Raw genomic sequence first — 44,055 nt, 5'->3', positions numbered from 1 at the left:
GGGTTCGAATCCCACACCCTCCGCCTGATAATCGTGGTGTTTACGCAGCTCAGCCCCCGATTCCCGTCGGGGGCTGATCGCTGATGGGGGGGCTGGTGGGGTGACTACCCAGCCCCGTTGCCCTTGATGGATCGAAGCGGGGCGATTGGCTGGGTCTGCTGCTCGGCGTTCGCCTGCCACAGGTCCCGCACCGTCTCCTGAATCTTGGAGAGCTTCACCCCGTTGACCTCGACCTGCTGGTCGACGGCGACGACAGCGGCGATCACCTCGCGGGCGCTCACCTGTTCGCTGCGCAGGTTCTCGTTCTCCGCGGTGAGGGCGCGGATCTGCTCGCGCAGGCCGCCGATGACCAGCCAGCCCAGCCAGGTGAGGCCGGCGATGGGGAACGTCACCCCCACGATGAAGCCGAGAGCGTCGAACGGCGGGGCGAGTGTGAAGCTGGTGAAGCTGTGCAGCCCCCGGGCAACGATCGCGACGGCACCGAGGGTGAGGACACCGCCGGCAAGCGTGCAGGGGACGGTTGGCGGGCGCTTCGAGTAGTACATGGTGCGATCAACTCCCGTTCGGTGGTGATGGAGAGGTGAACGGAGGTTGGGTGTCGCGGTCCCCCACCTCCCGTGCCGTTGCCCGCGTTCGCGCTGCGGGCCGGGAAGGGCTCAGGCGGGTCCGGGCTCAGGGTGCTCAGTGCGGGACGCGGGTAGGTCACCGCGGGCGCGCAGCTGCTGAAGCCGCTGGAGGGCGGGCCAGGTGACGTCGCCGGTGGTGGCCGCGTACAGCTCACTGTGGTGCCCGGTGTGCCCGGTGCCAGCGACGGTGTTGATGGCCTGGTCGGTGTGCACTGGCGGTGTGGGGCAGGGCCGTAGCGGTGCGGGTTGCCGGTCGGCGGTGGGTTTCCCGGTGCGCCGGTCGGTGATGGTGCGCACGACGCCGCGCCCGTGGTCGGGGGTGGCGTGGTCGTCAGGGTCGTCGGCGCATTCCGGTGCGGGTGCCGGCTGGTCGGTGGTGGCCGGTGTGGGGGTGAGCCCGGGGAGCAGGGTGCTGGTGCCGGCGGCGTGGCCGATGGTGGTGGGCGGGGTGTCGGCCGGCTGCACCGTGGTGGCCGCCTTGGCCGGGTCGGCTGCGGGCTGCGTGGTGGGCGGTTCGGTGGTGGTCTCGGTCGGCGCGTCTAGCTCGATGGTCTCGGCCGGCTGGGTCGGGGCCGGGGCCGTGGTCGGGGCGGTCGGTGCCGGGACCACCACGACGACCGGCGGGACATCAATCACCACCGGCGGCACGTCGGCCACGACGGGCGGCACATCCACGACGGGCACGTCGACGACGGCCGGCGGCACGTCCACGGGCACGGAGACGGGCGGCACGTCGATGACGACCGGGGTGGTGGGCCGCTCCGGCTCCGGGTCGGTCGGCTCGGCGGTGGCGGGTTCCTCGCCGCGGGGCTCCGACTCCGACTCCTGCTCGGTCGGTTCCGGCTTCTTCGTGGGCTCCGGGTCCGGCTCCGCAGTGGATTCGGGCAGCACCTGGTCGACCACCTCGACGGCGGTGTCCAGCAAACCCCCCGGCTGCTGGGTGTCGTCGGCGTGCGCGGCGGTGCTCATGGCGAGGCCGATGACACTGCCGGCAATGGTGAGCCCTGCCCCGATGGCGAGACGCCTGATCCTGCTGTTCACTGCGCCCACCACCCCCCGGTGTGTTCGCTGTCCGGTTCCCCCCACGGGACCGGCGGTGCATTGGTTCTACCAGCAACTATTGCCGTCGGGAACTCATCTTCGGTTTGGTTTTCCTGCGAGCGAGTGACTTATCTTCATGCATTCGGCGGTGGCTTGCACCGTGCAACTTGCGGATGGTGACCGAAAGGTGAGCCCATCTACTGATCAACTGTCCGTTCTGCGCCGACTACCGACGGGTATCTGTGCGGCATCTGAAAACACGAATGCCAGATCACCTACAGGGCGTGATCACGACGGGGCATGTGTCTACCGACTGGCGTTGCGGACCTTAGCGAACCGGTTCCACACCTTCCGGCCGAACCGCAGCCGCGACCCTGAGCCCTTGCACCGACGGCACAGGCGCCACACCTTCGAGTCCTTCCGGGCGAACTTCCCCCGCCCCTCACACTTGCCGCACTTCGCGAACGGCCACCACGCGCACGACGCGGCGTAGCCCAGAGCGGCGACTGTCAGAGCGGCCAGGAGCCAGCCCCACGGCAGGGGGTGCTCGGGGGTAGCGGTAGCGGCGGTCAGGGCGTCCACGATGCCTCCAGGGGCGGTTTCAGGGGTGTCTGGGGTGGTGCCGCGACCCGCGACCCTCGACCGTTCGCGCTGGTCAGAGGGTCGCGGGTCGAGTCGCGGCGTCGCGACCGGTCGCGCGACCCGCCGCGACTCATCGGGTGATCGCGCGGCGCTCGATCGCCTCGTCAACCTCGCGCCGACGGCAGCCCTTGAGGGCGATCCCGTCGACCTTCACGTCCACCGACGGCACTCCCTCGGCGCGGACCAACGCGCTGATCGACTCGGCGGACTCACCGGCGTACTGCTCCGGCATGTGCTCGGCGAGCAGCTCGGCCAGTCGCGGCCACTGCACACCGGGGCGGCCGACGTACGACCACACCCGGATGACGTCCGCCAGCACGTCTCGGGCCTCGCGGGTCGTGTCCTCACCAGCGGCCATCCCGGTCAAGGTGCCGGCCTGCTCGCGGATACGCCGCGCGACCAGCAGGATCTTCTCCGCGTCCTCCGCGTCGGCGAGGAACGTTCGCACGGTGGGCGTCTCGTCGGAGGCACCGCGCAGGATGCCGACGCCCTTGTAGGTGGGCAGCAGCAACGACGAGTCGTAGCCCTCCGAGTAGGCGCCGGAGCCGAGGACCAGGTCGCTGACCTGCCACGATCCGGTGCGCAGAGCGAAGCGGACCTGATGGTTGTCGCGGAAGCTGGTGAACTTCTGCGCGATCTTCTGCGTGCCGACGCCGCTGGGCTTCTGGGTGGCGTCGAGCACGATCACCCCGGCTGCCGGGGCGACCTTGACGAGGAACACCAGCAGCGAGGCGATCTCGGCGTCCAGATCCGGATCGCCGGTGTCGAAGTACTCCTGACACTCGTCAATGATCACGACGCGTACGGGCATCTTGTACTTCGGGTCGCGGGCGATTGCCCTGGTCAGCTTGCCTTCGGGGCACACGTCGACTGGCAGCTCGGACAGCCGCTGGTAGCGCCACTGGACGTCGGCTTTCAGCTCCCGCAGCGACTCGACGAAGATGTCCACCGGGTCCCCGTCGCGGGACATGGCGAGACCGAACGCGCATCGGTGAGCGACCAGGCGGAACTTCCGCCAGTCCGGCGAGCCCTTCCCGTCGAAGACGTCCAGCCTCACGTACGGGTCGAGGGCGGCGTAGAGGCCGAGCGCGCGGGCGGTGAAGCTCTTGCCCTGGCGGGGCTGGGCACCGACCAGGATCGACGTCCACATCATCGGCAGGGAGACGAGCTGCCCGCGCTCGTCGAGGCCGAGCGGCGCCGGCTTCCAGATGTCCGTCTGCCGGCAGCGCAGCAACGGGGTGCGACCTGCGGGAACGGCCAGCGGGTCACGGTCGGCGACCCACAGGTAGTGCGACCGGTTCGACTCGGGGTCGCGGGTGAGGAACACCTGGGACACGGACACGTCGAGTCCGGACGCGAGCGCCTCGCGGGCCTTGATGACGTCGCCGAAGCCCTTGCCGTACGGCAGGACGACCTTGACCCGGCCGCCCTCGCCGTCGCGTTCCATCCGAGAGAGGAACCCGATCGACTGGTCCGGCTTCGTGGGGTTGCCGAGGCCGGCGGCGTAGTACGCCCGCAGCACCACGTCGGAGTTGATGACCCTGTACCGCCCGCGTACCACGGCGGGCGTGACGATCGGCATGGTCGCCGGCCGCCCGTAGTGAGCGAGCAGTGGTACGAGCGCGACGCCGACGACGACGAGGATGTACCGCGGGGCGACCGCGAACAACACACCGCCGGTGATGGCGAGGGCGACCAGTTCGATGAGCAGCATGACGCCGCGCGCGGTACGGCGGGTGGCGAGCTGCTGCTCGATGACGCGACCCTCCTTCAGCTCGTCCTTGCTGGACGCGGACGTGGCGGCGGACTGGAGCAGTGCGTTCAGCTCGGGGTGCCACGCCCAGCGGATGTGCCGCCACAGGAGCCGGAACGCGCCGACCACGGACCACAGCAGCGCAAGACTGGCGTACCGCGGGCTGCGTACCGCGTGGTACGCGACGATGTGGCCGGCGACGGCGGCCTTGTGCTTGACGGCGGCCTTGACGTTGTCCTTGCCGCGCCACTGGGCGGGGATGACGGGCTGGCGGGTGTTGTCCTTGGTGACGAGGTCCACGTAGACGGGGCTGCGGCTCGGGTCCGGTTCGTCGTCGAGGGCGATCTCGTAGTGGGTGTCGAGCAGTTCGTCGTCGGCCACGGGTCAGCCCTCCTTACCTGCGCGCTTGTGCTGGCCGATGGCGAGCATCGCCGCCGAGCAGACGATCATCAGGCCGTCGATCGCCAGAGGCCCGACCGCCGCCGACCAGGCGTCTTCGCCGTAGGAGCCGATCAGCCCGTGCAGGTGCTTGTAGGAGATGAACGCGGCCACGGCGGCGACGAGGGACACGCCACCGAACCGCATGACCTTCCACCGCCAGCCGGCGGGCCACATCACCCGGGAGATGACCTCGACGGAGACGACGAGGGCGATGGGCCAGAACGCCGCCGAGATGATGGTCCCGATGGGCGGGGTCCACGTGGACCAGTCCACGGTCCGGCCCGTCAGCGCGGCACGCTCGGTGACGGTACGTACCACCTCGGCGGACGGTGTGAACGAGTGGGCGATGTTCGCGGCGGTGGACGCGACGACGCCGAGTCCGAACCCGAACCGCGCCCACCCGAGCCCAGCGGTTGACGGTGGTACGGGCGACTGTCCCACGGCCTCCGGTACGACCGGCTGTACCACGTCCGCTGCACTCGGCGCGGGAGGCCGGTTCGCGGGCGGGGCGGTACGCCGCGCTGGCTTCGGCGCGGCGGTACGTACCGCAGGCTTCGGCGCCGGCGGCATGGTGGGTGTACCGCTGATGGTGGCGCGGTACGCCTTGACCGCTTCGGCGGCCATACCGCGCGACCCCCACGACTCGGGGGCGGCGGACAGCGGCTTGAGGGCGAGGACGGCTTTGTCGATGGAGCCCGGGTCGGCTCCCTTGTAGTGGGCGGCCAGTTCGGCGACCATCGCCCGGACGGCGGGCCGTAGACCGTCGTCGGTGGGGCTGGACGGCGCCGGGTCCGTCTCGTCGAGGATGTCGGGTACGTCGATCACGCGTTGGCCTCCTGCTTCAGCTTCAGGTCGGCGAGGGTGGGGGCGGTGGTGGTGGCGGTGACCGCGGCGACCGGCTCACGGGCGTCGAGCAGCACCGGGCGCAGCGCGTACCGGCGGCGGACCTCCCGGTAGCCGCGCCGGGCCAACCGCCAGGCACGAGGGCTGACCCACACGGTGACGGCGAGCAGCGCGACGAAGAGCAGCCGTGCCGCGCGGGCGAGCAGCTTCACCAGTTCCCAGAGCGAGCGGCCGATGAGGGCGAGCAGGAACGTGCCGGTGCCGCCGTTGCACCCGCAGGTGCCGGAGATGCTGCACATCAGCGAGTGACCGCCTTCCGCTGCGGGCTGGTGACGGCGCGGCGTGGTACGGGGACCGGCGAGGAGGTCGTCTCGCCGCCGAACGCGTCGCGCAGGATCACGATCCCGGCGACCACCGTGGCGAGCATCGGCACCCCGCCGACGGCGATCAGCGTCGCGGGCGGCTGGCCGTCCACGGCGGCGTACAGGGCGATCTCCCACGCGGCGGTGAACGGCATCGGGGCGAAGATGGCGGTGCAGAGGCGGGCGCTGAGCGTGTTCATCGGGCACCTCCGGCCTGGGCGGTGGTGACGCACATGCCGGCCGCGCCGATGTCACACGGCTCGTGGGTGTGGTTGTAGCCGAGCGCGAACGCGGCGGCGACGGCGCACAGCAGAACGGTGCGCTTCACGAAACGGTCGATGGCGGGCATCACTTCACCGCCACGGTGTCGTAGTAGGTGGCCCGGTCCGCGCCGACGTGCAGGTAGATGTCACCGTGGTCGCCACCCTGCGCGGTGACGATCCCGTGGGCGGTGGTGGTCGCCTCGTCATCGGTGGTGGCCGTGAAGGTCTCGCTGTGGGTCTTCGTCTCGCTGATGAAGACGTCGACCCGGTACAGCTCGGTGGGCTGCGCGGACGCGGCCTCGTCGGGGATCATGCTCATGGGTCAGGACTCACTTCCTGGTCAAGGCCCTCGGTGTGCGGTCGAGTCGCGTACCGGGGGCCGCCTTAACTTCCTGGGTTGCGCTGCTGGGGTCAGCGGTCGTTCCGGAGGGTCACCGTCCGCCCGCACTCGCCGCACATCGCCTCGGTCTTCGTGGCGTCGCTGACCATGCGCAGCCAATCGGTGCTGTTGCCGCACGGGCAGCGCAGTTCCTGGCAGCCCCGGTAGACGCCGCCGTTGCCGAACACCGTGCCGAACTTGAACCTGCTCATCACTGCTCCTGTCGCGTTGTGTGGGTGGAAGCCGATTCGGCCCGCCACCGCCGGAGGTTGAGGGTTGCCATCGCCCCGTAGGACACGCTGGCGACGATGAAGCCGTACTGCTCAGTGACCAACGCGTACGCCAGCCAGAGGGCTTGGACGGTGAGGCTGACAGCCCAGCCCTGCCAGAGCCGGCGGCCGGTGAGCCACCATCCGGTGAGGCCGATCAGGGTCAACGCCCACGACCACCACTGCTCGGCCATCTCGTTCCTCCTGAGGCTCGCTTGCATGTTTGTGTGTCTGATGAGACGCTAACCCTCGAACCCGTCCTGTGTCAACTGAGACAAGGAGCTGATAGCGTGATCACCGTGCCTCGCCCGAAAACCGTCTACACCGACGAGCAGCAAGCCCTGCTCGCCGCCGCCATCGAGAAGGCGCAGAACGCCGAGCGCGCCGAGGACGAGGCGTGGGAAGCCATCAAGGCGGCCCGGGACGCGAAGGTGCTCGACACCGACCTGACCGGCGACGCCACCCCGAAGCGGTTCAACCGGGCCACCCTGAACAGGAAGTACGGGTCTCGGCCAGCCTGATCCGGGTACAGCGAAAGCGGCCCTGCCACCTCCGATCTGGAGGCAGCGGGGCCGCTTCGCGTTTCAGTTGACACACTCTTACCCACCCTGTAGTGTCTCATGTGAGACGCAAACAGGACGGCAGGGGGGCGGACATGGCGAACATCGGATGCGAGATCTGCGGAGCCGACAACGCCTGCACCGTCCCCGCCCCCAGCGGCGGCACCATGGACGCCTGCCAGCCCTGCGAGGCCGACGAGATCCGGCAGGCCGAGATCGACACCAACTGGGAGCGGATGCTCAACACCCCGCTGATCCCGCTGCCCGCCTGACCCCAGACAGCACGAAGCGCGCCCCCGCCACGAAGGCAGGGGCGCGCAGTGCGTTACAGCAGGGTCAGGCTGGCCGGTTGATGCCCACGCACACGATGAACGCCACGATCACCGCACCCAGGATCGCCGTCTGCGCCAGCGTCATCGACCGGCGCACCACCACCCCGGCCGGTGTCGGCGAGATGGACGCGGCCGTCCACACCCCGCGCTCAACGATCACCCGGTGGCGGCTGCTGCGCGGCGTCACCCGGAACCCGGCGGCCGTGGCGGAAGCGACAGCGGCGTCCATGGGGACCTGCCACGAGCCGGTGTAGACCCGGCCGCCGGTGAACGGGCCGGTGTCCGGGCGGGTCGGGTCGGGGGTTGCGGTCATGGCACGCTCCATCGACGCGGGGTGGTGGCTGGCACTGTAGCGGCCTGGTGCACGCGAAAGCGCCCCCTGACCCGAAGGCCAGGGGGCGCGGTGCGTTGCGACGAGGGTGGGGCTACTCCTTGGGCTCCACCTGCGGGCGAACGCCGGCCAGCGCGAACAGGGCCAGCACCGCACCCGACACGGCACCAGTCACACCGTCGGGAACGTTCATGCCGTACTCGGCGACCAGGGCAGCGCCGGCGGCGACGACACCGGTGAACAGGGCCGGTGCCCACGGGCGGGTGGTGAGCGCGATGAGCAGCGCTGACACGAACGCGGTGATCGCGGCGGCGGCTCCGGCGTCGATGCCGGGGACGTTGAGTGAGGCGAGCACGGTGAGCAGTGCACCGACAGCGCCGATGATCAGCGCCGGCTCGCGGCCGAATACCTTCACGGTCTCTCCTAGGGTGTGGTCGTGGTGCGTGGTGGATGGAAGCGCCAGCCGGACGGCAACCCGGCGTGGCAGGAGTGGAAGCCGGACCAGTGCCCGAAGGGGCACAAGCGGCTAGGTGCGGCGACGTGGGCGTGCCTGGAGTGCAACTGGCCGACCCGGGCGTGGCCGTGCATGACCGAGGGCTGCCGAGAGGTGATCTGGGACCCCGAACACGTCCACGGCGAGTAGCTACAGGTGGCGGCCGTTGATGGTGCCGCCCGGGTCGCGGACCATCGCCCGCAACTGCTCCAACTCGATCGTCGGAGAGAGGATCGCCGACCGCCACGACCGCAACGTGGCCACCGCCGCGTCAATCTCCCCCGTCAACTCCCGCATCTGCGCGCGGGCAGCCGCCAGCTCGTTACGCGCGGCGAGAGCTTCCCGTTCAGCCTCGCTGGTGCGTTCCTGCAACTCGTTGACCTGCTTCAACGCGCTGTCAGTCAGCAACGCGACCGCGTCCGCGCGGGTCTTCGGCCGGTTGAACAACCCCCCGACCAGGGTGGTGATGATGCCGGCGATCCCGCCGCCGCTCACACACGTCAGGACCAGGGCCCATCCGCTCATTGCCGTTCCCCCGCCTGCTTCACAGCCCTGATACCCCGGGCCACCTGCCATCCCCGCCACGCCGATGCACCCGCCCAGGACAGGCAGAACGCCACCGCGAACGTCGCCTCAGGGCGACCGGAGGCGAGCAGCGCCAGCCCGTACAGCAGCGGCGCCGCCGTCTGCCCTTGCATCGCCGCCAGTTCCAGCACCAACGCCCGGTAGGTGTCGGGGAGCAGGATGCTGACGAGGCCGATGACACCGGAGGCGAAAAGCAGCAGGTACCAGGTCCACAGCACCCACGTGTCGACGAGCTGCTCGACGGTGGTGGGTGGTTTCGCGCCGAGGACGAACGCGCCGCCGACCAGCGCGGACAGGATCAGGAACATCACCTCGTGTGGGCGGTGCCGGCCGGTGACGACGATGGTCGGCACGCGGTTACTCGGTGACGAGGCGGCGGGCCAGCTCGTCGGCTACCTGCTTGGCCATGGTGGGTGGAATCGCGGCGGCGATCTTCTCGGGGGTCAGCGCGGCCAACACCCCGGCGACGATCGCCGGCTCGTCGGTGAAGTCCCGTCCGGCCAGCTTCGCGATCTCCACCTCGACGCGGGCGACTCCGGCCCGGGTGGCTGCGGTGTCGCCAGCGGTGTTCCTGACGTACGTGGCGAGCGCGACCGTCGGGTTGGTCTTCGCGTCGCCGTACGGGTTGGGCCACACGTCGGCGGTGACCATCTCACCGACCACGGCCTTGGCGATCTCCTGCGCACTGGGCATGTCGTCCTCCGTGCTGGTTGCTGGGGCCTTGGCCACGGCTGGCCAGGTCGCGGTGTTCTCGTCGTCGGCAGCCAACCCCGACACGTGCACGTGGTCGGTGTGCTGGTCGCTGCCGGTGTACTTCGTCTTCTTCCACCCGTTGGAGCGAGACCAGATGTAGCCGTGCCAGATGATGTAGTACAGCCGGGCGCGGGCCTTCGGGTCGGCCACCAGGCGGGCCACCAGGGCGTCCGCGGCGGCCTTGGTGAACGGGCCCCGGACCATGATGTCGATGGCGCGGTGCTCGGCCCGGCCGTCCGGGTCCGACTGGGCGGCCTTGCTGCCCGGGGTGTCGTCCTCGTTATGGTCCGACGCGCGGGTCTTGTGCGCGGCGTCGCCGATGCCGTAGACGACCACCCCGGGCCACTGGCGTTTGACGTCGTCGGTCAAGGCCTGCATGTTCGCTGCTCGGGTCACGTCAGCTCCTTCAGGATTCGATCAGCCAGGCGCTGAAATACCCGCCCTGGAAGGCGAGCGTCCCGCCGCTGGTCTGGTGGGCGTGCACCCGCAGCTGGTCACCGGCCGCCGCTAGGTGCGTGCCCGACAGGGTGATCGCCGTGTTGTCGCCGGACACCGCCGTGCGGGCGTCGATCGTCGGGAACGTGGTCGTTGAGTTGACGTCGACCAGCAGCCGGCGCAGCCCCGTTGCGTTGCTGGCGAATGACCCCGACGCCACGAACCCCCACAGCCCGGCAACCGGCAGGGTGATCACCGTTGACGGGCCGGAGAACATGTCGGAGTTGTCGAACTCCTCCACGTCCCACGACACGACCGTCACCGCGCCTGTCGTCAGCGACAGCGACGTGGTGCGCCGAACCCGCACCGAGCGTTTGTTCAACCGCGCCGGGGTCAGGATCTGACCGGACTGGATCGCCATGAACGTCCTCTCCTACAGCGCCGCGACAGCAGGTGGCCGCACGTCAATGTCGGTGCCCGCCGGCCACGCCCGCTGCACACCGGTGACACCCCGGGCGGACACGGTCACCGCCTGCGGGTTGAGCACCTGAAACGCCGTGATCGGAAACTCCACCGGGTGCGTGTTCGTCGACCCCGGCTCGGTCAGCGTGGTGACCCCGATCTGCGTCCACGACTCCGGCAACGGACTCGGATCCATCCACGCCGTCATCCACCCACCCGGCTCCGCCTGGGAGGCAGGCCACACCTTGCCCCGCACCCACGCCCCCTCCACGGAAATCTTCACGAACCAGAACTGGCCAGGGCTGTACGGGCCGTCCAAGGCCACGTTGCTCTTCGAGTCCGGAACCCCGCCCTCACGCTTGCGGACGGTGCACGTCACCCGACCATCCACCAGGAACGCAATCCGCACGTGGTACTGGTCGTTCGTCGGCGACGACGGGTTCGGACGGGCCACCGCGTACGCGGTCAGCGGCATCCCCAACGACATCACCGGCGCCGCCACCGCGAACTGGAACGTGGAGTTACCGGTGCCGATGTCGATCAGCGAATGCCGGCCGGTGTCGATCGCGGTGTGCAGATGCCACCCCGACCCTGACGCCACCCGAAACGCGCTGGAGCTACCCAGGTGCGACCACACCTGCCCGGTCGGTGCGGTCCCGAACGACCCGGTGACCGTGCGGTTGAACCCGTCGTAGGCGCCCGGGCCGATGCCCGCCCCGGCACCCTCCACGTTGTCGTAGGTGATCTCCACCGGTGACGGGTTCGTGTTGCCGCCCACCAGCAGCGCCCGCGCACCGGCCCGGGTACCCCGGATCGTCTGCGGGGCCACCGCCGACACCTGAAACGGCGGCGGGGTGCCACCCGGGTAGACGCGGGCCTGGAAGTCCTCGCCCACCGTACGTACCGCCAGCCGGTACGTGGTGCCCGCCGTGTACGCCATGATGTTCACCGGGGCGACCAGGGTGGTGTTGACGCCCTGGAAGCGGGCGTACAAGCCCAACCAGATCCGCCCGTCGGTGCGCATCTGCGCCTCGACGTACAGGTGGTTGTCGGTGTCGGTGTAGCGGGCCATCCACCCGTGCAGGATCGACGCCCCGGTTGCCACAACGGTGGACCGGATCGAGATCAGCATGTCCTGGTCGGCGGACCCCAGGTCGACAACAGCCCCGTGCCGGCCGGTGCCGGTCAGCCCGATCACCGCACGGTTGCCGTCGGTAGAGAACGCGCTGCCCGACGACATGACCACCGACCAGGTGCCACCCCAACCACCCGACGTTGTCCGGGTGAACGTGTCATTGATCGGCCCCGACTTCGGTGAGGTCACCACCTCCCCGCCGACCCGCAGGTCAAGCGGAAAATCAGCCGGGTCCTGCGTCCACAACCCGTTGGCGAGCGTCGACCACAGCGGCACCGACATCGCCGACGACGACAAGGCGCTCGCCAGCAGGGACCCGTCGGCTGCCGCCCGTTGCGGCCCGTCAGCGGTCGCCACATCCCACCCGGCGGCCGGGGAGCAGTTCAGCACCGCCGACCACTCCACCCGGTCGATCGTCTCCGTGTACCCCTCGATGACCTGGTCGATCTGCTGCACCGCCAACTCCGACGGCGGACCCGACACGGTCATCCGCGTCCCGATGTCCGCCGACAACCACGCCGCCACCGCAGCCCCGTCGACCTGCGCGTTACCCAGATTCAGCGTCAGCCGGGGGTAGCGCAGCTCATCCACGGTGCCCAGGTGCACCCGCCACCCGGCGTGGTCCGCCAACGGCGCGTCGGCCAACGTGTTGACGGTGACCTGCACGTCGTAGCGGCCCTGCGCGTCAATGTGCGCCTGGTCGACGACCCGCGCCGACCGGCCCGACGGCCGGGAAGCCGTCACATCGTTGCGCACCGCCCGGTCGTCGTCGGCCGGCTCGAACACGCCCGCCAACTGCCCGTACGTCAACGCCAGCGACACCGGCCGGTTGTACCGCTCAGACCGCAGCAGGTACGCCAACCGCCCGTCAGCGCGCTCGTACAAGATCCCCCCGTCGGTGGTCTCCGCTTCCCGCATCAGCTGCAACAACGGGGCCGGGGACTGCGGGCCCATCCCCTCACTGCCGGTGCCAGCGCCGGCGAACGCGATGCCCGCCTCGGCGCACAGCCGGGTGATACGGGCCGCCGCCGACTCACCGCGGTGCCCGAACGCCGCGGCGACCGCGTTGGTCAGCGTCGGCGGTGTCGTCCACACGGCGACGTGGCCCTGCACCATGTCCGCGCCGGCCTGTGCGGACGCCACCAGCGACAGTGTCTGCACCGGCGGGAGGGTCATGTTCCCGGAGGTGGTGCCCGAGTTGAACACCCCGCCGTCCACGTACACCGTCCACGCGACTTTCGACCCGGACTGGGTCACATCCCAGCGGACGTGATGCGCCTGCCCGTCGAACAGGCGGTCGGAGGTGCCGGACACCTCCGGCTCACCGTTCATCGACACGTCCACGCCGCGGACGCTCGGCAACAGCAGCAGCTGCGGCCAACCCAACGACCCGCCCAGGTAGGACGGGTTGACGTCGACCGTCGAGTCGGCGGCGTCCGTGCCGGAGCGGTACATGAAGTCAACCGCCCAGCGGGTCACCGTCGCGGGCATCGTCACCGTCGCCCAGATCGCCGTCAGTCCAGCGCTGCCCGTCCGGCTCACCGCACCCGGCAACCACGGGGCCAGGTCACCGCGCCCCCACTGCGCGACCGTGATGACGCTGCCGGACGGGTGTGTGCCCACGAACGGGCGCATCGACTGGGTGCCCACCAGCGGGGCGCCCTCGGACGTCAACTGCCCGTCCTCCAGCGGCCAGTACGCCACCGGGTTGGTCGTCGGGATGTACCGGGCTGGCGCGGACTGCACCGGCGCGGACCCCTGCCCCAGCCGTCGGGTGACGCCTGAGGCCACCAGGTCCACGTACGTGTCCGTCGAGCCGGGCACGAACGTGGGTGGCAGCTCGTCGATGAACCCGGTGAACCGGACGTGCCACACGCCGCTGACCTGCACCTCGACCCGCAGCGGGGTGTTACGGCGCAGCAGCGGATACCACTCGCCGAGCGGGTTGCGGGCCACGAACCGGCCGCCGGCGTTGTTGACCCGCAGGCGGCACGACATGGGCGGGGCCTGCGACGCCTCGTCCGGCTTACCGCGCGTGATGGCGATCTTCTTGCGCGCGTAGTCGGTGATGTCCGTCCACGTCCACGACGACGGGGCCGCCGTCAGGTCAGCGCCCAGCGCGATCCGCACCCGGATTGGCAGAGGGAACATCAGCGACGCACCCCCAGTACCTGTTGCACGTCACCGCCCTGAACCCGCACCTCGTAGCGCACCCCCCGCATGACCTCACGGATCAGCCCGGTGGAGGCGCTGTCGTCGACGCGGGCGACCACCTCGACCCGCAGCGGCCCGCTGGCGCCAGCTGCGCCGGCCGGGCGGGGCATCGCCCGAGGCGCACCGGTTGACTGCACCGTCGCCCCGTACCAGCCGGCGGCGCGCTCCAAGATGTCCATGGACCGGCGCGGGTCGCCGTACTTCGGGATGAACGCTTCCCCGCCGGTAGCGGGTTCCGCCCACGCGTACCGGGCCGGACCCTGCGGGGACGCGATCTGCGCTTCCCGCAGCGTCCCCCACTGGGCGTGCTCGGTGATGCCACCCCACCGCCGACCACCGATGCCGTCACCGATGCCCACGTTGCGGCCCTCAGTGCGCGTCGTCGTGATCTTGTTGTGGACGGAGATGACGACCGACTTCGACTTGATCGCCGCGATGCGGCCAGCAACCGTCGTCAGGTCGATCGGCTTCTGCTTCGTCGTGACCGTCACCGTCGGGTTCACCGACGGGATCCCGAACAGCTTGTCGGCCAACAGTTGCGCCTCGGCCTTCGAGACGCCCATCGCCCGCGCCGCCTCCAGGAACTTCGTCCGACCCCGCTCGGTGGCCTGCGCCGCCAGCTCAGTGGACCCGGTCGTCTCGTGGATCCGCTCAGCGGCCGTGTTCGCGGCGTCCGCGATGCCCAGCAGCGCCTCACGGTTCGCCCGACCCTTCTCGGTGTTGACCGAGATTCCGTCGTTGTTGGCCTTCCCCGCGGCGGTGGCCTTGTCGATGGCCTCCTCCAGCCGCAGGTTCGCCTGCTCCGCCGACAAGTTCGCGCTGATGCCCTGGTTCTGGAGTTCGAAAGCCTCCTCCAGCCGGGTGGTGAATTCCTCGATCGACTGGGTGGTGTTGCGGTAGCCCTCGCTGGTCACACCCAGGGCGGCGTTGACCTCGTCGGTCTTCATTCGAAAGGTGCCGCTGGAGTCGGCGGCGGCGATCTGCGCGTCCGTCATCCCGGCCAGCTTCAGCGTCGCGAAGTCGGCCACGGTGGCGGTGCCTTCGGTGGCAGCCCGGTACGCCTCAGCCTCTTTCGTCCCGGCGGCAAAACCGTCGGCGGTCAGGTCCAACTGCCAGCCGAAGTGCTCCAGCACCCCACCGCTGCTCATCCAGTCTTCGGTCCAGTGGCGGCCCCGGTCGATCGCCGTGTCGACCTGGTCCACCCAGCCCTTCACCGTCGCCCCGGCGTGCACGATCCCCGCCGTCACCCGGATGAAGTTGGTCGTCGCAGTGGTCAGATCCTCGATCGCCGACGCGCCCTCATCGGCGTCCTGCGCGAACGTCGACAGCGCGTCACCGGCGGCGTCACCAACCCCGTCGAGCAGGGTGCCGAACGAGCTGACCACCGGATCGGCGGCGTCCACCGCGTCCGCGATGCCGGCCACCAGGTGCTTCGACCCGGACACCAGCCCGGCGACCAGCGGGTCCACCAGCCGCGACGACTCGAAGATCCGCGACAGGTCCGGGCCCAGATCGCTCCAGCCGGCGCGGATGTCGTCGATGCTGTCCAACACCACCGGCGTGAACGCCGACGCCCGCTTCTCCAGGTCACCCAGGATGAACGCGCCCAGCTCCGCGCCGGCGGCCTGCACCCGGGCGTCCCGGGCCGCGAGCGCCACACCGCCGACGATGCCGCCAACACCGGCGCCACCTACCACCGCACCCGACACCGCCGCCGTCAGGACCGGGGCGAGAGCCGCACCCAGGGTGGCGCCCATTGCCGCCCCCGCAGGCCCGATCGGGGCTGAAGCCAGAATCGGCCCGACGCGAGCCACGAACCGGGCACCAAACCCCGCGGCCGATTCCTCGCCCTCGACCTCCATCAGCTTGCGGAGGTTAAAGTCGCGGCGCAGGGCAGCCTGGTCAACCTTCAGCTTCTTGGTGAGCTGCGCCCGCTCAGCCTCGTCCGAGGTGGCAGCGATCTGGCGGGCCAACTCCCGGATGCCGGTCTTCGTGTCGTCGATCTGCTTGTCCAGCCGGCGAGCATCACGGCCCAACTCCGACAGCTCACCGCCGAGGTCATCAGCGGACTTGCTGGTCTTCCTGCTGGTGTCGCCCAGATCGTCGACGGCGTCCTCGACCGCCTTCGTCTCCCGCGCCGACTCCCGGGCGCCGCGCACATAGCGGGAGTTCTCCAGCTCCAGGTTGACTTTGACGGTGCGGGCCACTGGTCACCGCCTCTCCACACGCCACAGCAACGCCTCGGACTGGGGGTTGTCGTTCTGCGCCTGCGCGATCGCCAAAGCGGTCCGCGCCCGGCACCGCACCGGCGGGGGCACCACGAACCGCCGCCCATCGGACTCGTGCGCGGTGGTGTGCTCGGCGAGGTGCCCACACCCGCACGGGCACAGGCTGTTCCGGTAGCCGGTCAGCGCGGCCATCCACGCCCGGTCCATGTCGGACCACTCCGGCTCCCGCACCGTCACCGACCGCACCAACCGGCCACCCTCGTCGTACTCGTAGGTGGTGGCTTCGGTGGGCTCCCACCCGTCCAACCGGCGCGGTGGTATCCCGAGCCGCTCGGCGGCCTGAATCCGCGCCAGCGTGGCGGGTTCCTCGGCGAGGCGGCGGATCAGAAAGGGAGGTCGATGTCCTTGCGGTTGAGCGCGTAGGCGGTGTTGCACACCCTCGACACCTGCGCGTCGGTGAGCGCACCGTCCTCGCCGAACAGGCCCTCCCAGTCTTCATCGTCCAGGTCGGGAGAGATGAGGCACGTGCGGGCGAGGGCCTGGAAGAACGTGCTGCTGTTGAACCCGAGCCGGTCGCGGGGGTTGACACCTTCGTCGGTGACACGCGGGGGGTGTTCGTCCATCAGCGCCTGGTAGTGGTGCGACGGCAGTGCCCGCAGCGTCAGCGTCAACGTCGAGCCGGTCATCTCCTGCCGCAGCTCCGTCAGCTGCTCGTCGAGGGCCTGCACTGCACCACCCGACCCGGCGAGGGAATCCCCGGCCGCCTCCAGCGCTTTCGCGTGCTCGGCCTGAACCCGCTCGTACTCGGCGACCAGGTCGGCGCGCAGGCACAGCGACACCGTGTCCTCTGGCAACCGTGCGCCCTTGATCAGTTGCTTGACGTCCATGCTTTCTGCTCCAGCCCCTTCAGCCCCGAAGGTGGCACTGGGAGGCGGACCGGGGCTGATGGCCCGCCTCCCAGGTCTGTCGGTCAGGCGACGGTCGCGCGCAACTCCGGCGCGGCGTTGACCTTCGTCGGCACCTCGTACCGGGCCACGGTGTTCGCCTCCGGGGCCAGCTCACGGGTCTGCCCGCAGATCACCGGGAACACCTGCACCTTCTGCGACGCCGCCCAGCCGGTGGTCTCCGTGACGTGACGGCGGATCACGATGTAGCCGGACGCACCCCGCACCAGCGTGTTGTACGCGGTGTCGGTGCCGTCCTGCTTCTTCAGCCGCAGCATCGTGCCGCTGAAGCTGTCCCGGCCGATGGTGAGCGTGTCGAACGTGCTGGCCAGCGACGTGGTGTCCACGTCAGCGGTTTCCGCCTCGAAGCCAACCAGCCCATCGGCGGTGATGACGTTCTGCAGCAGCATGCCGGCGTTCAGCTCGGTGGTCGTCGGCGCGGCCTTGTTGGAGATGGCGGGGACCCAGGCGACCCGGGTGTTGCCGTCAACGGGGATGTCAGCCACAGGTCACTCCTTGGGTGCGTCGGCGCCGCGCTGGCGGCCGGCGGTGGTGGGCTTGGTCCGCACCGGCAGGTCACCGGTGGTGGTCTCTGCGGCCCGCTCAGCGGGCGGCGGGGGTGCTTCGCGGCGCGGCTCAGCGGTCGGGTCCGGCTCCTCGGGCTTCTCCACCGGCTCCCAGCCGCGCGCCTGCCAGAACTCGACGGCGTCCGGGGCGAACTGGGCCGGCTCGGTGCCGCCGGGGTGCTTCATCCACACGAAGTCCACGGCCATCACCCGAGCGGCAGCAGCTGGTAGGTGACCGACGTGGTGCCCGAGAAGGTCACCGTGACCACGTTGGTCGTGAAGTCGACAGCCGCCGGGCTGATGTAGAAACTCTTGGTGGTGGCGTTGGCCACCGACTGCGCGGTCGTCGTCCCCGCGTTCCCGGCCGGCGTGCGCGAAGCGTCAGAGACGGTGACAGTGATCGGCGAACCGCCACCATTCGCCACCAGCAGATACGCACCCCGCGAACCCAGGTCGTTCGCCGAGATCGTGTCCGACGCCGACACCGCACTCGGCGGAGTCAGCGTCCCGGCCGCCGTTGGGCGGACAGCAGTCATCAGCGCCATCGGGCGCCCCCTTCAGTGGTTGGTTCCCGCCCGATCGGCGGATGGGTGATCCTTCGCGAGCAGCCCAGACACGGACCCGTGGGCGACCTGCCAGGTGGCGGAGGGTGCGCACACTGGGGCGATGAGCCGTCATCGCCTGTGGCTGACCCCCGCGACCGTCGTCATCGCGCTCGCCCTCGCCGCCGTCTTCGCAGGCATGTCACTGCGCGGAGCCGGCATCATCCGGGGCTGGTTCGCCGCACCGCCGGTCGCGGCCGGACCGCAGCCGATGTACACCGTGCCCGGCACCATCCGCCTGGCCGCCGGGCAATACGTCACCGACGCGGGCGGCTGCCACGGCACCACCATCAAGCCCGACGCGCAGATCGTCATCACCGACCCCAGCGGCGCAACCCTCGCGTACGTCCCGGTGGGCGACGGGGTACTCACCGGCGGGGTGTGTGAGCTGCCGTTCGAGCTGGCCATGCCGGTCGGCAAAGGCTCCTATGGCATCGACTTCCCAGTGTTCGGGCTGATGCCCTACACCGAGCAGGAGATCGCCGACCTGATCGACCTGACCATCGGCTAGGACGGCACCGACTCCAGCCGGTACAAGTCCACCTGGTCGAACACCGCCGCGCCGGTCGACTCGTCGCGCTCCACCGGGTTCGAACCCTCCGACCGGATCGGAAAACACCGCCGGCCAGCGACGGTCAGCACCGCGTCTAGCAGCACACCCCGGCCCCGCTGAGAGACCGCCCGGGCGGCCGACGCACTACCACCCACCGCGTGGCAGATGGCGTGCAGCACGAACCGCTCCGACGCACCCTGCACCGACCGGGATTCCGTCAACTCCGGCGACTCGGCGTACAGGTAGACCAATAGGTACGGGGCGGTCGTCCCAGCCGGCACGAAGCCGTCCAGCACCACCAACGCCGGTGTGCCTGGTGCCGTCCGCGCCCGGGCCAGGAACGCGTCAGCGTGCGCCTGGATCACCGGTCAGTCCTCCAGTAGGTCGACGGCGAGCTTCTCCAACGCGGCCACGAACCGGGGGGACTCAGCCGCCAAGGCCGGTGCACCGCCCGGGCGGGGCGCGTTGTTCACCGACCCGAACTCGTACAGGTTGCCCAGCGCGCCCTGGCGCTTCGCCTTGTCGGGGCCGATCTCCGCGCTGACCAGCGTCCCGGCCGTACGGATGTCGTAGCCGATCGCGTACGGCAGGGCCGGCGCGTGCGGGCTACCCGACCAGCGGCGACGCCAATCGTTCTTGATGTTCAGCGCCCCCTTGCTGACCACCTTGCGGCCCTCAGGGACCGCGTCGTCGGCGGCCGACTCCAGCGTCACAGCCAGCTCATTCAGGCCCGACGAGGTCACCGTCACCTTCACGACGTGACCTCCTCAACCCCGAACCGGCGGGCCGTCGCGTGCGTCTTGTGCGCCAACTCCCGCACCCGGAACCGGCGCCCCGGCAGATCCGGGTCATGCACCGACGCCGTCACCTCGACCACGTCATCCACCCGGATCCCGACCACGCTCATCGGCACCTGCACCTCCAGGCGCAGCAGCAACACCGTCGCCTCACCAACGTCACGCTGGCCCGCGGACGCCGTCTGCTGCTGAACCCGGCACTTCCCCGCGTACACCTCGGTGGTGTTCGGCGTCGCGTAGCCCGTCTCCGGGTCGTACGTGGTGCCGGCGTCGCGGCGAACCACGCACTGGTCGACCATCAGCCGCTCGATCGCCCGCCGGCCCGACGCGAGCAGGATCTCCACCGACACGTCAGCCCCCCAACGTGATCAGCCCTGCCGACCGGCCGTAGTAGCGGAGCAACCCGTCCCGCAGGTACGGGGCCGCCTCCATCCGCGCCGCCATCGCCTCGTACACCACCGCGTAGTCATCGACTTGCTCGCGCGTCACACCCGTCGGGTTCCCGTACACCGCCCCCGCTAACGCAACGACCGCCTGCCGGGCCCGCTGCAGCTCCTGCGCGTCGGCCTCATAGCCGTGCGTGTACTCCACCGTGATCTCCGACGGTGCGCGCACGCCCGCCGTCTCCCACGACGCCGCAGTCTGCCACCCCGCCGACCGCCACAGCCGATACCCGCGCACGCTGTAGTCGGCGCCCGCCACCAGTGCGGTGCCATCCAGCGTCACCGACTCCACGGACACCACCGGGAGCTGCGGCAGCCACAACCAGCAGCCCAGACTCGGCTCCAACGTCACCGTCGATTCCGCCCTGACGATCCGCTGCCCAGCCACCTCCTGCACCACCGCGGTAGCGCACTCGATCAGCAGCGTCGCCGCCGGCACGTGCAGATCGGCCTCGTCGATGTGCAGCAGGGCGGCGAGGTCCGCCGGCGTTGCCAACTGGTCCGCCACCGGACCTCACCACCCCTCTGCTCAGGACTTGTCGGAACCGGCCCGCGACGCGCGGGTGCTCTTCGTCGGGCGGGTGTTGCCGTCCGAGGCGACTTGCCGGAAACCGGGCTCGCCGGCGACCGGGTCCGAGCCGGGAACCCGGCCACCACCCGGCTGGTCGGCGAACTGCTGCTCGAAGTCGTTGGTGCGCGACACCCCAACCGTGTCGAGGGTCGTCACCTGGTCCGAGCTGCGCCGGTCCCCGCCGCCGAAACCCGACGCCTTGCCCTGCATCCGGTCCGCCAGTTCCTTCGACGCGGACACCTTCGTGCCGGACGGCAGCGTGAACGCCACCGCCTCCTCGCTGCTCTTCTTGTCCGCCATCACAGCCCCTCTCAGGCCACGTTCTCGGTGAGCTTGACGAAGCTCGCGGTGTCGTTGACCAGCCAGCCGTACTCGGCCTCCGCCCGGATCGCCACCAGGTTGTTCTCCCAGAGGCTGGTCAGGGCGCCGTTGATGGTGACGGTCGCCTCGGTCGACACGTCGTAGGAGATGCCCCCGACGACGCCCCACGCGGCCTGCGTCCAGTCGCCGGCGTAGCCGTAGATGTCGGCCGTGGTGTTGAAGTACAGGCCCTCGCCCATGAACGATGGCCGGTTCAGCAGCCGGCCCGGGCGGGCCACCGCCTGGCTGGTCTCGTCGGTGGGCAGGTCCACGTACAGCGGACGGCCCGTCGAGTCGACCGCACCGAGGATCGTCGGTTCCACCCGGTCGTCCAGCGCCCACCCGGTGAGCTTCTTCCCGTCGTTGACCAGCAGGGTCAGCGCCGCCACCAGGTCGCCGTGCACGCCACCGGAGGCCTGCGCGGTCGAGCCCAGCTCAACGGCCTTGGTGGTCTGGTCGAGGAAGGTGGAGAACGGGCCGGCGCCCGCGGTGCCGTCCGGGCCCGCGTCGTGCGCAGTGGCGTTGTCGAACGCGATCGCGAACGCCTCCGCGATCTGCTCACGCAGCAGGTTCATGTAGTTGCCCGGGTTCGCCCGGACCACCTCGGCGGAGACCACCGCGATCGCGGCGAGCTTCTTTGGGGTGATGGTCTTCAGCGCCATCGAGCCGGAGCTCGCGGGCTTCTGCCCGGCCTCCGACACCCACCCGGCCGACATGCGGCCGGTGACGACGGGGATCTCCTGGCCGTTGGCGCCGAGGGGCACCTGCCGGGCGAGACGCTGGATAACGGACATGCGGGCGGCGCGCTCGAAGATGGCGGCCGACCGCTCCGGGGTCAGGAACCCCGAGAAGTTGCTGGTCTGGGTTGCGGCGGTGATCGCCACGGTTTCCTCCTACGGGAGCGGCATCACGAGATGCCGAGCTTGGATTTGAGGTCGTCGAGCAGCGGGTCACCGTTGAGCGCCGTGGTGCTGCTGGAGCCCTGCGACAGGTCCGGCCGCGGCCCAGGCTTGCGGGTTGGCTCCTCGGGCGGCGCGGGCGCGAGCCGGGCGACGGCCTTGTCGATCGCCGTGGTGTCGACGTCGCCGTCCTCGGTGAGGAACTTCGCCAGGTTCAGGTCGTCGAGGACTTCGGCGCCGATGCGACCACCGGACCGTGCGGCGAACTCCGCGCGCACCAGCCGCTGACCAACCTCGGCCAGGGCGGCACTGCGGCCACGCTGCTCCGCCTCGGCGGCGATCTTCTCGGCCTCCGACATCTGCGACGCACGGAGCTGCTCCAGCTCCCTCGCGGCGGCAGAGTTGGCCTTGGCCCGCTCTTCCTGCTTGCGCGACTGCGTCTTCCACTTCTCGGCCTCGGCCTGCCAGTCGACGGACTCCGTTGCGGTGGCCGTCTCAGCAGAGGTGGATTCGGTCGCGGTGCTGCTCTCCGACATGTGGTGCACTCCCGTTTCGGGTACGCCGTCCCGTTGCGGGACGGATGGTTTAAGCGATGAAGCCGTACCGCCTGAGCAGGCGGATCGCCTCGTCTCGGTCGCCACCGGCGATCTGGTAGATGGACTCCGGCATCAGCCGCACGCCGCGGGCCGATCGGTAGCGCCGGCCCTCACGCTTCACGCCCGTCTCGCGGGCACCCAGCCGGCGGCCGGCGACACCTCGGGTGGTGACGCCCTCGGTGGTGATGAACAAGTCGTGACCGAACACGTCGGTCGGCTCCAGCCGGCCCCGCGATCGGCCGCCGCGCAGTATCCGCACCTCGTCAGCGGTCAACCTGGCGCCGGCCGGTGCCAGGCCACGGGCACCGCGGCGAGCGTTCACCACCTGGCTCATGTCGGCGCCGTCGCGGATCGCCCGCGCCCCGGCCTGGGTGAACACCCGGTCCTGCTCGGCCTCCGACAGACTGTCGAAGTACAGGCGAGGGTCCGTTGCCAACTCCTCCGAGGTGTCCTCCGCCGCGGGGATGTGCCGACAGTCGCACCGGGGGTGCCGCTCGAACCCGGCATTCCACCGGTACCACTTCCCGGCCAGCACCACGCACCGCGAACACGACGGCGGCGACAGCAACCGCACATACCCGCCGACCTGCCGACGCGCGACCACGGCCACCCCATCGGCAACGCGCCCCGCGTCCGCCACCTGGGTCCGCACGATCAGGTCCAGCGCGAGTCGCCCAGCTGCCATCGACCGCGCCTCGGTCGCGCCCTGCTTCACCCCGGCCAGCGCGGTGATGGCCGGCTGGTAGAGCAGCGCCGCCAGGTCCCGTCCGTCCGACGCCACCCCCGCAAACGCATCCACCCGGATCCGACCCTCAGCCTCCGGGTCGATGTCCTGCGCCTCGAGCACGTCGTCCAGGTAGGCGCTCGACGACGCCGCCGCTACCGCCTGAGCGGTCGACACCACCTGCAACGCCGCGGGCACACTCGCCGCCCACGACGCACCGATCGCCTGCCGGTCCACCCGAGCCCACAGCCGGGCCACCTCACGGGCCGTCATGCGGGCCAAGGACACCTGCCGGCGGTAGTGGGCCAGCGCCAACTCGACGACGCCCACTGGTTACGCCTGCTGGCCGACCAGACGCGAAACCGCGCCCACCGGGTCCAGTTCCTCCTGCCGGCGGAACTGCTCCCGCAGCCGCTCCTGCCTGGCCGGGCTGTACTTCAGGTCATCCCACGCGCCCTCACGCGGCAGGATCCCCGCCTGCGCCAGCTTCACCACCGCGTCGGCCTGCTGCGCCCGCGTCGGCGTCGCCGGATCACGCCACAGAGTTTGAAGCCGGCGCGCCTCGACGGACTCCTCACCGGTAGCGACGTACAGCACCAGGCGCATCGCCTGCTCCCACGCACCCGACCACGCCGTCTGCTTCCGCTCGCACCGCTTCACCAGCCGCGCCTCCCGCGAACGAATCGCATCCGCACTCGCGGCGTCATCGGCGGCCAACCCGAAGTAGTTCGGCGGCAGCGCCGACACCCCGCTGGCCAACCGCGCGTAATGGTCGACCGTCTCCGTCAGGTTCCTCAGCTCCGCCGCCGGCAACTGACCGACCTTCGCCTCCTCGTTGGCCAGAGTCCACACGGAGTTGAAGTACGCCTCCCACTTCGTCAACGGCTGCCCATGCTGGTCGACGAAGTCCCCCGCCGCAGCCCCGAGCACGAAACGCTGCGGCACCACATGCGTCTCCTGCGCCACCTGCAAGTTCGTCAGCGAACGCGCCGCTGCGTCCGTCAACGGGATGACGTCCTTCATCTCCGACACCCCACCGCGGTTCGACGCCCGCGCCCGGTTGACCACCGGAACCACCGGCACCACACCCATGCGGTGGTCGTCCCGGTCCACGTCCACCCAGCGGCCCGCCGAGCCGTCCCACGACAGCCAAACGGTGGCGTCCGGGTGGTACAGGGTGCCCCGCTGGGGGCGGCCGTTCTGCACGTCGTACAGACGCAATGCCGCAGCGACCTGCCGCCGGCGGGCGTCCATCTCGTGCACTAGCTCGAACGGCGACTCCACCGTCACCAGCGGCGTCGCCTCATCGTCCTCGTTCGCGCCGACGCACACGTACGAACGGCCGTAGATCAGCGCGTCGAGGTGGGCGAGCTGGGACTCCTCGTCGAGGTTGTTGTCCTGCCAGATCCGCCATAGATCCTCGTCGGCCTCATCCACGCCCGGGAACCGGAAGCCCTCGATGTCGAGGCGTTCCTCCACCCCGTCGGCGGCCATCCGCGGCCAGTTCACGACCGTCAAGAACTGCTGCAACGACGGAGGCACGGCCAGGCCGAGCTGCCGCAGCCGCTGCTCACCCTCGTAGTAGGCGTGCGCCGACTTCAACGCGGTCTGCGCGTCCATCAGCTTCTGGTCGAGGCGAGCGACCGCGGCGATCTCGTCAGTGGACAGAGCCACGGCCACCTCCTCTCATCGGAACACGACCACCCTGCGGTCGACAGGCTTGCCCCAGCCGGCCACCCGGGCGTCCGCCGCAGCCTCGTGGGCGAGGATCGACGCCATCGCCGCATCGATCTTCTGATGCTCGTTCGGCTTCCCCAGTACGTACTTCTGGCCGGGCTTGGCCACCTTGCGGGCGTTCGCCACATGCACCGACGTGATCTGGCACCCGTCGTGGGTGATCGCCCCCGTGACCAGGTCGGTCTCCGTGCGGCGGATCGCCTCGTACATCTGCGTCACCCGGTTCGTGCGCCACTGAATGACCCGCTTCTCCCCATACATCAGGGCGAAGTTGTCGATCTCGGATTCCCAGTCCTCCGGGTCCCAGTACGACCGCTCCACGTCCAGCGTGCTGAACAGCTCATCGACGGCCGCGCGGACCTCGCCTCGGGGGATCTCTCCGCCCCACTGCGCCGGATCCCAGATCGTCGGCCGCCGGTCCGGCCCATACCTGGGAGTGAACTGGAACCCGTCGAGCGTCTCCGCCCGGATCACCGTCCAGTCGTTGTTCAGCGACCCATCGAACCCGAGGCAGACCTGCCGTTTCACGCCGGCACCGCCAGCGAATCCCAGAGGCCCTCACGCAGCCACGAGCCCTGCCCGTAGACCAGCTTGTTGCCGAAGAACCGTTCCGCCTGCGCCGGATCCCGCTCCAGCATGTCCGCCGCCTCGGCCTCGATGCTGTCCAGGTCGACGTGGCCGCCGTTCTCCTTCAATGCCTCCCCGTACACGTACCGGTGGATGCGCCGCCGCTCCTGCTTGTTGCGGTACGACAGGTTCGCTGGTGGCTGCCGGAACTGCCGGTACACGTCCTGGGCCTGCGACTCGAACTGCAACTGGGCGACCGACTGCTCCGCCGGGTCCCACGCGTTCGTCGTCAGCGACGCCCGACCGCCCATACCGGCTAGGCCGCGGTACTGGGTGTCAGCGACGTGCAGCATCCGGTTGGCCTTCGTCCACAGCCCGACCTCGTCCTGCGGCACGAACGTCACCCGCTGGCCCAGCCGTGACTGCGCCGAGCTGGTCACGGTGTCGATCCGGCCACCGCCCGGCAGGCGGATGAACTCCTCACCCGTCTTCGGGATCAGGTCCGCCAGCGGCCCCAGGTCGATCATCGGCCGCAGCGCACCGTAGATGTTGTCCGTCTGCTCCTCAGACAGCGCGGTGATCTGGATCAGCGGCGTCGGCCACGGCATGCCCATCGGCTCACCCGGCTCGTACGCGTACTCCCAGCCACACCCGCAGCCGTGCTCCGCGCACACGTACCCGTCGTCCCGGCCAGCCCACCCACCGAACAAGGCCGGCCCCGCACCCTCAAGGCAGATGTGCGCCGCCGACAGCGGGCCCTTGCCCTTCTTCTGCGGATCCACCAGCACGCCGCGCCGATACACGAACGCCGGTCCGAGGATCGGGTCGAAGGGCTGCCAGCGGGCGTCACCGCGAACCAAGTAGAACGCGGCGAGGTAGTCGAACTGGAAGTCGTACAGGTTGAAAGGGCGACCGCGGCGGAAGCCGTCGGGAATGACGCAGTGCCGGGGGATCCAGTCGAGCGCTACCGCCAGAGGCTGCGGACTACGCGCCGCCACCGGTGACCGCCTTCAGGCGCTCCCGAGCCGACGGCGCCGACGGAACGGCCTCAGCCTGCTTGTCGGCCCGCTTCGCCGCCACCTGATCGGTGGCGATCTTCCAGCCGTTCTCCTTCAACCCAGCCGGAGTCAAACCGATCTGATCCGCGAGACGCACCACCACGTTGCCCAGAGCCGCGCCAGCCTCCGGATCCTCCATCCGCACCGACCAGCGCACCCACAACGCCACCGTGCGATGCCGCCACGCCTGCATCGACCAGGCCGCGGCCTGCGGGGTCCGCCACGCCTGCTGCCACACCTCGCCCTCACGGGCGGAGGCGTCCGGCAGCGGAAAGGCAGGGACGTCACCCTGGTAGCCCTCCGACGGCAACGCCGTCAGCGAGAAGCCCACCTTCGCCGACTTCAGCGAATTCTCATCCGGCTGCGGACCGGACCGGTTGCGTGCACCTCCACGGGGCATGCCGATCATCTCCTTGCCACGTTTCGCGGCTACACCCGCCGTCACGTTGCGTCACGGCCGGGACGTCTGAACCCTCCGGACCAGCGAGCCACCTCCCCGGCGGTCCTGTGAGCTGCGGCTTTGGGGGTCACCCCCCACCCTTTGGTGACTCAGCGTCACGTCGCCACCCTCGGTTGCACGGGGCGTGCTCAGGTCCGCGCCAGGTGGTGCGGTCGTCGGTGTGCCCGAGGTCCCAGGCCTGGCCAGGCATGATGCGGCGGGTGCCCATGACGCAGGTGGGTGCAGCGCAGTCCACCTCGCCGCGTTCTACGTTGGGTCGCCAGCGTGCGCGCTCTCGCTCGTGCGCCTTGTCGTACCCGCGTTGCTGTCTGCTGCCTCGCGCCTGGTCTGCCTCACGTCTGTGCTGGTCGCAGCGACCGCTGTTGGTGAGGACGGGGCATCCAGGTTGGGAGCAGACTCGCATCGCTCGGGGCATCGCTGGCCTCCGCGAGTTGGGGCGGTGCGGGCAGGCTGTCCGCCACAGTCAGCCTGCCCGCTTCTCCCGCCCCCGGGTACGACGAAGCCCCGCTGTCCGGGGAGGTGGACGCGGGGCTTCGAAGACAGTTCTGTCGCTGGCATTCATCGTAGGTCACGCCAACGAAACGTCAAGCTGGCGCGCTGGTCAGCCGCCCGTGGAGTCCGCAGCGGGCATCCAGTCCCTTCGTGAACCGGGCTCCCGCGCCCTCTCCGAGCATGGACACGTCAAGGACGGGGCAGATGCACGCGGCCTTGCGGATCAGCTCAGCGCAGTGGTCGGCGACGCGGGCAGCCAGCTCCATCTGCTCGGGGCTCAGCACGGTGGCCATGCCGTCGCGGTACGCCTCGATGCTGGCAACGGAAGCGAAGATCAGCCGACGCCGCTCATCCAACTCGTGCGCTTCGGTGTCGTGGATAGCGTCACGGACGGCTCTGTCTTCAGCCTTCGAGAAGGCGTACTGGCAGCAGGCTGGAGGCTCGGTGAGTGCGCTTGGCTGGCCATGCCAGTGCGTCAGGTCGTTCATGCTGCCACCTTCCGGTTGGTGTGGGCCTGCACGTATTCGCCGAGCTTGTACAGCGATCCGTCGTCGGATCCCCAGGTGGCTTGGCAGGCGCGGCAGTGGGCGGCTTGGGTGTGGAGGTTGATCCGCAGTTTGCCGACGGTCTGGCAGGCAGGGCAGGGGACGTGGGGTTGGTACAGGGGTGTGGTCCAGCCGGTGGCGACGGATGCCCACCGGTGCCAGGTGCGCAGTTCGACGGTGAGGAGGGTGAGGTCGTCGCCGTCGAGTGTGGGTGCGGCGCCGACCAGCGCCCGGATGTTGCCTTCGACGGTGTCCCGCGGGGTGAGGCCGAGGGACCAGCACCAGTGGTGGACGTGGGTGCAGATGGCGGCGTGGGTGCTGAGAGCTTCCAGGGCGAGCGGTGGGCGGCTTTGGGGTACCGACCTAGGGCCGGGCTCTGTTCGGCCGGCAGCGGGCTCTACAGCGGCTTGGTGGAGTTGGGCGAGTAGTCCGGGCTGGATGGTGCGGTGCTCGCGGTACTTCTTGTTGCGGTTGTCATCCCAGTAGGGGACGCGTTCGGTGTGTTGGCCGGTGTCGCAGAGTGCGGCGGCGAGGCCGGTGATGGTGGTGATGGTGGCGTCGCGGTCCACGGTGGTCCCCCCTTGTAGGCTGGCCGGTGCAGTTGCGGCGCCCGTTGGGGTGCTGGTGGTGGCCTCCTGGGTTTGCGGATCCCTGGGAGGCCACCGGCGTCTACGGGGTCTGCGTCTGGACCCTCCGGTCGTGGGCGAGGATCGACTCCGGGGTCCAGCCGTTGATCCGCAGCTTCGGGGCCGCCTCGCGGGCCAGTCGGATGGCGGTCGCCTCGTCGAAGCGGTGCGCGGCCTTCCACTCGTCGGTGCGGTCCGACGGGATGGGCTCGAAGTCCCACGTCCCGTCAGCACCCAGGCAGAGCTTGCCGCGAAGCACAGCCCACTTGCCGGAACCCCGGTCGGCCACGGTGATGCTGAACATGCCAGCGTCGAAGTGGTCTTCGGGTAGGGCGCAGACCGTGTACTCGGTGGTGCGGACGGTGGCTTCCATGGCGGTTGGTCCTTCCGTTGGGCCGCTCAGCGCGGCGCGGTGGTGTCGTCGGTCAGGTGACGGGCTACAAGCCGGCCGCGCGGGCGATGGCCACGGCGAACGTGGATGCCTTCATGCCGACACCGAAGTGGACGCCGGCCTCCTGGCTGATCAGTGCGCTCACGGCCTCAGGCGCGACGTTCGGCACCGGCACGCCGGGGCGGATCTCATCCCAGGCGGCGAGCAGCTTGTCCTCGGCCAGGCGCGACCAGTGAGCCCGGCGTTGCACCCAGGCGAGCATCTCGGCCGGGTCGTCCCAGTCGGGGGCGTCGCGGTGGCAGGTCCGGCAGAGCAGCACGATGTTCGAGGGGTCGTTGCTGCCGCCGAGCGAGTGGGGCTTGAGGTGTGCGCGGTCGAGCTTGGCGCGCAACGCCCATGACGCCTTGAGGGTGACCGTGTCGGATGCCTCGCAGCCGTCGGGGTACCAGCGGCAGGCGAAGCAGGCCGGCTCGCCGATGTCCAGCACGAACGGCCGGGCGTCGGGTGCCTGGTGCTCCGCCCACCAGAGGGCGATCTCGTAGTGGCTGGGCATGGCCGCTCGTGTTGCCATCAGGCTTCCTTCCGCTTGGCACGGGATCGACGACGGGGGGCGTCAGGCAGGTCGACGCGCTTGGCCTGGCTGGCAGGACGGACGTAGCCGGCAGCGGACTGGACGGAGGAGACACGCCAGTGCGAGCCGCCCCTCACGGTCGGCACCCCGTCGGCGTTGAGCCGATCGGCGATCTGTTGCCAGGTCTTGCCGTCGAGGCGGAGGTCGCTGATAAGTCGCGCGACCTCAGGCATCGTGTCGCGGACGCCGGGGCGGCCCATCCGCTTGCCTTGCGAGCGGCGGACCGCTGCGGCTTGCCGAGTCCGCTCGGCGATGCGCTCTCGTTCCCACTCGCCGACGGACGCCATGATCCGTGCGACCAACCGGCCGGTCTCGGTGGAGGTGTCGAGGCCGAGGTCGAGTGCGATAAGGCCGAGGTCGTTGCGCTTGCCCCAGTCGAGCAGGTCGGACAGGCCGACGAGTGAGCGGGTGAGCCGGTCGAGCTTGGCGACGATGAGTGAGTCGGCCTCGCGAACCATGGAGAGTGCTTCGCGGATGCCGGGCCGATTGAGGTCTTTGCCGGATGCGCCTTCATCGCGGGTGATGGCGATGAGGTCCCAGTTGTTGCGCTCCACAGCGGCCCGTATGGCGTCCTCCTGGGCCGTGAGGCCGTAGCCGGACGCTGCCTGCTCCTGGGTGGATACCCGCACGTAGCCGATGACGCGTAGACGGTCTGACATGGACATACTTTACCGCAACTGGTCAGTTGCGGTATTGAGCCGCAGCGGAGGTGGCCCGAAGCGGGTGCCAGAACTCGGGCCACAACCCCTGCCTCTCGACTCATGGATTGGTCACGCTCGGTTGGTGTGCCTGAGGGTTGGAAGTGGCACAGCCCCTGAGGTGGGTGTCGCGGGTGGTGGGTGCCCGGTCGACCGGGGGCAGGTCAGTCACGGCTGGCTCCGCAGCTTCTGGTGGATCGACTGCTGGAAGGCGGCCTGCCGGGTGCGGCCTTGGATCAGCGCCTGCTCGTCTAGCTCCAGCACATCGCGCATTACCTCGGTGTCCCCGCCAACGGTCACCTCGACGGCCAGACGGCCGCGCAGCAGACCACGCAGCAGATCCCGCAGGCCCACCCGGACGGTGTGCCGGACGAACGGGTCGGCGATCCGCAACCGGAACGCCACGGCCTGGCCGTCAATCGTTGAGGTGACCCAGTAGCGCGGGCCCGTCTGCCGCGAGTCGTATGTGGCGCGCACCGACGGGCGAAGGTCCGTCATGTCGATCTCTCCTTCTGGTCCTTGGGAATGTCAGTTATCGCGATGCAGGTACCGATGTCTGGGAGTTATCCGGGTTGCTCAGTTGTCGACGGCGGGCTCGGGAAGCTCGATCCGGGCGGTCACGATCAGCCGCGCGCCCTCGGGCAGGTCGCTGGCGATGGCCTTGAAGCCGGGCCCACTGATCAGCCCGCTGCCGGACGCCGCGCCCTCGGCCCGCCAGGAGAGGCCCGGCGGCCCGGCTCCGTAGTCGACCTTCACGGCGGTGAGGGTGGTGGTGCGCTCCGGGTTCGCGGGCGACAGCACCGCGTCTTCGTCGCTGTGCCGGAAACAGCGCCAGGGGCATCGCTGGTGGTATCGCTCAGCGTCGGCGCGCTCCCGCTGCGAGTCGTACTCGTAGTGGGCGACTTCCCGGCAGCTGGGCTTGGCGCATCGAACCGTGGCGGTCACTCGTCGGCGGGCCATGTCGTCTCTCCTTGATCAATCGATGCCATCTGAACGCTGCTTCTGGGGCTACGGCCGGTCATGCGGCGGCGAGGTCGAGGGCGAGCTGCCCAGTCGGGACCGCGGCGAGCAGGAAGCCGCCGATCCACCGGGAGTACGCGGGCGGGATGGCCTCGGACAGGCCGGCGATGGTCATCCAGTCGATGCCCATGGCCCGCTCGCCGTCGGCCTTCGGGAGGTTGGTCCCCCAGTGCGGGGTGCGGCGCCGCAGCCGGGCCTTCCCGCCGTAGACGCCGATGACCGGGCGGTCGCCGTGGCGGCAGGGCGGCTGCGGCAGGGCGACGTTGGACTCGAACAGGCGGTGGCGGCGCAGCTCGTACTCGTCGGTGCCGAGATCGAACATCGACCCGCACAGGGTGACCGGGTTGACCAGCGGCGCGCCTTCGACGTTCTCGATGACCCACGGCTTGCCGAGCTGCACGAGCAGCGCCCGGGTCTGCGGGATGAAGTCGGCGTAGGTGTGCGGGTTGGACCGGCCGAGCGCGCTGTGGGCCTGGCAGGGCGGGCTGGCGTGGATGGCGTCGAACTCGTGGCCGTGGGCGGCGAGGTATTCGACGGCGTCGCCCTGCACGAACTCGTACGGGTAGCGCGGCTGGGGCTTGATGTCGACTCCGACGACGTCGAAGCCGGCGTCTGCGTAGCCGCGGGCCGCGCCGCCTTCTTTACAGAACAGGTCGAGCAGGCGGGGCTTGATCACGACGCCTCCTGTGCGGGCAGGTTGATGGTGTGGACGCCGGCGGGGTGGACGGCCTGATACGGCACCACCGTCGGCGCGGGCTCGGTGCCGTAGCCGGCGGCGCGCAGCAGGGTGACGGCGTCGGCGAGCAACATCCGAACGGGGAAGGTCACCGCGACGCCGGGCAGGCTCCCGGTCAGCAGCGCGGTGACGTGCCAGGCGGGCATGTACGCCCACCACCGGGCGGCGTTGCCCGGACCGACCCCGGCGCGCTGCACGACGAGCAGCCCGAAGTCCGCGTCTGCGTTGACCGTCTCGGTGGCGAGTTCGGCCATCCAGCGGGTGATGGTCAGGTCGGAGGCGGTGCGGGCCGCGTCGCCGCCCTTCACCTCCCAGCACACACCGGGGGTGCCGGTGATGTCCCCGGCGTCGAGGGCACCCCGGAGGCTGCGCCGCTCGGCGTGCGGGAAGCCCGCAGTGTGGAGGTACTTCACCGTGGCGGACTCGGCGGCGGTGCCGATGTCGCGGGGGCGGCGCTTCACGACTGCACCTCCGGCCACTTGACGGTGACGTCGGCGGTGTTGATCAGCTCTTGGATGGCCTTGGCGTCCTCGACGGTCCAGGGCTCACCAGACAGCTCCAGGTGCGCGAGGATCGACAGCCGCTCGCCGTGACGGGCGGCGTCGCGCATCAGGTCTGTGGCGTGGTCGCGGTGCTGCTGGGGGGTCACGGCTTCACCTCGGCGGGGGTCTTGGTCCAGCGGCAGGCCGGCTCGGTGGGGGTGGTGTCGGTCTTGCCGCGCCAGTAGGTGGGTGAGCCGGGGCAGAGCTGGCAGGAGTTGACGTGTCCGGCGGGTCCGGGGTGGCCGGGCATGTCGCACTGCGGCTCGACGGGCGGGTTCGGCTGGGTCATGGCGTGGGCTCCTGTCGGCGGGTGAGTAGTGGGTTGGTGGTGTGGGCGCGGCCGAGTCGGTGGATCGCGGCACGGCGCACCTCATCGGATGCGGGCAGCGGCGCCGGAGGACGAAGACGCTCGCACTCGGCCCGGGTCGCCGGTGACAGGTCGGTGAGGATCCGCTGCCAGGTCGTCTCGTCGACGGATGCGGCGACCTCGGCCCAGGTGGTCAGCACCGGGTCTGGTGCGGCGGCGATGGACTGCTGGTCGTGGGCTTTGTTCTCGGCGGCGATGCGGAGGTTGTCTTCGGTAGTGGGGACGAAGTCGCCGCGGTCGGCTGCGAGGCGTCGGGCGATGCGGGCGCTGAGTTCGCTCATCGGGGACCTCCGTGGCGTGTGTGGTTCTCGGGTTGCATGCATCGGGTGCAGTAGCCGCGTCCGCTGTCCTCGTACGGGTGGGTGGTGGTTGCGGCGGCTTTGGGTGCCGGGCGGTGTTTGGCGATGTCGCCGGTGGCGATGAGGCTGTCGACGTAGCGGCTGGGTGCCCGGACGGACGGGTCGGCGACGAAGCGGTCCCAGATGGTTCGGGCGTCGGTGTCGCTGATGCCGAGTGCGTCGGCGATGCGCGTGACGGGGGGCGGGGAGGAAGAGGAAGTCCTCTTCTTCTTCAGTTCGGGGGTCGTGTGCGACCCCCCGTGACCCTCACGAGAGGTCGTGTGCGCCCCCCCGTGTCCGTTTGGACCGTTCTGCGAGGGGACGTGTGCGACCCCCCGTTCCGATTCACGGGGGGTCGCCTGCGACCCGTCGTCACCCGTACGGGGGGTCGCCTGCGCCCCCTCGTTCTCGTCTCCACGGGGGGTCGTGTGCGACCCCCCGTCGTCCGGACGGGGCCCACGGCTGCGCTCCATCGCGAGGTCGTAAACCGTCGGTCGCCGGTCGCTGCGGATGTACTTGGCGAGGCTCTGGTCGCCCTCACGGATCAGCCCGAGCTTCTCCAGGGCGTCGACGTCCCGGCGAGCGTTGCGGTTGTTCTTCCGCGTCCGCCAGGCGATCTCCGGCTGCCCGAGGAATGCCCCCGTCCCGTCCGGCGCCGCCGTCTCGGCCAGCGCCAGAAGCGGGCTCACCAGATGCGACGGGAGGTCCGGTGCGTCCTCCAGCACCCAGCGGATGGCTTCCCAGCTCACGTGCGACTCCTGTCAGTGGTGGGACGGCTCAGAGGACGCACATGTCGACGAACCGCGACACGTGCAGCTGCGCGGCGGCGGTGATGGTGTCCTGCGGCCCGGACCGGTTCTTCGCCACGATCAGGTCCACCTCGCCGGCCCGCGCCGACTCCTTGTCGTAGTAGTCGTCGCGGTGCACGAAGATCACGAGGTCGGCGTCCTGTTCCAGCGCGCCTGACTCGCGAAGGTCGGCCAGCATCGGCCTCTTGTCCTGCCGCTTCTCGTTGTCGCGGTTGAGCTGGGCGACGGCGATGACCGGGACCTGGAGTTCCTTGGCGAGCAGCTTCATGCCGCGGCTGATCTCGGCGACTTCCTGCTGCCGGCTTTCCGACTTGCGGGCCGGGGTCATCAGCTGCAGGTAGTCGACGACGATCAGCGACAGGCCCTTGCGCTGGGCGAGCCGGCGGGCGCGGGCGCGGATCTCGGTCATGTTCACCGACGGCGTCGGGTCGATGTGCAGCGGCGCGGCGGCGAGTTCCGTCTCGGCTTCGGCGAGGCGCCGCCAGTCGAGGTCGCTGAGGTGCTTGGCGTCGCGCAGGGCGTGCAGCGGGATCAGCGTCTCAGCGGACAGGATCCGCTGGATGAGTTCGTCTTCCCCCATCTCCAGGGCGAAGAACGCGACGGGCTTCCCGGCGCGGATGGCGATGTTGCGGGCGACGTCGACGCCGAAGACGCTCTTGCCCATGCCGGGCCGCCCGGCGACGACGACGAGTTGCCCGGGGCGCAGGCCGCCGGTGAGCCGGTCGAGGTCGACGAGCCCGGTGGGGAGGCCGATCACGGAGTCGGGGTTCGCCGCAGCGGCGGAGATGGCCTCCAGGGTGGGGCCGATGAGCGCGGACAGCGGGGTCAGTTCCCCGGAGTCGTGGCGGGTGGTGGCGTCGTAGAAGCTCTGCCCCGCCTGGTCGACGGCCTCGGTGTACTCGACGCCGGGGTTGAGGGCGAGGCTGACCATCTTGGTGCCGACCTCGGCGAGGCGGCGGCGCCCGGCGTCGTTGCGGATGCGCTTGGCGTGCCAGCCGGCGTTCGCGACGGTGGGGACGGCCTCGATGCACTCGAACAGGTACGGTGCGCCGCCGACGCGCTGGAGGTCGCCGGTGGTGAGCAGCTTCGCGGCGACCGCCGCGGCGTCGGTGGGTTCGCCCTTGACGTACAGGTCGGTGATGGCGCGGTGGATGGTGCCGTGGGCGGGCCGGTAGTACTCGTCGGCGGTGACGAGTTCGATGACGTCGGCGATGGCGTCGCGGGCGAGCATCATGGCGCCGAGGACGATCCGCTCGGCGGCGGTGTCCTGGGGTGGGGTGCGGCGCAGGTCGTGGTCTTCGGTGGTGATCGTCATCAGGTCCCCCCTGGGTTGTGGTGGTCGTGTGGTTGGCGCCCCGTCGCGCGCTCGATGCGCGGTGCCGGCCTCATCCGGGCGGGGCTGGTGGTGCTGGGTCACCAGGGGGCGTCTTCGGGGGCAGCGCTGCGGTCGGTCTGCCCGCCGCTGCCCCTGCCGGCCTTGTCGACCTTCGCGGTGGCGTAGCGCAGGCTCGGGCCGATCTCGTCGACCTCCAGCTCGATGACCGTGCGGCGCTGCCCGTCCTTCTCGTACGACCGCTGCCGCAGCCGGCCGACGACGACGACCCGGGCGCCGCGGGTGAGGGACTCGGCGACGTGCTCGGCGGCGTCGCGCCAGATCGAGCAGTTCAGGAACAGCGGCTCGCCGTCCTTCCACTCGCCGGACTGCTTGTCGAAGGTGCGGGGGGTGGAGGCGACGCTGAACTTGGCGACGGCGTGACCGCCGGTGGTGAAGCGCAGTTCCGGATCTCCCGTGAGGTTGCCGATGACGGTGATGACGGTTTCGTTGCTCATGCGGGCTGCTCCTGGCGGGTGAGGGCGTCGATGGCGGTGGACGCCTCGGCGGCGGTGAGTTCACTGGTGGTGGTGATGTCGCGCTTGATGGCGGCGCTGATGAAGGCCAGCCCGCTGGCCCGGTCGTGGCCGGCGTCGCGGAGGGAGGCGTGGAGCTTGCTTTGCTGGGCGCTGTTGATGCCGCCGGTCTTCTCCCCGGGCAGGGGCGGCTGGGTAGCAGCCGGACGCTGGGCGCGTTGCGCGGTCGCCTGACCGGTCGGTGCCGGCTGGGGGCGTTGCTGCCGCTGGGCGGTGCGATGCCCGGCGGCACCGTGCCCGTCGTCGTCCTCGTCCTCGGCGGCGATGCCGGTGATGGCCAGCAGCACGTACCGGCGGGCGTAGGTGATCGCCGAGCCCATCTGCATCGGGTTGTCGGCCAGCTTCAGCGGGTACCGGCCGGTCTTCGCCGTCTTCGACTCGACGTGCATCAGCTCGTAGGCGAGAACGAACTTGCCTTCGTCGTCGAGGGTCGGGGTGCACGTGTAGATGACGCCGAGTTTGTTGAGGCGGGACAGCACCTGCTCGTTGACCTGTACGAGGTCGGCGTACTTGGTCTTCTGGTTGCCGACCTGGCCGCGCTTGTCCTTGACGAGGACGGGCGGGTCGGCCTGGAGTTCGAGCAGGACTTCGGAGATGGTGGCGGCCATCAGAACGCCACCGCCTCAGCCTCGTCGACCTTGGCGAGCGCGTACCGGGAGGCGGTCGGCGGCTCGATCGGCTCGCCGATCAGGTCCCGGTCGGTCTGGACGAACTTTCCGACCTGCTGGGCGTACAGGAACGCCCGGTGCTGCTCCGGGCCGGCCACCACCGGCACCAGCGAGTAGCCGTCAGGGCGGACGTGGATGGCGCCGGTGAACGTGACCTCCGGCATGGGGAACGCCGACTCCGGGTCGTCCGGGTCGGGCTGCATGAACTGGGCGAACCGGTACCCGGACAGCTGCAACGCGGTCTCGCCGAAGATCCCCGACCGGTTGGTCTTCGCGTCGAGCAGCGTGTTGCACACGAAGCCGTCGGTGTCGCGGGGCAGGTGGTCGTACTCGGGCATGTCCGGCAGCAGGATGTCGCCGAAGATGTCGAGGGTGCCGACGTAGCGGTGGTCCACCGAGTAGACGACCGCCTCGATGTAGCGGGCGCGCAGCTGGAACTCGTCCATGAACCGCACGTACGAGTCGACGTACGGGCGGAGCAGGTCCGGGACGACGACCTGCTCGCCGCGGATGAGCCGTTCGCCCATCTTGTGGACCTGGGTGCCGCGGTTGGACGCCTCGTCCTTGACGGCGTACCGGCCGCCCTTGAGCTTGGCGAGGCGGGCCGAGGGGGCGAGGGCGGACAGTTCGTCCCAGTGGTCGATGGCGTAGTCGGCGGTGGCGTTGGCCGCCCAGTTGATGAGGGCCTTCTTGGGTAGGCCCTGGTCGAGGACGGTGGTGACGCCGGGGACCCGTTCGCCGGTTTCGGTGTCGACGTACCAGTGGTTACGCCCATTGCTCTTCTTGACGATCTTCATGCGTTCACCTCGGCGTGGTTGCGGGCGGCCTCGTCGTTGAGGTCCTGGCGGTTGCAGTCGGGACACTGGCTGCCGCCGCTGATGTAGAGCGGGTCGAAGGGCGGCCACTGGTCCTCGGGCAGGTCACAGGTGACACAGGCGTTCATGCCGCCACCCGCGCCAGGTGCGCGGCGGGGGTGTCCTGCACCGGCTGGTGGTGCTCGCGGCACGACCGGTTCCAGTAGGACCGGACCGCTTCGCGGGTGGACCCGATGACGTAGGCGACCTGGGCGTGGCTGTAGGGACGTCCGGGGGCGGTGAGCATCGAGATGACGACTTCGCGGTAGTCGGCGGGCCGGTTGCGGCTGTCGTCGGTGACCCCGGGCAGGCGGGTGAGGGTGGTCTGCCGGCGCCTCGCGGCCCGCTGCAGGTAGCGGGTCCAGTACGCGCGGATGGCTTCCGGTCGGGCGTTGATCTCACCGGCGATGTCGGTCCACCCGCGGCCTTGGCCGACGAGTTCGGCGATGCGGTTGTGCTGTTCGGCGACGCGGGAGTGGAACCGGTCGACGTAGGACTGGATGGCGACGGCTTTGACGCCGATGACGGTGGCGATCTGCGGGTAGGTCATGCCTTGGCCGCGCATGGCCATGATGCGGTCGTGGTGGTGGAAGACCTTGACGGCGAGGTCGATGACTTTGCCGTGGTGGTCGTAGGCGTCGCCGTTGCGGATCATGCCGACTTCGCCGGGTTCGGGCTTGCACTTGCCGGTGTTGTAGAGGGGGCATTGGGTGCGGCAGAGGGTCATGGCGCGGTGGTTGTTGCCGTCGCCGGTGTCCCACCACTGGGGTGGGTTGGTGACGCAGGGGCGGGGGTCGTGCTGTGGGGCGACGAGGGCGCCGTCGACTGGGCCGGGCAGGGCCCGCAGTTGGATGGTGGCGGTCACTGCTCTGTTCCTTCCGTGGTTTCGTCGTCGATGCCGGTGTGGTCGGCGGTGGCGCACGTCCAGCACCGCTGGTCCTCGCCGGCGGGGATGTGGCGCGGGTATGCGGCACCGCACGTGGGGCAGGTGCCGCCTGTGGTGTGGTCGTCGATGTGCGCGCCGCCGGCCACCCAGGTGCTGATGTCGTCGTCGGTGGCGACTCCTGCCGGTCGGGTCCACGCCCCGGTGGGGGTGATGTCGCGGATGCGCAGGAGTCCGGTGGTGTCGTTGGCGTCGGCGTGCACGGGGTCGGGTGTGCGGGTGACGAGTTGGGTTGCGGCGGGGCTGAGGAGGTAGCCGGGTCCTTCGTTGCGGGGGGTGCGGCGTTTGCCCTCGTAGCTGGTCTTGTGGCGGCGGGTGGCGAGTGCGCCGGCGATGGCGATGCCGAGGTGGGTCATCGGGTGGCCCCCGCCTCGTTGCTGGTGGGGGCGTGGAGCACCTCGCGGAGCCGCTGGGCGTAGTCGCCGCCCGTTTCGGTGGCGAACTTCTCGACCCGCTCGATGATCTCGGTGAGGGTGGCGACGACGCGGGCGTTGGTCTTGGCGATGTCGGCTTTGGTGTCGCGGTCCTGCCGCACCCGGGCGTTCTCGGCGACCAGCCGGCCCACCTCGTTGGCGTGGGTGGCGGCCTGCGTGCGGGCCTCGGTGAGGGCGGCGGACATCTGGTCGATCAGTGCGGCGATGCCGTCCACGGGCGACTGGAAGCCGGCGGCGTTGAGGGCGGCCCACGCGGCGCTGATCTGCCCCTGCGCGTCGGTGAGCTGCGGGCGGAGGTCGTCGATGGTCTTCTCAAGGAAGGTGTTGACGCGGTCGTTGTCGGCGAGGGCTTCGCGGAGGTGCTCGGCGTCGGCGGCCTGGGCGTCCCGCTCGGCGGTCAGCTCGTCGACCTTGGCCTTGGCGGCGGCCAGTTCGGCGGCGGGCGCCCAGCTGCTACGGGTGACGTTGGGTTCGGTGGTCACGGCTTGTCTCCGTTCGTGCGGGTGTCCCGGGCGACGATCAGTTCGGCGAACCGCTTGGTTTCGCGGCGGCGGATCTCCTGGCGTCGGGCGGGGGTGTGGAAGGGGGCGATGGCGGCGGCGGCGATGGCGTCGAGGACCATCCACAGGCGGCTCACCGGACGCTCCTGACGTGGAAGTGGAAGCGCGGCAGGTGCACCCGGGGCAGGCGCGGGAGGCGCACGATGGCGCGGATCTGCGCCCGGTAGCCGGCGAGCACCTCGGCCAGGTACGCCTCGTTGCTGATGGCTGCGGCGGCGGCGCGCATCTGGTGGCGTAGGCCCCGCCAGCGCAGCCACCACCCGCCGGCACGGAAGGCCAGGCTGATGAGGGCGAGTTCGATCAGGAGGCGGGCCATCACGCCGCCTCTGCCAGGTCCGCGATGCGCTCCGCCTCGACCAGCCGTGCGACACCCAGGTCGGCGTACCGCCGGTCCGACTCGACGCCGACGAACCGACGACCGGCCAGCAGGGCGGCCACACCGGTGGAGCACACCCCCGCCGTCGGGTCGAGGACCGCCTCGCCGAGGCACGACGATGACTCGACCAGCGCGCGCATCAGGGGGACTGGCTTCTCGTCGGGGTGGCGCACCTGCCCGGAGTTGGGCCGGGCGGCCTGGATGACGGAGCCCTGCCGCAGCCGTGCAGCCAGGCGGCCGGATCCCTTGTCGCGGTTGCGGGCGGACCACTCGTAGACGCCGAAGGTGATCCGCTCGTGCTCCGGCCCCCACGGCACCGACAGGTTTCCGGGCCCGTGGTGCTGCTTGTCCCAGATCAGTTCGGCGGTGGCCCCCAGGTCGCACGGCTTGGCGACCTGGTCGGGGGCGTATCCGAACACGTAGGTGTGGCGGTGGTTGCGCAGCAGTCGGCGGACCGCGTCGCCGAGGACGGCGGGCCAGTCGATGCTGCCGTCGTCGCCGGCCATGTGGTCGAACCGTTCGGCGCGGCGGCCGGATTGCCAGTTCACCCCGTAGGGCGGGTCGGCGATGATCAGGTCGACGGACCGGGCGGGTAGGGCGGGAATGACGTCACGGCAGTCGCCGAGGTAGAGGGTGGCGCGGGGGGTCTGGTAGTAGGGCTCCATCACGACACCGCCCGTCGGATCGTCCGGCCGGTGACCTGCTCCACCTCGGCGGTCCCGCGCCGGCACTCGGCGATGAACTCGGTGGTGTCGAGCCCGCCCAGGAACGCCCGGTAGGTGGCCTCGTCGGTGATCTGGGGGCCGGGGCGGCTGCCGTCGCCGGTGCCGGGGCCGGTGGGCGGTGGGAGCGTCGGCCCGGGCTGGAACGGTGCGAAGTCGGCGGTGAGGGCGGGCAGGTCGCCGAGGTCCGCGATCCGGGGGCTCATCGGGTGCCGTCCTCGGCGGCAGCGCGAAGCCGAGCGAGCAGGGCGCAGGCCGCGCAGGTCTTCATGTCGACCGGCTCCAACGTTGGCCCGTCGCAGGCCCAGAACTGGCAGCCGACTCGCTCAAGCACGTCGATCGTGTCGTCGAGCAGCTCGCTGTCGATCGTCAAGTCACTCATCGCTTCGCCTCCCAGCGGTGCGGCGGGGCCATCGCGGCGATCAGCTCCGCGTGGGCGGTCTCCAGGTCGTGCGCGATGGCCTGCCGGAACTCGACCTCCTTGCAGACCAGCTCCCGGTGGGTGGCGGCGATGAACCCGGTCCGCCCGTCCCAGTACGCGGCGGTCGCGGTGACCTGCTCGTCGGTGGCGTCAGCCAGGGCGATCCGGAAGTTGTCGAAGCCGCTGGCGCGGATCACGAGGGCGTCGGCGGCGGTCATCGGGTCGCCGCCTTGCAGGTGCCCCAGCACAGCCACTGGTTCGCGATGCCCGTGAGCGGGTTGCCGGGGAGCAGCGTCAAGCCCGACGTCGCACCGCAGGCCGCGCACTTGCGGTCCGGGTTCGTCTCGACGTTCGCGATGAACGCGCCGTCGCTGCGACCCAGGCGGTACGCCGACGAGAACGCCGGCGGCAGGATCCCGATGGCGACGAGGATGTCGATCGCCTCGCGGACGGTGGCCGTCGGGTACTCGGTCGGCTGGCCGGTGAAGAACAGGGCGTCGGCGTCCTTGCGCCACACCTGGAACCCGGCCTCGTTCGGCCGGACGGTGACGGTGGCCTTGTCCTCGAACTGGGCGTTCTGGTAGCCGCGCCACCCGCCGGCACGCCAGCCCTGGATGCGCGCCCAGCGGTGAACCTCGGCGAGCAGCCGGCGGTCCTCGGTGGAGGTGGTGACCGTGTTGGTCATGGGATACTCCCTGTCGGTTCGGACGCCCCTGCGGACTTGGCGGTTGGTGGGGGCGTCTTGCTGTCCGGGCCCGGGTGGGCACCGGGGCGGAACTAGGCGGCGTCGACGGGGGCGCGGCGCTGGCGCGGGGCGGCGCGACGAACGCGGCTCGCGGCGCGGCTGGGAGTGCCGACGACCGGGCGGGTGTCCGCCTTCTTGATGGCCTCGATGTGCTCCGGGTCGAACACGACGCCGCGGAGCTTGCCGGTGCGGCGGTGCGGGACGGTGCCGGCGGTGACCCGGTCTCGCAGGGTCCAGAACGACATTCCGAGCACCTCAGCCGCCTGCCTCATGGTCAGCGGTTGCTCGCTCATGCCTGCCTCCCTTCTCAGTGATCGTCAGTTGTGCTCAGTTCTGGGCACGCACAGAACATAGCCTGAATGTGCGCGCACGCACAAGGGAGACGAGCGGCTGGTCTGGCATCATCTGAAAGCACGATGTGCGCGCCCCGCACACCGGCAACCCAGGGGGAGAGCTGATGTTGCCGCCACAAATCAGCGAAACAGCGCAACCTGTCGATGAGGTGCGTGCGATCACGCACGTGACAGGTCGCGCAACGGTGCCTACATTCGTGCGCGTGCGCACAGTCGAATGGCCGGAGCGTGACGCGTTCATCGCGCACCTCGACCGGCTGAAGGAAGCCCGGGGGTTCCGCTACGACGTCGCGCTGGCCGAGGCCGCCGACGTCAGCCACTCGGCCATCAGCAACTGGCGCTCCGGCAAGCAGAAGCCCAGCCTCACCGCGATCACCAAGCTGGCCACTGCGCTCGACGTCAACCCGCACGACCTCGCCGCCCGCGCAGGCGTCGCCGAGGGCTTCGCGCAGGCGTCCACCCCGACGCAACTGCCGCCCGAGCTGGAGACGCTGCTCGACCACTACCAGACGGCGGAGTCGAACCGGCGCGCCGAACTGCTGAGCTTCGTCAGCCGCGTGAACGAGTGGTTCGAGGGCACCACCCCACGTCCGATCGGCGAGCGCGACCGCCGAGCTGGCTGACGCTCGTGTGGGTCGAGAAGCACGGACCCGGCTGGCGAATCAGGGAGCAGGTCGGCGGCCGGAAGGTCACCATCGAGTCCGGCTACGCGAACAAGACGCAAGCCAAGGCGGCCATCGCGCGGATGGCCACCGACCGCGCCCGCGGTGAGTACGTGGACCCTCGCGCCGGTCGGGTCACCCTGAACGCCTGGATCGATGCGTGGTGGCCGTCGTACGCGGCGACGCTGAAGGCCACCACGCAGCGCACGGAGGATTCCCGGGTGCGCAACCACATCCGCGCCCTGCTCGGCGAGCTGCCGCTGGATGACGTCGACACCCTGGCCATCCAGCAGTTCGTGTCGACCCTCGCTGCCGGCGGGCCGGGTCGTCGGCCGATCAGCCCGAAGACGATCCGCAACGTGCACGCGATCCTGCACAAGCTGCTCGACGCCGCCGTGGCCCAGCGGCTGATCCGGGTGAACCCCGCCGGATCGACCGGCCTGCCGAAGGTGCGCCGGCAGGAGATGCGGTTCCTCACCACCCCGGAGATCGGCCGGCTGCTCGCGGCGACGCCGGAGCATTGGGCGCCGCTGGTGATGCTGTTGGTCGCGACGGGGCTGCGGTACGGGGAGGCGACCGCGCTGCGCGTCGGACGGGTGGACGTGCTCGCTGGCCGGCTGGAGGTGCTGGAGGCGATGCACGACGGGATCGGGGGAGTGCCGATCCTGACCGACCCGAAGACGGAGCGGTCCCGCCGGACGGTCACCTTCCCGCCGGCGGTGGGTCACGCCCTGGCGCCGCTGCTGGTCGACCGGGACCGGAACGCGTTCCTCTTCACGGACCTGGACGGTGTGCGTCCGGTGACGCGGAACTTCCGCCAGCGCGTCTGGCCCCGCATCCTGGCGGACGCGGGGCTGGGGAAGGTGCGTCTTCACGATCTGCGGCACACCCACGTGGCGCACCTGATCTCGGCGGGGGTGCCGTTGACGGCGGTGTCGCGGCGGATGGGTCACGCCTCGATCTCGGTGACCTCCGACGTGTACGGGCACCTGTTGACGGAGGTCGACGAGGGCATCATGACCACCGTCGTCGGCATGCTCCCGCCGAGTCAGCGTGGGGGGAATCTGGGGGGACTCGTAACTGAGGACGGCGGAGCTTCACTGACTCCGACTGACTCAAGCACAGCTCAGAGGGGTTGACGGGCGACCGGCCAGGTACCCGAATCGGGTTCGAATCCCACACCCTCCGCC

General features: G+C 70.2%; 71 protein-coding genes. 6 read left to right on the top strand and 65 right to left on the bottom strand.

Annotated elements, in window-relative coordinates:
- Positions 1-104 precede the first annotated feature (104 nt).
- From QSK15_RS32225 to QSK15_RS32180, 10 genes are all read right to left on the bottom strand, one after another.
- Positions 105-545, bottom strand: coding sequence for a hypothetical protein (locus tag QSK15_RS32225; RefSeq protein ID WP_285797815.1), 441 nt, complete (start codon positions 543-545; stop codon positions 105-107).
- A 111-nt stretch (positions 546-656) separates the two neighbouring features.
- A complete protein-coding gene (locus tag QSK15_RS32220; RefSeq protein WP_285797814.1) occupies positions 657-1,667 on the bottom strand; it encodes a hypothetical protein in 1,011 nt (336 codons plus the stop codon).
- A gap of 712 nt (positions 1,668-2,379) precedes the next feature.
- A complete protein-coding gene (locus tag QSK15_RS32215) occupies positions 2,380-4,443 on the bottom strand; it encodes a cell division protein FtsK (RefSeq protein WP_285797813.1) in 2,064 nt (687 codons plus the stop codon).
- 3 nt (positions 4,444-4,446) lie between these two features.
- The gene (locus QSK15_RS32210) at positions 4,447-5,328 is read right to left on the bottom strand and encodes a DUF2637 domain-containing protein (RefSeq protein WP_285797812.1); all 882 of its coding nucleotides are present in this window, start codon (positions 5,326-5,328) and stop codon (positions 4,447-4,449) included.
- On the bottom strand, positions 5,325-5,645 hold the full coding sequence (locus QSK15_RS32205) for a hypothetical protein (protein ID WP_285797811.1): 321 nt from the start codon (positions 5,643-5,645) through the stop codon (positions 5,325-5,327). Before QSK15_RS32205 ends, QSK15_RS32210 begins: the two co-directional genes overlap by 4 nt.
- Positions 5,645-5,908, bottom strand: a complete 264-nt coding sequence (locus QSK15_RS32200) for a hypothetical protein (protein WP_285797810.1) — start codon at positions 5,906-5,908, stop codon at positions 5,645-5,647. Before QSK15_RS32200 ends, QSK15_RS32205 begins: the two co-directional genes overlap by 1 nt.
- Positions 5,905-6,057 carry a hypothetical protein gene (locus QSK15_RS32195; protein WP_285797809.1) on the bottom strand — a complete coding sequence of 51 codons (153 nt, stop codon included), beginning with the start codon at positions 6,055-6,057 and terminating at the stop codon, positions 5,905-5,907. The genes QSK15_RS32200 and QSK15_RS32195 overlap by 4 nt, the downstream gene beginning before the upstream one ends.
- A complete protein-coding gene (locus QSK15_RS32190) occupies positions 6,057-6,290 on the bottom strand; it encodes a hypothetical protein (RefSeq protein WP_285797808.1) in 234 nt (77 codons plus the stop codon). Before QSK15_RS32190 ends, QSK15_RS32195 begins: the two co-directional genes overlap by 1 nt.
- A gap of 92 nt (positions 6,291-6,382) precedes the next feature.
- Positions 6,383-6,562 (bottom strand): hypothetical protein, encoded by a 180-nt coding sequence (locus QSK15_RS32185; RefSeq protein ID WP_285797807.1) that lies wholly within the window; start codon positions 6,560-6,562, stop codon positions 6,383-6,385.
- The gene (locus QSK15_RS32180; RefSeq protein WP_285797806.1) at positions 6,562-6,813 is read right to left on the bottom strand and encodes a hypothetical protein; all 252 of its coding nucleotides are present in this window, start codon (positions 6,811-6,813) and stop codon (positions 6,562-6,564) included. The genes QSK15_RS32185 and QSK15_RS32180 overlap by 1 nt, the downstream gene beginning before the upstream one ends.
- Before the next feature lie 96 nt (positions 6,814-6,909).
- Here QSK15_RS32180 and QSK15_RS32175 point away from each other — a divergent pair, with 96 nt between their 5' ends.
- Positions 6,910-7,140, top strand: coding sequence for a hypothetical protein (locus tag QSK15_RS32175; protein WP_285797805.1), 231 nt, complete (start codon positions 6,910-6,912; stop codon positions 7,138-7,140).
- Between the two features lie 134 nt (positions 7,141-7,274).
- Positions 7,275-7,451 carry a hypothetical protein gene (locus QSK15_RS32170; protein WP_285797804.1) on the top strand — a complete coding sequence of 59 codons (177 nt, stop codon included), beginning with the start codon at positions 7,275-7,277 and terminating at the stop codon, positions 7,449-7,451.
- Between the two features lie 64 nt (positions 7,452-7,515).
- Here QSK15_RS32170 and QSK15_RS32165 read toward each other — a convergent pair whose 3' ends face one another.
- Together QSK15_RS32165 and QSK15_RS32160 are read right to left on the bottom strand one after the other, a co-directional pair.
- Positions 7,516-7,824: a hypothetical protein gene (locus tag QSK15_RS32165; RefSeq protein WP_285797803.1), complete on the bottom strand. Its 309-nt coding sequence runs from the start codon at positions 7,822-7,824 to the stop codon at positions 7,516-7,518.
- A gap of 112 nt (positions 7,825-7,936) precedes the next feature.
- Positions 7,937-8,257, bottom strand: a complete 321-nt coding sequence (locus QSK15_RS32160) for a hypothetical protein (RefSeq protein WP_285797802.1) — start codon at positions 8,255-8,257, stop codon at positions 7,937-7,939.
- A gap of 21 nt (positions 8,258-8,278) precedes the next feature.
- Between QSK15_RS32160 and QSK15_RS32155 the strand changes: the two genes are divergently transcribed.
- Positions 8,279-8,485: a hypothetical protein gene (locus QSK15_RS32155; protein WP_285797801.1), complete on the top strand. Its 207-nt coding sequence runs from the start codon at positions 8,279-8,281 to the stop codon at positions 8,483-8,485.
- Here the strand turns inward: QSK15_RS32155 and QSK15_RS32150 are convergent, their stop codons facing one another.
- From QSK15_RS32150 to QSK15_RS32100, 11 genes are all read right to left on the bottom strand, one after another.
- Positions 8,486-8,860: a hypothetical protein gene (locus QSK15_RS32150; protein WP_285797800.1), complete on the bottom strand. Its 375-nt coding sequence runs from the start codon at positions 8,858-8,860 to the stop codon at positions 8,486-8,488. It abuts the gene before it with no gap.
- Positions 8,857-9,273 carry a hypothetical protein gene (locus QSK15_RS32145; RefSeq protein ID WP_285797799.1) on the bottom strand — a complete coding sequence of 139 codons (417 nt, stop codon included), beginning with the start codon at positions 9,271-9,273 and terminating at the stop codon, positions 8,857-8,859. Before QSK15_RS32145 ends, QSK15_RS32150 begins: the two co-directional genes overlap by 4 nt.
- 4 nt (positions 9,274-9,277) lie before the next feature.
- Positions 9,278-10,069, bottom strand: coding sequence for a VldE C-terminal domain-containing protein (locus QSK15_RS32140; protein WP_285797798.1), 792 nt, complete (start codon positions 10,067-10,069; stop codon positions 9,278-9,280).
- Between the two features lie 10 nt (positions 10,070-10,079).
- A complete protein-coding gene (locus tag QSK15_RS32135; protein WP_285797797.1) occupies positions 10,080-10,529 on the bottom strand; it encodes a hypothetical protein in 450 nt (149 codons plus the stop codon).
- Positions 10,530-10,541: 12 nt separating this feature from the next.
- The gene (locus QSK15_RS32130) at positions 10,542-13,856 is read right to left on the bottom strand and encodes a hypothetical protein (protein WP_285797796.1); all 3,315 of its coding nucleotides are present in this window, start codon (positions 13,854-13,856) and stop codon (positions 10,542-10,544) included.
- Positions 13,856-16,126 (bottom strand): hypothetical protein, encoded by a 2,271-nt coding sequence (locus QSK15_RS32125; RefSeq protein ID WP_285797795.1) that lies wholly within the window; start codon positions 16,124-16,126, stop codon positions 13,856-13,858. The genes QSK15_RS32130 and QSK15_RS32125 overlap by 1 nt, the downstream gene beginning before the upstream one ends.
- A 3-nt stretch (positions 16,127-16,129) precedes the next feature.
- Positions 16,130-16,453: a hypothetical protein gene (locus QSK15_RS32120; RefSeq protein WP_285797794.1), complete on the bottom strand. Its 324-nt coding sequence runs from the start codon at positions 16,451-16,453 to the stop codon at positions 16,130-16,132.
- Positions 16,454-16,530: 77 nt separating this feature from the next.
- Positions 16,531-17,034, bottom strand: a complete 504-nt coding sequence (locus tag QSK15_RS32115; RefSeq protein WP_285797793.1) for a hypothetical protein — start codon at positions 17,032-17,034, stop codon at positions 16,531-16,533.
- Between the two features lie 83 nt (positions 17,035-17,117).
- Positions 17,118-17,597 (bottom strand): phage tail tube protein, encoded by a 480-nt coding sequence (locus QSK15_RS32110; protein WP_285797792.1) that lies wholly within the window; start codon positions 17,595-17,597, stop codon positions 17,118-17,120.
- A gap of 3 nt (positions 17,598-17,600) precedes the next feature.
- Complete coding sequence (locus QSK15_RS32105; RefSeq protein ID WP_285797791.1) at positions 17,601-17,858, bottom strand: hypothetical protein; 258 nt, start codon at positions 17,856-17,858, stop codon at positions 17,601-17,603.
- Positions 17,859-17,863: 5 nt separating this feature from the next.
- The gene (locus tag QSK15_RS32100; protein WP_285797790.1) at positions 17,864-18,202 is read right to left on the bottom strand and encodes a hypothetical protein; all 339 of its coding nucleotides are present in this window, start codon (positions 18,200-18,202) and stop codon (positions 17,864-17,866) included.
- A 121-nt stretch (positions 18,203-18,323) separates the two neighbouring features.
- On the opposite strand from QSK15_RS32100, the gene QSK15_RS32095 reads away from it, so the two are divergent.
- The gene (locus QSK15_RS32095) at positions 18,324-18,770 is read left to right on the top strand and encodes a hypothetical protein (RefSeq protein ID WP_285797789.1); all 447 of its coding nucleotides are present in this window, start codon (positions 18,324-18,326) and stop codon (positions 18,768-18,770) included.
- Here the strand turns inward: QSK15_RS32095 and QSK15_RS32090 are convergent.
- From QSK15_RS32090 to QSK15_RS31890, 42 genes are all read right to left on the bottom strand, one after another.
- Entirely contained in the window at positions 18,767-19,177 is a 411-nt protein-coding gene (locus QSK15_RS32090; protein WP_285797788.1) for a hypothetical protein, read from the bottom strand. The two genes, QSK15_RS32095 and QSK15_RS32090, sit on opposite strands and share 4 nt — an antisense overlap.
- A 3-nt stretch (positions 19,178-19,180) precedes the next feature.
- Entirely contained in the window at positions 19,181-19,567 is a 387-nt protein-coding gene (locus tag QSK15_RS32085; RefSeq protein WP_285797787.1) for a hypothetical protein, read from the bottom strand.
- A complete protein-coding gene (locus QSK15_RS32080) occupies positions 19,564-19,959 on the bottom strand; it encodes a DUF6093 family protein (RefSeq protein ID WP_285797786.1) in 396 nt (131 codons plus the stop codon). Before QSK15_RS32080 ends, QSK15_RS32085 begins: the two co-directional genes overlap by 4 nt.
- Position 19,960: 1 nt before the next feature.
- Positions 19,961-20,560 (bottom strand): hypothetical protein, encoded by a 600-nt coding sequence (locus QSK15_RS32075; RefSeq protein WP_285797785.1) that lies wholly within the window; start codon positions 20,558-20,560, stop codon positions 19,961-19,963.
- Positions 20,561-20,581: 21 nt separating this feature from the next.
- Positions 20,582-20,923, bottom strand: a complete 342-nt coding sequence (locus QSK15_RS32070) for a hypothetical protein (RefSeq protein WP_285797784.1) — start codon at positions 20,921-20,923, stop codon at positions 20,582-20,584.
- Positions 20,924-20,934: 11 nt separating this feature from the next.
- Complete coding sequence (locus tag QSK15_RS32065; RefSeq protein WP_285797783.1) at positions 20,935-21,867, bottom strand: phage major capsid protein; 933 nt, start codon at positions 21,865-21,867, stop codon at positions 20,935-20,937.
- Positions 21,868-21,890: 23 nt separating this feature from the next.
- Positions 21,891-22,418 carry a hypothetical protein gene (locus QSK15_RS32060; RefSeq protein WP_285797782.1) on the bottom strand — a complete coding sequence of 176 codons (528 nt, stop codon included), beginning with the start codon at positions 22,416-22,418 and terminating at the stop codon, positions 21,891-21,893.
- A 49-nt stretch (positions 22,419-22,467) separates the two neighbouring features.
- Entirely contained in the window at positions 22,468-23,532 is a 1,065-nt protein-coding gene (locus QSK15_RS32055; RefSeq protein ID WP_285797781.1) for a VG15 protein, read from the bottom strand.
- A gap of 3 nt (positions 23,533-23,535) precedes the next feature.
- Complete coding sequence (locus QSK15_RS32050; protein ID WP_285797780.1) at positions 23,536-24,876, bottom strand: phage portal protein; 1,341 nt, start codon at positions 24,874-24,876, stop codon at positions 23,536-23,538.
- Positions 24,877-24,888: 12 nt separating this feature from the next.
- A complete protein-coding gene (locus tag QSK15_RS32045; protein ID WP_285797779.1) occupies positions 24,889-25,467 on the bottom strand; it encodes a terminase TerL endonuclease subunit in 579 nt (192 codons plus the stop codon).
- Positions 25,464-26,504 (bottom strand): terminase large subunit domain-containing protein, encoded by a 1,041-nt coding sequence (locus tag QSK15_RS32040; protein ID WP_285797778.1) that lies wholly within the window; start codon positions 26,502-26,504, stop codon positions 25,464-25,466. The genes QSK15_RS32045 and QSK15_RS32040 overlap by 4 nt, the downstream gene beginning before the upstream one ends.
- Positions 26,491-26,964 carry a hypothetical protein gene (locus tag QSK15_RS32035; protein WP_285797777.1) on the bottom strand — a complete coding sequence of 158 codons (474 nt, stop codon included), beginning with the start codon at positions 26,962-26,964 and terminating at the stop codon, positions 26,491-26,493. The genes QSK15_RS32040 and QSK15_RS32035 overlap by 14 nt, the downstream gene beginning before the upstream one ends.
- Positions 26,965-27,091: 127 nt before the next feature.
- Entirely contained in the window at positions 27,092-27,427 is a 336-nt protein-coding gene (locus tag QSK15_RS32650; protein ID WP_502889663.1) for a hypothetical protein, read from the bottom strand.
- A gap of 181 nt (positions 27,428-27,608) precedes the next feature.
- Positions 27,609-28,004: a hypothetical protein gene (locus QSK15_RS32030; protein ID WP_285797776.1), complete on the bottom strand. Its 396-nt coding sequence runs from the start codon at positions 28,002-28,004 to the stop codon at positions 27,609-27,611.
- Entirely contained in the window at positions 28,001-28,630 is a 630-nt protein-coding gene (locus QSK15_RS32025; protein WP_285797775.1) for a DUF7341 domain-containing protein, read from the bottom strand. Before QSK15_RS32025 ends, QSK15_RS32030 begins: the two co-directional genes overlap by 4 nt.
- A 100-nt stretch (positions 28,631-28,730) precedes the next feature.
- Positions 28,731-29,060 carry a hypothetical protein gene (locus QSK15_RS32020; RefSeq protein ID WP_285797774.1) on the bottom strand — a complete coding sequence of 110 codons (330 nt, stop codon included), beginning with the start codon at positions 29,058-29,060 and terminating at the stop codon, positions 28,731-28,733.
- A gap of 64 nt (positions 29,061-29,124) precedes the next feature.
- Positions 29,125-29,649, bottom strand: a complete 525-nt coding sequence (locus QSK15_RS32015; RefSeq protein ID WP_285797773.1) for an HNH endonuclease — start codon at positions 29,647-29,649, stop codon at positions 29,125-29,127.
- Positions 29,649-30,368 (bottom strand): recombinase family protein, encoded by a 720-nt coding sequence (locus QSK15_RS32010; protein WP_285797772.1) that lies wholly within the window; start codon positions 30,366-30,368, stop codon positions 29,649-29,651. The genes QSK15_RS32015 and QSK15_RS32010 overlap by 1 nt, the downstream gene beginning before the upstream one ends.
- Positions 30,369-30,575: 207 nt before the next feature.
- The gene (locus tag QSK15_RS32005) at positions 30,576-30,905 is read right to left on the bottom strand and encodes a hypothetical protein (RefSeq protein ID WP_285797771.1); all 330 of its coding nucleotides are present in this window, start codon (positions 30,903-30,905) and stop codon (positions 30,576-30,578) included.
- 78 nt (positions 30,906-30,983) lie between these two features.
- Positions 30,984-31,367: a hypothetical protein gene (locus QSK15_RS32000; protein WP_285797770.1), complete on the bottom strand. Its 384-nt coding sequence runs from the start codon at positions 31,365-31,367 to the stop codon at positions 30,984-30,986.
- Between the two features lie 58 nt (positions 31,368-31,425).
- Positions 31,426-32,103 (bottom strand): DNA cytosine methyltransferase, encoded by a 678-nt coding sequence (locus tag QSK15_RS31995; RefSeq protein WP_285797769.1) that lies wholly within the window; start codon positions 32,101-32,103, stop codon positions 31,426-31,428.
- Positions 32,100-32,624, bottom strand: a complete 525-nt coding sequence (locus QSK15_RS31990; protein WP_285797768.1) for a hypothetical protein — start codon at positions 32,622-32,624, stop codon at positions 32,100-32,102. The genes QSK15_RS31995 and QSK15_RS31990 overlap by 4 nt, the downstream gene beginning before the upstream one ends.
- On the bottom strand, positions 32,621-32,812 hold the full coding sequence (locus QSK15_RS31985; RefSeq protein WP_285797767.1) for a hypothetical protein: 192 nt from the start codon (positions 32,810-32,812) through the stop codon (positions 32,621-32,623). Before QSK15_RS31985 ends, QSK15_RS31990 begins: the two co-directional genes overlap by 4 nt.
- Positions 32,809-32,994, bottom strand: a complete 186-nt coding sequence (locus QSK15_RS31980) for a hypothetical protein (RefSeq protein ID WP_285797766.1) — start codon at positions 32,992-32,994, stop codon at positions 32,809-32,811. The genes QSK15_RS31985 and QSK15_RS31980 overlap by 4 nt, the downstream gene beginning before the upstream one ends.
- On the bottom strand, positions 32,991-33,353 hold the full coding sequence (locus QSK15_RS31975; protein ID WP_285797765.1) for a hypothetical protein: 363 nt from the start codon (positions 33,351-33,353) through the stop codon (positions 32,991-32,993). Before QSK15_RS31975 ends, QSK15_RS31980 begins: the two co-directional genes overlap by 4 nt.
- Positions 33,350-34,159 (bottom strand): hypothetical protein, encoded by an 810-nt coding sequence (locus QSK15_RS31970; RefSeq protein ID WP_285797764.1) that lies wholly within the window; start codon positions 34,157-34,159, stop codon positions 33,350-33,352. The genes QSK15_RS31975 and QSK15_RS31970 overlap by 4 nt, the downstream gene beginning before the upstream one ends.
- A 28-nt stretch (positions 34,160-34,187) precedes the next feature.
- Positions 34,188-35,534 carry a replicative DNA helicase gene (gene dnaB / locus QSK15_RS31965; RefSeq protein WP_285797763.1) on the bottom strand — a complete coding sequence of 449 codons (1,347 nt, stop codon included), beginning with the start codon at positions 35,532-35,534 and terminating at the stop codon, positions 34,188-34,190.
- Between the two features lie 98 nt (positions 35,535-35,632).
- A complete protein-coding gene (locus tag QSK15_RS31960) occupies positions 35,633-36,049 on the bottom strand; it encodes a single-stranded DNA-binding protein (RefSeq protein ID WP_285797762.1) in 417 nt (138 codons plus the stop codon).
- Positions 36,046-36,735: an ERF family protein gene (locus QSK15_RS31955; RefSeq protein ID WP_285797761.1), complete on the bottom strand. Its 690-nt coding sequence runs from the start codon at positions 36,733-36,735 to the stop codon at positions 36,046-36,048. Before QSK15_RS31955 ends, QSK15_RS31960 begins: the two co-directional genes overlap by 4 nt.
- Positions 36,735-37,592: a hypothetical protein gene (locus tag QSK15_RS31950; RefSeq protein WP_285797760.1), complete on the bottom strand. Its 858-nt coding sequence runs from the start codon at positions 37,590-37,592 to the stop codon at positions 36,735-36,737. The genes QSK15_RS31955 and QSK15_RS31950 overlap by 1 nt, the downstream gene beginning before the upstream one ends.
- The gene (locus QSK15_RS31945; protein WP_285797759.1) at positions 37,589-37,738 is read right to left on the bottom strand and encodes a hypothetical protein; all 150 of its coding nucleotides are present in this window, start codon (positions 37,736-37,738) and stop codon (positions 37,589-37,591) included. Before QSK15_RS31945 ends, QSK15_RS31950 begins: the two co-directional genes overlap by 4 nt.
- Complete coding sequence (locus QSK15_RS31940) at positions 37,735-38,514, bottom strand: hypothetical protein (protein WP_285797758.1); 780 nt, start codon at positions 38,512-38,514, stop codon at positions 37,735-37,737. The genes QSK15_RS31945 and QSK15_RS31940 overlap by 4 nt, the downstream gene beginning before the upstream one ends.
- Positions 38,511-38,948 (bottom strand): hypothetical protein, encoded by a 438-nt coding sequence (locus QSK15_RS31935; protein WP_285797757.1) that lies wholly within the window; start codon positions 38,946-38,948, stop codon positions 38,511-38,513. Before QSK15_RS31935 ends, QSK15_RS31940 begins: the two co-directional genes overlap by 4 nt.
- Positions 38,945-39,508, bottom strand: coding sequence for a hypothetical protein (locus QSK15_RS31930; protein ID WP_285797756.1), 564 nt, complete (start codon positions 39,506-39,508; stop codon positions 38,945-38,947). Before QSK15_RS31930 ends, QSK15_RS31935 begins: the two co-directional genes overlap by 4 nt.
- Positions 39,505-39,663, bottom strand: coding sequence for a hypothetical protein (locus tag QSK15_RS31925; protein WP_285797755.1), 159 nt, complete (start codon positions 39,661-39,663; stop codon positions 39,505-39,507). The genes QSK15_RS31930 and QSK15_RS31925 overlap by 4 nt, the downstream gene beginning before the upstream one ends.
- Positions 39,660-39,902 (bottom strand): hypothetical protein, encoded by a 243-nt coding sequence (locus tag QSK15_RS31920; protein WP_285797754.1) that lies wholly within the window; start codon positions 39,900-39,902, stop codon positions 39,660-39,662. Before QSK15_RS31920 ends, QSK15_RS31925 begins: the two co-directional genes overlap by 4 nt.
- Positions 39,902-40,627: a DNA-methyltransferase gene (locus QSK15_RS31915; RefSeq protein ID WP_285797753.1), complete on the bottom strand. Its 726-nt coding sequence runs from the start codon at positions 40,625-40,627 to the stop codon at positions 39,902-39,904. Before QSK15_RS31915 ends, QSK15_RS31920 begins: the two co-directional genes overlap by 1 nt.
- A complete protein-coding gene (locus QSK15_RS31910; protein ID WP_285797752.1) occupies positions 40,627-40,890 on the bottom strand; it encodes a hypothetical protein in 264 nt (87 codons plus the stop codon). Before QSK15_RS31910 ends, QSK15_RS31915 begins: the two co-directional genes overlap by 1 nt.
- Positions 40,887-41,066, bottom strand: a complete 180-nt coding sequence (locus QSK15_RS31905; RefSeq protein ID WP_285797751.1) for a hypothetical protein — start codon at positions 41,064-41,066, stop codon at positions 40,887-40,889. Before QSK15_RS31905 ends, QSK15_RS31910 begins: the two co-directional genes overlap by 4 nt.
- Entirely contained in the window at positions 41,063-41,323 is a 261-nt protein-coding gene (locus QSK15_RS31900) for a hypothetical protein (RefSeq protein ID WP_285797750.1), read from the bottom strand. The genes QSK15_RS31905 and QSK15_RS31900 overlap by 4 nt, the downstream gene beginning before the upstream one ends.
- Positions 41,320-41,790 (bottom strand): hypothetical protein, encoded by a 471-nt coding sequence (locus QSK15_RS31895; protein WP_285797749.1) that lies wholly within the window; start codon positions 41,788-41,790, stop codon positions 41,320-41,322. The genes QSK15_RS31900 and QSK15_RS31895 overlap by 4 nt, the downstream gene beginning before the upstream one ends.
- 92 nt (positions 41,791-41,882) lie before the next feature.
- Positions 41,883-42,143: a hypothetical protein gene (locus QSK15_RS31890; RefSeq protein ID WP_285797748.1), complete on the bottom strand. Its 261-nt coding sequence runs from the start codon at positions 42,141-42,143 to the stop codon at positions 41,883-41,885.
- Between the two features lie 263 nt (positions 42,144-42,406).
- On the opposite strand from QSK15_RS31890, the gene QSK15_RS31885 reads away from it, so the two are divergent.
- Positions 42,407-42,826, top strand: a complete 420-nt coding sequence (locus QSK15_RS31885) for a helix-turn-helix domain-containing protein (RefSeq protein WP_285797747.1) — start codon at positions 42,407-42,409, stop codon at positions 42,824-42,826.
- Positions 42,827-42,831: 5 nt separating this feature from the next.
- The gene (locus QSK15_RS31880) at positions 42,832-44,004 is read left to right on the top strand and encodes a tyrosine-type recombinase/integrase (RefSeq protein WP_285797746.1); all 1,173 of its coding nucleotides are present in this window, start codon (positions 42,832-42,834) and stop codon (positions 44,002-44,004) included.
- The last annotated feature ends 51 nt before the right edge of the window (positions 44,005-44,055 follow it).

Source organism: Micromonospora sp. NBRC 107095, from assembly GCF_030269705.1.
GTDB lineage: Bacteria > Actinomycetota > Actinomycetes > Mycobacteriales > Micromonosporaceae > Micromonospora > Micromonospora parva.
This window is presented reverse-complemented; position numbering and strand designations above follow the sequence as displayed.

What these genes read in the sequence shown, in the direction of transcription:
- QSK15_RS32225 (WP_285797815.1), bottom strand. Translation starts at nt 545, where the DNA reads ATGTACTACTCGAAGCGCCCGCCAACCGTCCCCTGCACGCTTGCCGGC.
- QSK15_RS32205 (WP_285797811.1), bottom strand. Translation starts at nt 5,645, where the DNA reads ATGTGCAGCATCTCCGGCACCTGCGGGTGCAACGGCGGCACCGGCACG.
- QSK15_RS32200 (WP_285797810.1), bottom strand. Translation starts at nt 5,908, where the DNA reads ATGAACACGCTCAGCGCCCGCCTCTGCACCGCCATCTTCGCCCCGATG.
- QSK15_RS32195 (WP_285797809.1), bottom strand. Translation starts at nt 6,057, where the DNA reads ATGCCCGCCATCGACCGTTTCGTGAAGCGCACCGTTCTGCTGTGCGCC.
- QSK15_RS32190 (WP_285797808.1), bottom strand. Translation starts at nt 6,290, where the DNA reads ATGAGCATGATCCCCGACGAGGCCGCGTCCGCGCAGCCCACCGAGCTG.
- QSK15_RS32185 (WP_285797807.1), bottom strand. Translation starts at nt 6,562, where the DNA reads ATGAGCAGGTTCAAGTTCGGCACGGTGTTCGGCAACGGCGGCGTCTAC.
- QSK15_RS32180 (WP_285797806.1), bottom strand. Translation starts at nt 6,813, where the DNA reads ATGGCCGAGCAGTGGTGGTCGTGGGCGTTGACCCTGATCGGCCTCACC.
- QSK15_RS32170 (WP_285797804.1), top strand. Translation starts at nt 7,275, where the DNA reads ATGGCGAACATCGGATGCGAGATCTGCGGAGCCGACAACGCCTGCACC.
- QSK15_RS32165 (WP_285797803.1), bottom strand. Translation starts at nt 7,824, where the DNA reads ATGACCGCAACCCCCGACCCGACCCGCCCGGACACCGGCCCGTTCACC.
- QSK15_RS32150 (WP_285797800.1), bottom strand. Translation starts at nt 8,860, where the DNA reads ATGAGCGGATGGGCCCTGGTCCTGACGTGTGTGAGCGGCGGCGGGATC.
- QSK15_RS32135 (WP_285797797.1), bottom strand. Translation starts at nt 10,529, where the DNA reads ATGGCGATCCAGTCCGGTCAGATCCTGACCCCGGCGCGGTTGAACAAA.
- QSK15_RS32130 (WP_285797796.1), bottom strand. Translation starts at nt 13,856, where the DNA reads ATGTTCCCTCTGCCAATCCGGGTGCGGATCGCGCTGGGCGCTGACCTG.
- QSK15_RS32115 (WP_285797793.1), bottom strand. Translation starts at nt 17,034, where the DNA reads ATGGACGTCAAGCAACTGATCAAGGGCGCACGGTTGCCAGAGGACACG.
- QSK15_RS32100 (WP_285797790.1), bottom strand. Translation starts at nt 18,202, where the DNA reads ATGGCGCTGATGACTGCTGTCCGCCCAACGGCGGCCGGGACGCTGACT.
- QSK15_RS32095 (WP_285797789.1), top strand. Translation starts at nt 18,324, where the DNA reads ATGAGCCGTCATCGCCTGTGGCTGACCCCCGCGACCGTCGTCATCGCG.
- QSK15_RS32070 (WP_285797784.1), bottom strand. Translation starts at nt 20,923, where the DNA reads ATGGCGGACAAGAAGAGCAGCGAGGAGGCGGTGGCGTTCACGCTGCCG.
- QSK15_RS32060 (WP_285797782.1), bottom strand. Translation starts at nt 22,418, where the DNA reads ATGTCGGAGAGCAGCACCGCGACCGAATCCACCTCTGCTGAGACGGCC.
- QSK15_RS32035 (WP_285797777.1), bottom strand. Translation starts at nt 26,964, where the DNA reads ATGCCCCGTGGAGGTGCACGCAACCGGTCCGGTCCGCAGCCGGATGAG.
- QSK15_RS32650 (WP_502889663.1), bottom strand. Translation starts at nt 27,427, where the DNA reads ATGCGAGTCTGCTCCCAACCTGGATGCCCCGTCCTCACCAACAGCGGT.
- QSK15_RS32030 (WP_285797776.1), bottom strand. Translation starts at nt 28,004, where the DNA reads ATGAACGACCTGACGCACTGGCATGGCCAGCCAAGCGCACTCACCGAG.
- QSK15_RS32020 (WP_285797774.1), bottom strand. Translation starts at nt 29,060, where the DNA reads ATGGAAGCCACCGTCCGCACCACCGAGTACACGGTCTGCGCCCTACCC.
- QSK15_RS32015 (WP_285797773.1), bottom strand. Translation starts at nt 29,649, where the DNA reads ATGGCAACACGAGCGGCCATGCCCAGCCACTACGAGATCGCCCTCTGG.
- QSK15_RS32010 (WP_285797772.1), bottom strand. Translation starts at nt 30,368, where the DNA reads ATGTCAGACCGTCTACGCGTCATCGGCTACGTGCGGGTATCCACCCAG.
- QSK15_RS32005 (WP_285797771.1), bottom strand. Translation starts at nt 30,905, where the DNA reads ATGACGGACCTTCGCCCGTCGGTGCGCGCCACATACGACTCGCGGCAG.
- QSK15_RS32000 (WP_285797770.1), bottom strand. Translation starts at nt 31,367, where the DNA reads ATGGCCCGCCGACGAGTGACCGCCACGGTTCGATGCGCCAAGCCCAGC.
- QSK15_RS31980 (WP_285797766.1), bottom strand. Translation starts at nt 32,994, where the DNA reads ATGACCCAGCCGAACCCGCCCGTCGAGCCGCAGTGCGACATGCCCGGC.
- QSK15_RS31975 (WP_285797765.1), bottom strand. Translation starts at nt 33,353, where the DNA reads ATGAGCGAACTCAGCGCCCGCATCGCCCGACGCCTCGCAGCCGACCGC.
- dnaB (WP_285797763.1), bottom strand. Translation starts at nt 35,534, where the DNA reads ATGACGATCACCACCGAAGACCACGACCTGCGCCGCACCCCACCCCAG.
- QSK15_RS31960 (WP_285797762.1), bottom strand. Translation starts at nt 36,049, where the DNA reads ATGAGCAACGAAACCGTCATCACCGTCATCGGCAACCTCACGGGAGAT.
- QSK15_RS31955 (WP_285797761.1), bottom strand. Translation starts at nt 36,735, where the DNA reads ATGGCCGCCACCATCTCCGAAGTCCTGCTCGAACTCCAGGCCGACCCG.
- QSK15_RS31950 (WP_285797760.1), bottom strand. Translation starts at nt 37,592, where the DNA reads ATGAAGATCGTCAAGAAGAGCAATGGGCGTAACCACTGGTACGTCGAC.
- QSK15_RS31945 (WP_285797759.1), bottom strand. Translation starts at nt 37,738, where the DNA reads ATGAACGCCTGTGTCACCTGTGACCTGCCCGAGGACCAGTGGCCGCCC.
- QSK15_RS31935 (WP_285797757.1), bottom strand. Translation starts at nt 38,948, where the DNA reads ATGACCCACCTCGGCATCGCCATCGCCGGCGCACTCGCCACCCGCCGC.
- QSK15_RS31920 (WP_285797754.1), bottom strand. Translation starts at nt 39,902, where the DNA reads ATGGCCCGCCTCCTGATCGAACTCGCCCTCATCAGCCTGGCCTTCCGT.
- QSK15_RS31915 (WP_285797753.1), bottom strand. Translation starts at nt 40,627, where the DNA reads ATGGAGCCCTACTACCAGACCCCCCGCGCCACCCTCTACCTCGGCGAC.
- QSK15_RS31910 (WP_285797752.1), bottom strand. Translation starts at nt 40,890, where the DNA reads ATGAGCCCCCGGATCGCGGACCTCGGCGACCTGCCCGCCCTCACCGCC.
- QSK15_RS31905 (WP_285797751.1), bottom strand. Translation starts at nt 41,066, where the DNA reads ATGAGTGACTTGACGATCGACAGCGAGCTGCTCGACGACACGATCGAC.
- QSK15_RS31900 (WP_285797750.1), bottom strand. Translation starts at nt 41,323, where the DNA reads ATGACCGCCGCCGACGCCCTCGTGATCCGCGCCAGCGGCTTCGACAAC.
- QSK15_RS31895 (WP_285797749.1), bottom strand. Translation starts at nt 41,790, where the DNA reads ATGACCAACACGGTCACCACCTCCACCGAGGACCGCCGGCTGCTCGCC.
- QSK15_RS31890 (WP_285797748.1), bottom strand. Translation starts at nt 42,143, where the DNA reads ATGAGCGAGCAACCGCTGACCATGAGGCAGGCGGCTGAGGTGCTCGGA.